The 55,501-nt window shown below is 69.0% G+C and carries 57 protein-coding genes and 1 pseudogene (2 of these 58 only partly in view); 42 read left to right on the top strand and 16 right to left on the bottom strand.

All coding sequences use genetic code 11. From position 1 onward, the window contains the following. The 3 genes in view from EV651_RS30880 to EV651_RS30870 are tightly spaced (each overlapping or abutting the next) and all read left to right on the top strand, a layout consistent with a single transcriptional unit that may run on beyond the window. Positions 1-457: the 3' portion of a 1-acyl-sn-glycerol-3-phosphate acyltransferase gene (locus tag EV651_RS30880; protein ID WP_133788778.1), read on the top strand. Its footprint begins 338 nt before the window's first position; 457 of the gene's 795 nt are visible here — the last part of the coding sequence; the start codon falls outside the window, past its left edge; the stop codon is at positions 455-457. After that, the gene (locus EV651_RS30875; RefSeq protein ID WP_133788777.1) at positions 454-1,458 is read left to right on the top strand and encodes an NAD(P)H-dependent glycerol-3-phosphate dehydrogenase; all 1,005 of its coding nucleotides are present in this window, start codon (positions 454-456) and stop codon (positions 1,456-1,458) included. The genes EV651_RS30880 and EV651_RS30875 overlap by 4 nt, the downstream gene beginning before the upstream one ends. Beyond that, complete coding sequence (locus EV651_RS30870) at positions 1,455-2,369, top strand: aminoglycoside phosphotransferase family protein (RefSeq protein WP_202870584.1); 915 nt, start codon at positions 1,455-1,457, stop codon at positions 2,367-2,369. The genes EV651_RS30875 and EV651_RS30870 overlap by 4 nt, the downstream gene beginning before the upstream one ends. Here EV651_RS30870 and EV651_RS30865 read toward each other — a convergent pair. After that, positions 2,366-3,484 (bottom strand): ROK family transcriptional regulator, encoded by a 1,119-nt coding sequence (locus tag EV651_RS30865; RefSeq protein ID WP_133788776.1) that lies wholly within the window; start codon positions 3,482-3,484, stop codon positions 2,366-2,368. The genes EV651_RS30870 and EV651_RS30865 overlap by 4 nt on opposite strands. Positions 3,485-3,558: 74 nt before the next feature. Here EV651_RS30865 and EV651_RS30860 point away from each other — a divergent pair, with 74 nt between their 5' ends. After that, entirely contained in the window at positions 3,559-4,659 is a 1,101-nt protein-coding gene (locus tag EV651_RS30860; protein WP_238157292.1) for a Gfo/Idh/MocA family protein, read from the top strand. A gap of 11 nt (positions 4,660-4,670) precedes the next feature. Next, positions 4,671-5,678, top strand: a complete 1,008-nt coding sequence (locus EV651_RS30855) for a sugar phosphate isomerase/epimerase (protein ID WP_133788775.1) — start codon at positions 4,671-4,673, stop codon at positions 5,676-5,678. Positions 5,679-5,733: 55 nt separating this feature from the next. Here the strand turns inward: EV651_RS30855 and EV651_RS30850 are convergent, their stop codons facing one another. Next, a complete protein-coding gene (locus EV651_RS30850; RefSeq protein ID WP_133788774.1) occupies positions 5,734-6,900 on the bottom strand; it encodes an MFS transporter in 1,167 nt (388 codons plus the stop codon). Between the two features lie 84 nt (positions 6,901-6,984). Between EV651_RS30850 and EV651_RS30845 the strand changes: the two genes are divergently transcribed. Beyond that, positions 6,985-7,680, top strand: a complete 696-nt coding sequence (locus EV651_RS30845; RefSeq protein WP_133788773.1) for a FadR/GntR family transcriptional regulator — start codon at positions 6,985-6,987, stop codon at positions 7,678-7,680. Here the strand turns inward: EV651_RS30845 and EV651_RS30840 are convergent. After that, positions 7,626-8,174: a GNAT family N-acetyltransferase gene (locus EV651_RS30840; RefSeq protein ID WP_133788772.1), complete on the bottom strand. Its 549-nt coding sequence runs from the start codon at positions 8,172-8,174 to the stop codon at positions 7,626-7,628. The two genes, EV651_RS30845 and EV651_RS30840, sit on opposite strands and share 55 nt — an antisense overlap. Before the next feature lie 13 nt (positions 8,175-8,187). Beyond that, positions 8,188-9,366, bottom strand: a complete 1,179-nt coding sequence (locus tag EV651_RS30835; protein WP_202870583.1) for an MFS transporter — start codon at positions 9,364-9,366, stop codon at positions 8,188-8,190. A 52-nt stretch (positions 9,367-9,418) separates the two neighbouring features. On the opposite strand from EV651_RS30835, the gene EV651_RS30830 reads away from it, so the two are divergent. Next, positions 9,419-10,180 carry a DeoR/GlpR family DNA-binding transcription regulator gene (locus EV651_RS30830; protein WP_133788770.1) on the top strand — a complete coding sequence of 254 codons (762 nt, stop codon included), beginning with the start codon at positions 9,419-9,421 and terminating at the stop codon, positions 10,178-10,180. Continuing rightward, complete coding sequence (locus EV651_RS30825) at positions 10,177-11,346, top strand: MFS transporter (protein ID WP_238157290.1); 1,170 nt, start codon at positions 10,177-10,179, stop codon at positions 11,344-11,346. Before EV651_RS30830 ends, EV651_RS30825 begins: the two co-directional genes overlap by 4 nt. Before the next feature lie 89 nt (positions 11,347-11,435). Here the strand turns inward: EV651_RS30825 and EV651_RS30820 are convergent, their stop codons facing one another. After that, a complete protein-coding gene (locus tag EV651_RS30820) occupies positions 11,436-12,542 on the bottom strand; it encodes a PLP-dependent aspartate aminotransferase family protein (RefSeq protein ID WP_133788769.1) in 1,107 nt (368 codons plus the stop codon). Between the two features lie 43 nt (positions 12,543-12,585). Continuing rightward, entirely contained in the window at positions 12,586-13,194 is a 609-nt protein-coding gene (locus EV651_RS30815; protein WP_133788768.1) for a TetR/AcrR family transcriptional regulator, read from the bottom strand. Between the two features lie 229 nt (positions 13,195-13,423). On the opposite strand from EV651_RS30815, the gene EV651_RS30810 reads away from it, so the two are divergent. The 4 genes and pseudogenes from EV651_RS30810 (at position 13,424) to EV651_RS43055 (ending at position 17,306) form a co-directional block, all read left to right on the top strand. Then, positions 13,424-14,641, top strand: a complete 1,218-nt coding sequence (locus EV651_RS30810) for a cytochrome P450 (protein ID WP_133788767.1) — start codon at positions 13,424-13,426, stop codon at positions 14,639-14,641. Positions 14,642-14,699: 58 nt separating this feature from the next. Beyond that, positions 14,700-15,830 (top strand): D-alanine--D-alanine ligase family protein, encoded by a 1,131-nt coding sequence (locus EV651_RS30805; protein WP_133788766.1) that lies wholly within the window; start codon positions 14,700-14,702, stop codon positions 15,828-15,830. An 8-nt stretch (positions 15,831-15,838) separates the two neighbouring features. Then, positions 15,839-16,096, top strand: a pseudogene (locus EV651_RS43415) (carboxylesterase family protein); the annotation flags it as partial. Positions 16,097-16,127: 31 nt separating this feature from the next. After that, positions 16,128-17,306, top strand: coding sequence for a carboxylesterase family protein (locus EV651_RS43055; protein WP_202870582.1), 1,179 nt, complete (start codon positions 16,128-16,130; stop codon positions 17,304-17,306). Between the two features lie 280 nt (positions 17,307-17,586). Here the strand turns inward: EV651_RS43055 and EV651_RS30795 are convergent, their stop codons facing one another. Both EV651_RS30795 and EV651_RS30790 read right to left on the bottom strand, forming a co-directional pair. Next, positions 17,587-18,795: an RNA polymerase sigma factor gene (locus tag EV651_RS30795; RefSeq protein WP_133788765.1), complete on the bottom strand. Its 1,209-nt coding sequence runs from the start codon at positions 18,793-18,795 to the stop codon at positions 17,587-17,589. A 6-nt stretch (positions 18,796-18,801) separates the two neighbouring features. Next, entirely contained in the window at positions 18,802-19,218 is a 417-nt protein-coding gene (locus EV651_RS30790; protein ID WP_133788764.1) for a YciI family protein, read from the bottom strand. Between the two features lie 458 nt (positions 19,219-19,676). On the opposite strand from EV651_RS30790, the gene EV651_RS30785 reads away from it, so the two are divergent. Then, positions 19,677-20,921, top strand: coding sequence for an ice-binding family protein (locus EV651_RS30785; protein WP_133788763.1), 1,245 nt, complete (start codon positions 19,677-19,679; stop codon positions 20,919-20,921). Then, complete coding sequence (locus tag EV651_RS42645) at positions 20,918-21,658, top strand: class F sortase (protein WP_133788762.1); 741 nt, start codon at positions 20,918-20,920, stop codon at positions 21,656-21,658. The genes EV651_RS30785 and EV651_RS42645 overlap by 4 nt, the downstream gene beginning before the upstream one ends. Positions 21,659-21,736: 78 nt before the next feature. Here EV651_RS42645 and EV651_RS30775 read toward each other — a convergent pair whose 3' ends face one another. Both EV651_RS30775 and EV651_RS30770 read right to left on the bottom strand, forming a co-directional pair. Further along, complete coding sequence (locus tag EV651_RS30775; protein ID WP_133788761.1) at positions 21,737-22,333, bottom strand: DUF3515 domain-containing protein; 597 nt, start codon at positions 22,331-22,333, stop codon at positions 21,737-21,739. A gap of 43 nt (positions 22,334-22,376) precedes the next feature. Beyond that, positions 22,377-22,610: an Lrp/AsnC family transcriptional regulator gene (locus EV651_RS30770; protein WP_198682133.1), complete on the bottom strand. Its 234-nt coding sequence runs from the start codon at positions 22,608-22,610 to the stop codon at positions 22,377-22,379. A 127-nt stretch (positions 22,611-22,737) separates the two neighbouring features. Here EV651_RS30770 and EV651_RS30765 point away from each other — a divergent pair, with 127 nt between their 5' ends. The 3 genes from EV651_RS30765 to EV651_RS30755 are packed head-to-tail and all read left to right on the top strand — an operon-like array spanning position 22,738 to position 25,131. Beyond that, entirely contained in the window at positions 22,738-23,700 is a 963-nt protein-coding gene (locus EV651_RS30765; protein WP_133788760.1) for a thiamine-phosphate kinase, read from the top strand. A 1-nt stretch (position 23,701) separates the two neighbouring features. Beyond that, on the top strand, positions 23,702-24,508 hold the full coding sequence (thiD, locus tag EV651_RS30760) for a bifunctional hydroxymethylpyrimidine kinase/phosphomethylpyrimidine kinase (RefSeq protein WP_133788759.1): 807 nt from the start codon (positions 23,702-23,704) through the stop codon (positions 24,506-24,508). Next, the gene (locus EV651_RS30755; protein WP_133788758.1) at positions 24,505-25,131 is read left to right on the top strand and encodes a DinB family protein; all 627 of its coding nucleotides are present in this window, start codon (positions 24,505-24,507) and stop codon (positions 25,129-25,131) included. Before thiD ends, EV651_RS30755 begins: the two co-directional genes overlap by 4 nt. On the opposite strand, the gene EV651_RS30750 is transcribed toward EV651_RS30755, so the two are convergent. Continuing rightward, positions 25,128-26,285 (bottom strand): ROK family transcriptional regulator, encoded by a 1,158-nt coding sequence (locus EV651_RS30750; RefSeq protein ID WP_133788757.1) that lies wholly within the window; start codon positions 26,283-26,285, stop codon positions 25,128-25,130. The two genes, EV651_RS30755 and EV651_RS30750, sit on opposite strands and share 4 nt — an antisense overlap. A gap of 48 nt (positions 26,286-26,333) precedes the next feature. Here EV651_RS30750 and EV651_RS30745 point away from each other — a divergent pair, with 48 nt between their 5' ends. The 6 genes from EV651_RS30745 (at position 26,334) to EV651_RS30720 (ending at position 30,802) form a co-directional block, all read left to right on the top strand. Continuing rightward, complete coding sequence (locus tag EV651_RS30745; protein ID WP_133788756.1) at positions 26,334-26,954, top strand: HAD-IA family hydrolase; 621 nt, start codon at positions 26,334-26,336, stop codon at positions 26,952-26,954. After that, positions 26,951-28,255 (top strand): sugar MFS transporter, encoded by a 1,305-nt coding sequence (locus EV651_RS30740; protein WP_202870580.1) that lies wholly within the window; start codon positions 26,951-26,953, stop codon positions 28,253-28,255. The genes EV651_RS30745 and EV651_RS30740 overlap by 4 nt, the downstream gene beginning before the upstream one ends. A gap of 38 nt (positions 28,256-28,293) precedes the next feature. Then, positions 28,294-29,127 (top strand): SMP-30/gluconolactonase/LRE family protein, encoded by an 834-nt coding sequence (locus EV651_RS30735; RefSeq protein WP_133788755.1) that lies wholly within the window; start codon positions 28,294-28,296, stop codon positions 29,125-29,127. Positions 29,128-29,260: 133 nt separating this feature from the next. Continuing rightward, positions 29,261-29,743, top strand: coding sequence for a GNAT family N-acetyltransferase (locus EV651_RS30730; RefSeq protein ID WP_133788754.1), 483 nt, complete (start codon positions 29,261-29,263; stop codon positions 29,741-29,743). Between the two features lie 88 nt (positions 29,744-29,831). After that, the gene (locus EV651_RS30725) at positions 29,832-30,062 is read left to right on the top strand and encodes a hypothetical protein (RefSeq protein ID WP_133788753.1); all 231 of its coding nucleotides are present in this window, start codon (positions 29,832-29,834) and stop codon (positions 30,060-30,062) included. Next, positions 30,059-30,802: a peptidoglycan-binding protein gene (locus EV651_RS30720; RefSeq protein WP_202870579.1), complete on the top strand. Its 744-nt coding sequence runs from the start codon at positions 30,059-30,061 to the stop codon at positions 30,800-30,802. The genes EV651_RS30725 and EV651_RS30720 overlap by 4 nt, the downstream gene beginning before the upstream one ends. Positions 30,803-30,913: 111 nt before the next feature. Here the strand turns inward: EV651_RS30720 and EV651_RS30715 are convergent, their stop codons facing one another. Continuing rightward, positions 30,914-32,485 (bottom strand): GxGYxYP domain-containing protein, encoded by a 1,572-nt coding sequence (locus EV651_RS30715; protein ID WP_133788752.1) that lies wholly within the window; start codon positions 32,483-32,485, stop codon positions 30,914-30,916. Between the two features lie 78 nt (positions 32,486-32,563). Continuing rightward, positions 32,564-33,175: an HAD family hydrolase gene (locus EV651_RS30710; protein WP_133788751.1), complete on the bottom strand. Its 612-nt coding sequence runs from the start codon at positions 33,173-33,175 to the stop codon at positions 32,564-32,566. Between the two features lie 121 nt (positions 33,176-33,296). On the opposite strand from EV651_RS30710, the gene EV651_RS30705 reads away from it, so the two are divergent. The 5 genes from EV651_RS30705 (at position 33,297) to rpmB (ending at position 38,759) form a co-directional block, all read left to right on the top strand. Continuing rightward, a complete protein-coding gene (locus EV651_RS30705; protein WP_133788750.1) occupies positions 33,297-34,571 on the top strand; it encodes an ABC transporter substrate-binding protein in 1,275 nt (424 codons plus the stop codon). A 1-nt stretch (position 34,572) separates the two neighbouring features. Continuing rightward, entirely contained in the window at positions 34,573-35,616 is a 1,044-nt protein-coding gene (locus EV651_RS30700) for a carbohydrate ABC transporter permease (protein ID WP_133788749.1), read from the top strand. After that, entirely contained in the window at positions 35,594-36,433 is an 840-nt protein-coding gene (locus tag EV651_RS30695; RefSeq protein ID WP_133788748.1) for a carbohydrate ABC transporter permease, read from the top strand. The genes EV651_RS30700 and EV651_RS30695 overlap by 23 nt, the downstream gene beginning before the upstream one ends. Positions 36,434-36,463: 30 nt before the next feature. Then, the gene (locus EV651_RS30690; protein WP_133788747.1) at positions 36,464-38,452 is read left to right on the top strand and encodes an aldo/keto reductase; all 1,989 of its coding nucleotides are present in this window, start codon (positions 36,464-36,466) and stop codon (positions 38,450-38,452) included. 85 nt (positions 38,453-38,537) lie between these two features. Beyond that, positions 38,538-38,759, top strand: a complete 222-nt coding sequence (gene rpmB, locus EV651_RS30685; RefSeq protein WP_130387610.1) for a 50S ribosomal protein L28 — start codon at positions 38,538-38,540, stop codon at positions 38,757-38,759. Between the two features lie 215 nt (positions 38,760-38,974). On the opposite strand, the gene EV651_RS30680 is transcribed toward rpmB, so the two are convergent. Next, positions 38,975-39,994 (bottom strand): SAM-dependent methyltransferase, encoded by a 1,020-nt coding sequence (locus EV651_RS30680; protein WP_238157289.1) that lies wholly within the window; start codon positions 39,992-39,994, stop codon positions 38,975-38,977. 224 nt (positions 39,995-40,218) lie between these two features. Between EV651_RS30680 and EV651_RS30675 the strand changes: the two genes are divergently transcribed. From EV651_RS30675 to smc, 10 genes are all read left to right on the top strand, one after another. After that, entirely contained in the window at positions 40,219-41,832 is a 1,614-nt protein-coding gene (locus EV651_RS30675; RefSeq protein ID WP_133788746.1) for a DAK2 domain-containing protein, read from the top strand. Positions 41,833-41,855: 23 nt separating this feature from the next. Beyond that, complete coding sequence (gene recG, locus EV651_RS30670) at positions 41,856-44,081, top strand: ATP-dependent DNA helicase RecG (RefSeq protein ID WP_133788835.1); 2,226 nt, start codon at positions 41,856-41,858, stop codon at positions 44,079-44,081. Further along, on the top strand, positions 44,078-44,662 hold the full coding sequence (rsmD, locus tag EV651_RS30665; RefSeq protein WP_133788745.1) for a 16S rRNA (guanine(966)-N(2))-methyltransferase RsmD: 585 nt from the start codon (positions 44,078-44,080) through the stop codon (positions 44,660-44,662). Before recG ends, rsmD begins: the two co-directional genes overlap by 4 nt. Further along, the gene (gene coaD / locus EV651_RS30660) at positions 44,659-45,129 is read left to right on the top strand and encodes a pantetheine-phosphate adenylyltransferase (RefSeq protein ID WP_133788744.1); all 471 of its coding nucleotides are present in this window, start codon (positions 44,659-44,661) and stop codon (positions 45,127-45,129) included. Before rsmD ends, coaD begins: the two co-directional genes overlap by 4 nt. A 128-nt stretch (positions 45,130-45,257) precedes the next feature. Further along, entirely contained in the window at positions 45,258-45,773 is a 516-nt protein-coding gene (locus EV651_RS30655) for a DUF177 domain-containing protein (RefSeq protein ID WP_238157287.1), read from the top strand. A gap of 91 nt (positions 45,774-45,864) precedes the next feature. Continuing rightward, positions 45,865-46,056, top strand: coding sequence for a 50S ribosomal protein L32 (rpmF, locus tag EV651_RS30650; protein ID WP_130387616.1), 192 nt, complete (start codon positions 45,865-45,867; stop codon positions 46,054-46,056). Positions 46,057-46,071: 15 nt separating this feature from the next. Next, positions 46,072-46,800 carry a ribonuclease III gene (gene rnc, locus EV651_RS30645; RefSeq protein ID WP_130387617.1) on the top strand — a complete coding sequence of 243 codons (729 nt, stop codon included), beginning with the start codon at positions 46,072-46,074 and terminating at the stop codon, positions 46,798-46,800. A gap of 1 nt (position 46,801) precedes the next feature. Beyond that, positions 46,802-47,656, top strand: a complete 855-nt coding sequence (gene mutM / locus EV651_RS30640; RefSeq protein WP_133788742.1) for a bifunctional DNA-formamidopyrimidine glycosylase/DNA-(apurinic or apyrimidinic site) lyase — start codon at positions 46,802-46,804, stop codon at positions 47,654-47,656. Positions 47,657-47,844: 188 nt separating this feature from the next. Then, positions 47,845-48,000 carry a hypothetical protein gene (locus EV651_RS30635; protein ID WP_238151152.1) on the top strand — a complete coding sequence of 52 codons (156 nt, stop codon included), beginning with the start codon at positions 47,845-47,847 and terminating at the stop codon, positions 47,998-48,000. 295 nt (positions 48,001-48,295) lie between these two features. Beyond that, positions 48,296-51,856, top strand: a complete 3,561-nt coding sequence (gene smc / locus EV651_RS30630) for a chromosome segregation protein SMC (RefSeq protein ID WP_166658850.1) — start codon at positions 48,296-48,298, stop codon at positions 51,854-51,856. Between the two features lie 4 nt (positions 51,857-51,860). On the opposite strand, the gene EV651_RS30625 is transcribed toward smc, so the two are convergent. Continuing rightward, positions 51,861-52,184, bottom strand: coding sequence for a nuclear transport factor 2 family protein (locus EV651_RS30625; protein WP_133788740.1), 324 nt, complete (start codon positions 52,182-52,184; stop codon positions 51,861-51,863). 179 nt (positions 52,185-52,363) lie between these two features. Between EV651_RS30625 and EV651_RS30620 the strand changes: the two genes are divergently transcribed. The 4 genes from EV651_RS30620 (at position 52,364) to EV651_RS30605 (ending at position 55,423) form a co-directional block, all read left to right on the top strand. After that, positions 52,364-52,897, top strand: a complete 534-nt coding sequence (locus EV651_RS30620) for a sigma-70 family RNA polymerase sigma factor (protein ID WP_238157286.1) — start codon at positions 52,364-52,366, stop codon at positions 52,895-52,897. Then, positions 52,890-53,591 (top strand): anti-sigma factor, encoded by a 702-nt coding sequence (locus EV651_RS30615; protein ID WP_133788739.1) that lies wholly within the window; start codon positions 52,890-52,892, stop codon positions 53,589-53,591. The genes EV651_RS30620 and EV651_RS30615 overlap by 8 nt, the downstream gene beginning before the upstream one ends. A gap of 30 nt (positions 53,592-53,621) precedes the next feature. After that, on the top strand, positions 53,622-54,713 hold the full coding sequence (locus EV651_RS30610) for a low specificity L-threonine aldolase (protein ID WP_133788738.1): 1,092 nt from the start codon (positions 53,622-53,624) through the stop codon (positions 54,711-54,713). A gap of 149 nt (positions 54,714-54,862) precedes the next feature. Then, entirely contained in the window at positions 54,863-55,423 is a 561-nt protein-coding gene (locus EV651_RS30605) for a dihydrofolate reductase family protein (RefSeq protein WP_133788737.1), read from the top strand. Here the strand turns inward: EV651_RS30605 and EV651_RS30600 are convergent. Continuing rightward, positions 55,420-55,501 carry the end of a M56 family metallopeptidase gene (locus tag EV651_RS30600; protein WP_133788736.1) on the bottom strand. Its footprint extends 824 nt past the window's final position, so only the last 82 of its 906 coding nucleotides appear in the window; the start codon falls outside the window, past its right edge — the gene reads right to left on this strand; its stop codon occupies positions 55,420-55,422. The two genes, EV651_RS30605 and EV651_RS30600, sit on opposite strands and share 4 nt — an antisense overlap.

The raw sequence follows: 55,501 nt of genomic DNA, 5'->3' as shown, positions 1-55,501 counted from the left end.
GGACTCCGCGCAGGCCGTGGACGCCTTCCGGGACGCGGTCGCCGCGGTCGAACGCGGTGAGTGTGTGGGCGTTTACCCGGAGGGAACGATCACCCGCGATCCCGAGATGTGGCCGATGACCGGCAAGACCGGCGCTGCGCGGATCGCGCTGATGACAGGGTGCCCGGTGATCCCGATCGCGAACTGGGGCGCGCAGGAGATCCTGCAGTCGTACACCGGCAAGATCCGGATCCGGTTGCTGCCGCGCAAGACCCTGCAGGTGCGGGCCGGTGCACCGGTGGACCTGAGCGCCTTCGAAGGCAAGCCGCTGACCAACCAGCTGTTGCACGAGGCAACCGAGGTGATCATGGCCCGGGTGGCCGAGACCCTCGGCGAACTGCGCGGCGAAACCCCGCCCAAGGAGCTCTACGACCTGCGCAAGGCCCGGAAAGCCGCTGACGGTGAGGAGAACGCATGACGAAGGTTGCGGTGTTCGGCGCGGGGTCCTGGGGTACGGCGTTCGCTGTGGTGCTGGCGAACGCCGGGAACCAGGTGTCCTTGTGGGCCCGGCGGGAGACGTTGTGCACGGACATCAACACCGCGCACGAGAACCCCGACTACCTCCCGGGACTGCGGTTGCCGGACGCGATCACCGCGACGCACGATCCCGCCGCGGCGGCCGACGGAGCGGAGGCTGTCGTCCTCGCGGTGCCGTCGCAGTCGCTGCGCGAGAACCTCGCGGACTGGGCCGGCGTGCTGCCGAACGCCGTACCGCTGGTCAGCCTGATGAAAGGCGTCGAACTCGGTACGACGAAGCGGATGAGCGAGGTGATCGCCGAGCTCACCGGCGCCGGGCCCGAGCGGATCGCGGTGGTGTCGGGGCCGAACCTCGCGCGCGAGATCGCCGAGGGACAGCCGGCCGCGTCGGTCGTCGCCTGTGCTGACGAGGGGACGGCGGCGCGGTTGCAGAAGCTGTGCCATTCCCCGACGTTCCGCCCGTACACGAACAACGACGTCGTGGGCTGTGAGCTGGGCGGCGCCTGCAAGAACGTGATCGCACTCGCGGTCGGGATGGCGGTCGGTCTCGGGTTCGGCGACAACGCCCGGGCGTCGGTGATCACCCGCGGGCTGGCCGAGATCGCTCGTCTGGGTACGGCGTTGGGCGCGGACGAGCACACGTTCTCCGGGCTGGCCGGTCTGGGCGACCTCGTGGCCACGTGTTCGTCGCCGTTGTCGCGGAACCGGACCTTCGGCGAGAAGCTGGGTCAGGGCCTGACGGTCGCCGAGATCGCGAGCGGGACCCGGCAGGTCGCCGAGGGCGTGAAGTCCTGCGCGTCGATCAGCGAACTCGCGCACCATCACGACGTGGAGATGCCGATCGTCGAGCACGTCACCAAGGTGGTCGCCGGCGAGATGACGCCGAAGGACATGCTGTTCAGCCTCGTGTCCCGCTCTGCGAAGTCGGAGCGCTGGGGTTGATCCCGGAAGCGTTCGCGCAGAGCACCCTCGCGCGCGAAGGCGACGCCGGGGCGGCGTGGCTGGCCGAGTTGCCGGCGATCATCGAGGATCTGCTGGAGCGTTGGGACTGCACGGTCGACGGCGAGGTCGCGTACGGCCAGGTCGGCGTCGTCGTGCCGGTGCGCGGTGCTGCTTTGAAGGTGTCGTTCCCGCACCCCGGCAACGATCACGAACCGGATGCGTTCGAGGCGTGGGGCGGTCGCGGGGCGGTCAAGCTGTACGAACGCGACGACGCCCGCTACGCCATGCTTCTGGAGCGAGCCCATCCCTCGACGCTGTTCGAGTACGACCAGGACGTCGTCACGATCGCCGGCGTACTGCATCGTCAGTTGACCATCCCGGCTCCTGACGGCCTGCCGCGATTGTCGGAGCAGGCCGACGGGTGGGCGGAGGCGCTCCGCAAGGACGCCGCCGAGCTGGATCACCCGCTGCCCGCGGCGGTGGTGGACGCGGGCCTCGCGGTCGTCGACGAGCTCGGCCGCGATCAGCCGGAGATCCTGATCCACGGCGACTTCCACCCTCGCAACATCCTCAGCGCGGACCGCGAGCCATGGCTGGCCGTCGACCCGAAAGGCTACGTCGGCGACCCGGCGTACGACGCCGCGATCTTTCTCCGCACCCGGGCCTACCACCTGTTCGCCGGGGGCGGTCTCCTCGCGGACGACCTGCTGCGGCAGTTGCGCGCCGAGCTGGGGCAGTTCGCCGAGGCAGCAGGCATCGATCCCGAACCCATCAGCCGCTGGCTCCAGCTGATCGCCGTACAGTCGTCGTTCTGGGGCCGCCGCCACGGCTTCGGCCGAGCCCGCGGCGGCACCCACCTCGACCAGATCCTCCGCCTGATCGACGAGCTCGCCATCAGCTGGACCGACTAGACCTGCAGGACCTGGTTGAGGACGAGGGTGACGGCGCCCAGGAGGGCGGCGTCGCGGCCGGTCTCGGAGCGGACGACGCGGAGGTGGGTTGTGGCCAGGGGCAACGATCTGGCGTAGATCGCTTCGCGGAGGCCGGCCAGGAGGCTGTCGCCGGCCTGGGAGAGGGAGCCGCCGACGACGATCACGGACGGGTTGAGCAGGCTGACCGCGGCGGCGAGGACCGTGCCGATCTCGCGACCCGCTTGGCGTACGGCGGTGGTCGCGTGCGTGTTGCCGGCTCGGACAAGGTCGACGATGTCCTGACTGGTCTCGACGCCCAGCGCGCCGGCGAGCGCGGCCGCGGAGGCGATCGCTTCCAGGCAGCCGGTGTTGCCGCAGCGGCAGAGTTCGGTGTGTCCGGGCGCCTGGATGTGGCCGATGTCGCCGGCTGCTCCTTGCGCGCCACGGTGCAACCGGCCGCCGCTGATCACGCCCGCTCCGATGCCGGTGGCAACCTTCACGAACAGGAGGTGCTCGACATCCGGGTACGTCGTCGCGTGCTCGCCGAGCGCCATGATGTTCACGTCGTTGTCGACCAGGACGGGTCCGGGGAGCTCCTGGCTCAGTCGGCCCACCACGTCGTACGAGTCCCAGCCGGGCATGATCGGCGGATGGTTCGGCCGCCCGGTGCTGTGCTCGACCGGCCCGGGCAGCCCGACGCCGGTGCCCGCCAGATCGTCCGGTGATCTTCGGGCCTCGCGCAGTAGTGCGTGTCCTGCCTGGGCGACCGCGTCGAGGACGACTTCGGGTCCTTCGGCGATCTCGAGCGGCGTCGTCGACCGATGCAGGATTTCGCCGGCCAGGTCCGTGAGGGCGACGGACAGGTGCGTCGCGCCGATGTCTGCGGCGAGCACGAGCCGCGCGGTCGGGTTGAACCGGAACCGCGCCGGCGGCCGGCCGCCCGTCGACGCCGCCTCACCCGACGGCACCACCAGCCCTTCCGCCAGCAACGCCTCGATCCGCCCGGTCACCGTGGACCGCGCGAGACCACTGCGCTCGATCAGCTCGGCGCGCGTCCGCGGTTGCCCGTCGAGGAGCAGCCGCAGCACCGCGTCCGCCGTACCGAGTTCGCTCATCACCGGACTTTCGTCGTGCAGGGCGTGGACTTTTGCTTGACAGGGTTCAAAAGGGTCCCATAGCGTCCTACGACGTGTCCACCAAACGCCTCAGGGTAGGAATCGTCGGCGGCGGCTTCATGGGCCAGGTCCACAGCAGGTCCGCATTGGTCTCCGGGGCGACGGTGGTCGGTGCGGTCGGCTCATCGCCTGCCAGAGCTGAGGCCGCGGCCGAAGCGACCGGTGCCGAGCGCGGCTTCGCGACCCTCGACGAGCTCCTGGCCGCCGACATCGACGTCGTCCACATCTGTACGCCGAACAACACGCATCGCGACGTCGCGCTGAAGGCTCTCGAAGCGGGCAAGCACGTGGTCTGCGAGAAGCCGCTCGCCACCTCGGTGCAGGACGCGACCGGTCTGCACGCCGCCGCGGTCGAGGCGGGGCTGGTGGGCGCGGTGCCGTTCGTGTACCGCTATCACCCGATGGTTCGCGAGTTGCGCACCCGGATCGCCGCGGGCGACGCCGGCGTGATCACCAGCCTGCACGGCTCGTACCTGCAGGACTGGCTCGCCGGCGCGGACGACCAGAACTGGCGCGTGGACGACACCACCGGTGGACCGTCGCGCACGTTCGCCGACATCGGGTCGCACTGGTGCGACCTGACCGAGTTCGTCACCGGCGACCGGATCGCCGCGATCAGTGCCCAGTTGCGGACGGTACGGGCGCAGCGTGGCGGCGTCGACGTACGGACCGAGGACCTGGCCACGGCGCAGTTCCGGACCGAGGCGGGCGTGGTCGGGACGATCGTGGTCAGTCAGGTCGCGGCCGGCCGGAAGAACCGGCTGTACCTGGAGGTGTCGGGCACCGAGTCGAGCTTCGGCTTCGACCAGGAGGACCCGGATCGCCTGTGGGTCGGTCGTCGTACCGCGTCGCAACTGCTGACCCGCGACCCCGAGACCTTGAGCCCGCCCGCGGCCCGGGTCAACCGGCTGCCGGCCGGGCACGCGCAGGGGTACCAGGACGCGTTCGACTCGTTCGTCGCCGACAGCTATGCCGCCGTACTGGGTGACCGCCCGGACGGACTGCCCGATTTCGCCGCCGGAGCGCGGTCCGCTCGCGTGGTAGACGCCGTACTGCGGTCCGCCGCGGACGACAGCGCCTGGACCACCGTCGAGAATCCTGCCGAGAACTCTTAGGAGCCTGTGAGATGCCACGCCCGATCACACTGTTCACCGGTCAGTGGGCCGATCTGCCGTTCGAGGAGGTCTGTCAGTTCGCGTCCGAGGCCGGGTACGACGGCGTCGAGATCGCCTGCTCGGGGGACCACTTCGACGTCCAGCAGGCCGTTGACGACGACTCGTACGTCCAGGGCCGTAAGGACATCCTGGAGAAGTACAACCTGCAGGTCTTCGCGATCTCCAACCACCTGGTGGGGCAGGCGGTCTGCGACAACCCGATCGACTTCCGGCACCAGGCGATCGTGCCGTCCCGGATCTGGGGCGACGGCGACGCCGAAGGTGTCCGGCAGCGGGCCGCGGAGGACCTGAAGAACACGGCGCGCGCGGCCAACAAGCTCGGCGTGAACACCGTCATCGGCTTCACCGGCTCGTCGATCTGGCAGTACGTCGCGATGTTCCCACCGGTGCCTGCGGAGCGGATCGAGGCCGGATACAAGGACTTCGCCGACCGCTGGAACCCGATCCTCGACGTGTTCGACGAGGAGGGTGTGCGGTTCGCGCACGAGGTGCACCCGTCGGAGATCGCGTACGACTACTGGACCACCACGCTCACCCTCGAGGCGATCGGCCACCGGGAGGCGTTCGGCCTGAACTGGGATCCGTCGCACATGGTGTGGCAGGACATCGACCCGGTCGCGTTCCTCTGGGACTTCAAGGACCGGATCTACCACGTGGACTGCAAGGACACCCGGATGCGGGTCGGCGGCGGCCGTAACGGCCGGCTCGGCTCGCACCTGCCGTGGGGCGACCCGCGCCGCGGCTGGGACTTCTACTCCACCGGCCACGGCGACGTGCAGTGGGAGGACTGCTTCCGGGTGCTGAACTCGATCGGTTACGACGGCCCGATCTCGGTCGAGTGGGAGGACGCCGGCATGGAGCGCAAGGTCGGCGCGGCGGAGGCGGTCAACGTCATCCGCGCACTCGCCTTCGACAAGCCCGAAGCCGCCTTCGACGCCGCCTTCGCCACCGACAAGTAGCCGAACTTGGGGAGGGTTTTCTACCCGAAACGGGCCAAAACCCTCCCCAAGTCACTCAAACAGCGCGAGTGTCGCGGCCAACCACGAAGCCGAGCGTGACTTGTACGGCGGCCAGGGTCGCGAACACGGTCAGCGTCGTACGCCAACCGCCGGTCACCTGGGTCAAGTAGCCCGCGACGACCGGACCGGCAGCGGCCAGCGTGTAGCCGACTGCCTGCGCCATGCCGGACAGCTGTGTGGTCTCGTGGTGGCTGCGGCCGCGGAGGCTGATCAGCGAGAGTGCGGCGACCAGTCCGGCGCCCTGGCCCAGCCCACCGACGACCGCCCAGACGATCGCCAGGTGCGGCGCCAGCAGCAGACCTAGCAGTGCTAGCAGAATCGGCACGCTCGCTGTCATCAACCCGGCCCGCTGGTTGGTCGGATGCTTCAGCAGCAACGGGATACTCAGCCCGCCGATCAGGCCGAACACCTGGAAGACGAACAGATGCACCCCGGTGGACCGCTCCGAGACGCCGCCGGTCGCGATCTCGATGGTCGGCAGCCAGTTCACGAACAGGTAGAAACTCGTGGACTGCAGGCCCATGAACCCGGTCACCAGCCAGGCCATCGGCTGCCGCCAGACGCTCACCGGGGGAGCGCCGTCGTCCGTCGATGCCGGCGGCATCGGCTCCGGCGACAGCGTCCGCGGCAGCCAGATCGCTGCGACCAGTACGGCGAGTCCGCCCCAGACGGCGAGTGACAGCCGCCAGTCGACCGCGTCGGCGATCGGCACGGCGAGGATCGAGGCGATCGCGGCGCCGCCGGTGATGAACGCCGTGTAGATGCCGGTCGCGCGGGACACGTGCGCGGCGTAGTCGCGTTTGATGATGACCGGCACCAGCACGTTGCCGACCGCGATCGCGCCGCCGACCACCGCCGTACCGATCCACAGACCGGCCTGGCCGGTGTACGGGCGGAGCGCGCTGCTCGCCGCGAGCACCAGGAGTGAGACGAACACCGCCCGCTCCATCCCGAACCGCCGCGACGCGAGGTGGACCAGGGGAGACGCGACCGCGAACGCGAGCAGCGGCAGGGTGCCCAACAAGCCCTGCGCCGCCTCACCGAGGTGCAGATCGACACCGATCCGCGGCAGCACCGGACCGACCGCGGTCAAAGCCGGGCGCAGGCTCAGCGCGACCACGAAGGCGGTCGCGGTGATCAGCGCCGACCGCTCTCGAGCCATTGGTTCGGACACTACCGCCACAACACACCTCTCTCCTTGTGCAGATGTCCTACATTTACACAGTACGCTACGCGTGGAGAGGTGATGTCGTTGAAGGGATCACTCGAAGGGCCGGTGCGGCAGGTGCCGCTCGTGCTGCAGGTGTCGGAGCGGTTCCGGGCGCAGATCGAGTCCGGGGCGTGGCCGCGCGGGTCGCGGATCCCCGGGGAGAATCAGCTCGCCGCCGAGCTCGGGGTGAGTCGTGGCACGGTGCGGGAGGCGTTGCGTTCGCTGAGCCTGACCGGTCTGCTGGAGCCGCGCGTGGGCGACGGCACGTACGTGCGGGCGACCAACGAGATCAGCGGCGTACTGGCCCGGGACGAGCTCTCAGCGTCGCTCACGCATGTCCTCGACGCCCGCGCCGGCATCGAGGCGGCCGCGGCTCGGTTGGCCGCTCAACGCGCGGATCCGGCCGGCCTGACCCCGCTGTCCGACGCGCTCGAGGCTCGCGGAGCCGCGCTGTCGGCGGGGGACCTGGACGCGTTCGTGGCCGTCGACACGGACTTCCACCGCGGCGTCGTGGTTGCGAGCGGGAACCCGTTGTTGCTGCGGTTGTACGACGCCCTCGCCGAGGTTCTCGCCGAGTCGATCCGGGAAACCGCGACGATCCCCGAGGATCACCGCATCCTCGACGCGCACGTCGACGTACTGGACGCGATCCGGGCCGGTGATCCCGAGGCGGCGAGTCAGGCGTCGTACGCGCTGATCGAGTCCGTCAAGGTGGCGGGATCCGGCCAGTAGTACCGGAAGCAGGCGGGCCGGCCGTTGAGGCGACGCGGCTCGCCACCCGGCGGTGGGACCTCCTTGCGTTCGCCTCGGATGCCGCCGCGCGCTTCGTAGAAGCCTTGTGCGGCGGTGTTCTGCTCGAGTACCCACAGATAGATCCCGGTGTCCCGCACCGTCTCGGCCGTGAGTGCGAGCAGTCGCGTGCCGATCCCTTGCCGCTTGCGCGGTGCCCGGACGTGCAGATTGTCGACGAGTGCGCCGAACTTCGGATCCGCGTCGTACACCACGTGCGAGAGCCCGATCAGTTGCCCGTCGTACTCCGCCACCGTCGTCCACGTACCGTCGCGCTCCGCGAGCCGCTTGGCCCACATCGTTCCGAGATACTCGGGCGACTCGTCGTCGAGGAACTCGTCCGCGTAAGCACCCCGGTAATGCCGTCGCCAACTGTCACCGTGCAACTCCGCAACAGCCGCCGCATCACCTGGTCCAGCTACTCGAAAAGTCGTCACCTGATGATTCGTATCACCGTGGGAGGACGTCGCCGGGTGCTGTCCGCTGGGTGGTTGCGAGGACCCGCGCGAACACGGCCAGGCAGGCGGCGAGCGCGGTGACGACGATGAAGGACATGGTCAGGTTGCTGGCCTGGGCGATGCCGCCGATGATCGACGGGGCCACCAGGCCGGAGGCGTAGGTGATGGTGGCGACGCCGGCGATGGCCTGGCTCGCGTTGGGGCCGGTGCGGCCGGCGGCGGCGAAGGCCAGCGGTACGACGACCGCGATGCCGACGCCGATCAGGCCGAAGCCGGCCATCGCGAGGATCGCGTTCGGTGCGAGGACGACCAGGAGGCCGCCGAGGGTCGCGATCACGCCGCTCCAGCGCACCGTCCGTACGGCGCCGAAGCGGTCGACGACCGCATCGCCGGTGATCCGGGCGATCGCCATGGTCAGCGCGAACCCGGTCGTCGCGCCGGCCGCGACACCCGCCGAGCTGTCCAGGATGTCGCGCAGGTACACGGCCGACCAGTCCAGGCTCGCGCCCTCCGCGAACACCGCACAGAACCCGACCGCCCCGATCAGCAACGCCGACTTCGGTGGCAGCGCGAACCGCGCCGGCGGCTCCTCGTCGTCCTCGGGATGGATGTTCAGCACGAACTGACACACCACCGCGCCGACGACGGTCAGTACGACGGCAGCGACCGTGTGATGGATCTGCGCACTGAGATCCGCATGCGCCGCGACCGTCCCGACCGCGGACCCGAGCAGCGCACCCACACTCCACAGGCCGTGGAGCCCGGACATGATCGACTTCCTCAGCCGGTGCTCGACCTCGACGCCGAGCGCGTTCATCGCGACGTCGGCCATCCCCGCCGTACCGCCGTAGATCAGCAGCGCGGCGCACAACGTCAGCAGGCCGGGAGCGAACGACGGCAGGATCAGGGAGAGCGTCCAGAGCGCGAGCAGCCCGCGCAACGCGGTGCGGGTGCCGAACCGGTGACTGACCCGGGCGGCGAGCGGCATCATCAGCGCCGCCCCGAGCGCCGGAAACGCGAGCGCCAGGCCGAGCTGGCCCGCGGACACCCCCGCGTGGTCCTGGATCCAGGGCACCCGGGTCGCGAACGACCCGGTCACCGATCCGTGCACGCAGAAGACGGCAGCCACGGCGTACCGCGATCGCTTGACGAGCGTGGTGTCTTCAGTCACAAGCAAACACACTATCTGTTTGAACGATCAGGCGGATGGTAGTTTTTTGCGCATGAGAAGTGCGGAACGGCACCAAGTGATCGTAGAACGACTACGAGTCGTTGACCGAGTGTCGGTCCAGGAACTGGTCGAGGCGACCGAGGCCTCGGACATGACGGTCCGCCGCGACCTCGACTTCCTGGCGGCGCAGGGTGTGCTGAAGCGGGTCCACGGCGGCGCGGTGTCTTCGATGCCGTCCGGCCTGGAGCCGCCGCACTCCTTGCGCGCCCAGGCCGCCGTCGCGGCCAAGCAGGCGATCGCTCGGGCCGCCGTCGAGCACCTTCGCGACGGCGAGACGATCGTGCTCGACAGCGGTACGACGGCGCTCGAGACCGCGAAGCTCTTGCGCGACCGCACGATGACGGTGATGCCGCTCTCGCTGCATGTCGCGCACGAACTCGCCGACGCGCCGCGGATCCGGCTGCTGATGCCGGGCGGTGAGGCGCGCAAGGGGGAGCTGTCGCTGGTCGGTCCGCTGACGGTTGCCTCGCTGCGTGCACTTCGCTTCGACGCCGCCGTACTGAGCCCCTGCGCGTTCAGTCTCGACGCGGGGCTGACGGCCTTCGACCTGGGCGATGCCGAGGTCAAGCAGGAGGCGATGAACGTTGCCACCCGCACCATCGTGCTCGCCGACGGCGCCAAATGGGACCGCGCCGCCCTCGCCTATGTCTGCCCGGCAGATCGCCCCGACCTGATCATCACCGACGACTCAGCCCCCGAGGACCAACGAATCATGCTGACCCAACGCGGCGTACTGGTAGAGGTGGCTCCTTGACCGCCACCGCCGAGCTGCAGACTGCACCGCCCCGAGCCGCTCGGGTCGCCACCTGGTTGTACTTCGGACTGAACGGGTTCGCGGTCGGGATGTGGGTCGTGCACATCCCGAGCATTGAGCAGAAGACCGGGATCACCCACAGCACCCTCGGACTGCTCCTGCTGGTCCTCGGCGGCGCCGCGTTCATCGGCATGCAGGTCGCCGGACCGCTCGTCGACAGACTCGGCCAGCGCCGGCTCGTCCCCGCGGCGGGCATCCTGCTCGGTATCGCGCTCGCCGGCCCCGGCCTGGCCACGAACTGGTGGACGCTGGGGCTCACGCTGATCCTCGTCGGCTTCGGCAACGGTTCGATCGACGTCGGGATGAACGCGCAGGCCGTCGTGGTCGAGCGCGGCTATCCGCGACCGATCATGGCCGCGTTCCACGCGATGTGGTCGATCGGCGGGGCGATCGCCGCCGTCATCGGCGCGGCCACGCTGAGGGCCGGCGTACCGACCGAGGTCACGCTCGGCCTGTCCGGCCTGATCTGTATCGCGATCGCGCTGGCCGCCAGCCGGTTCTTGCTGGAGGCAACCATCGAGGAGGAGCACGCGGACGACGCAACGCCGCGGGAGAAGCCGTCGGCCAAGCTGGTCTGGGCGCTCGGCGGGCTCGCGTTCGGCCTGATGCTGTCCGAGGGGGTGGCCAACGACTGGGCGGCGCTGCACTTCCGCGACATCCTCGGCACCTCGGTCAGTACGGCGGCCTTCGCGTACGGCGCGTTCGCGGTCGCGATGACCGTCGGCCGGTTCCTCACCGACCGGGTCGCGGCCGTCGTCGGTCCAGCGGCGATCGTGCGCTGGGGCGCCGCGATGGCCGCGGTCGGTCTGACATTGGTGATCGTCGTACCGTGGGTGCCCGTCGCGCTCGTCGGCTGGGCGATCTTCGGCCTCGGCCTCGCGGGCGGCGTACCGCAGTTGTTCACTGCTGCCGGCAACCTCGACCCGCGCTCGTCCGGCGCGCTGATGGCCCGCGTCGTCGGCCTCGGGTACGTCGGCCTGCTGGCGGGTCCCGCACTGATCGGCGGCCTCGCGCACTGGATGCCGCTGAACATCGCGTTCATCCTGCCGGTCGTCCTGTGCGTACTGACGTTCTTCGGCGGCCCGGTCCTCAAGAACAACCGCTGATGGGTAAGCGTCCGAGATGCCGGGTTCGCCCATCAGATCCCGGACGCCAACCCTGCATCTCGGACGTCAACCCATCAGATGCGGGGAGGTCAGCGGGCGAGCGCCTGCTCCAGGTCGGCCCAGAGGTCGTGGGGGTGTTCGATGCCTACTGACAGGCGGATCAGGTCCTCGGGGATGGTCGGGACCTCGATCGGCCAGCGGCGGCGGCGCTCCAGCATCGACTCGACGCCGCCGAGGCTGGTCGCGTGCACCCAGAGTTCGGTGCTCTCGCAGACCTTCTGCGCGCCGGCCGCGTCGCCGCCGAGCTCGAACGCGAGGATCGCGCCGAAGCCGGACATCTGCGTCGCGGCGCGGTCGTGTCCCGGATCGTCCGGTAGTCCGGGGTAGCGCACCCGGCTGACTCGTGGGTGCTCGCGCAGTCGCTCGGCGAGGAAGGCGGCGTTCGACTGTGCCCGCTCGAGGCGGAGTGCGAGCGTGCGCAGGCCGCGGAGCGCGAGCCAGGCCTCCATCGGGCCCGGGATCGCGCCGAGACTGCGGCGACGCAGGTCGATCGCCGACCACAGCTCGTCGTCCGCGGTGACGACCGCGCCGAGAAGAACGTCCGAGTGGCCGGCGATGAACTTGGTTGCCGAGTGCATCACGATATCCGCGCCGAGCCGCAGCGGCTGCTGGAGCAGGGGAGTGGCGAACGTGTTGTCGACGACGACGGTCGCACCTGCGGCGCGACCGGCCGCGGCGAGGGCCGGGATGTCGGCGACCTCCAGCGCGGGATTCGTCGGTGACTCGATCCACAGCATGTCGGCGCCGTCGACCGCTTGGGCAGCTGCGTCCGTGTCGGCGATGTCGACGCGGTTAACCTTCAGCCGGCCGGTCGCTGCTTGCTGGTCGAGGAGTGCGAGTACGCCGGAATACGCGTGCTGCGGTGCGACCACGCGACCACCGACCGGGATCAGATCGATGAGCGCCGCCGCGGCCGCCATCCCGGAGGCGAAGGTCAGCGCGCGACCGCCCTCCAACTCGCCGAGGGTCTTCTCGAGCGCGGTCCAGGCGTCGTTCCCGAAGCGTCCGTAGCCACGATCCCCGCCGGCGACGTACGTAGAACTGAACACCGGGGACTCGCCGACGGGAGCATTCGGCACCCGCTCCGGCCGGCCTGCGTGGACGACAACGGTGGACGGATCGAGTTCAGGACTCATACCCCGAATTGTCCCTGCCTACCGACCGTTCGCATCGGGCGGGTCAAGCGTCGGGCGCTCCGGGGAGTGGGACGCCGCCGGTGCGGAGTAGTCGCATCGCGCGCCGGGCCAGGGCCTTTGCTTCGACGGTGTCGGGGGTGTCCACCCAGACGCGGACCACGGTCTCGATGATGTTCATCGCGATTCCCGCGGACAGGGCGGCGACGAACTCCGAGCGGCGCGGGTCGTCCGCGGGCAGGCGGCGTACCAGCTCGTCGGCGAGGTCGGTGCGGAAGCGCCAGATCAGCTCGTTCAGGTGGGCGCTCACCGACCCGGTCTGCTCGGCCAGCTCGAACACCGCGCGGATCCGGTCCGGGTTGCGCTCGAGCTGTTCGAGGACCCGCTCGATCACCGCCCGCAGACCGTCCGGCAGGTCCATCGCGGGCTGCTGGTGGAACCAGTCGACCGCATCGGCCAGGCAGTCGTCGACGAACTCGAGGACCAGCCCCTCCTTGGTCGGGAAGTACCGGTACAGCGTGCTCGGCCCGACCTCGGCCGCCGCCGCGATCTGCTCGACCGTCGTCCGGCCGAACCCGTGGTCGCTGAACAACTCGAACGCCTTGTCCGCGATCAGCCGGCGGGTCCGCTCCCGCTTCACCTCGCGCAGTCCCATCAGCACCCTCCGCGGGCAGGGTACCGCCTCCGACGCGCCGCAGCCTGTTCCCTGATCGGAAGCGTCAGCCATATGGTAGTCACTACCAAATTCCCAGGAGAGGGCGCGCGATGACCGTGCATATGCCGCGACTCCGTCGCGGCGGGTCATGGGGCTGTGACTCCCGGCCTTCCCTCGTCGCTCCAGTCGCTTCGCTCCCTCCGCTCCTCAGTCCAGGCCGGGAGGCCCCATGACCCAGAGTTTTCCCGTCCGCAGGCCGTCCGGTTGCCCGTTCGATCCGGCGCCGGAGTACGCCGCGTTCCGCCGTACGGACGCGCCCGCGAAGGTGTCGACGCCGGCCGGTGTCGACGCGTACGTGATCAGCCGGTACGACGACGTCCGGACGCTGCTCCGGGACAGCCGGCTGAGTTCGCGGCTGGCGCCGTCCGATCACGTGGTACCGGATGCGGATCTGGACCGGGAGGTGGAGTCGGGGTCGATCCTGCAGGTGGACGGGGCGGCGCACAAACGCCTGCGCAGGATGCTGGCGACCGAGTTCGCGGTCAAGCGGATGGAGGCGATGCGGCCGCGGATCGCGTCGATGATCGAGGAACGACTCGACGCAATGCTGGCGAGTGGCGGTCCGGTCGACCTCGTGCAGGAGTTCGCGTTGCCGATCCCGTCGCTGGTGATCTGCGAGCTGCTGGGCGTTCCGTACGCGGACCGCGCCGAGTTCCAGGAGCGGAGCGCCCTGCTCGTCCGGGTCGACGGGTGGACCGAGGAGATCGGGCGAGCCAGCGACGAGCTGAACCAGTACATCGTCGGCCTGGTGCTCGCGAAACAGGCGCATCGCGAGGATGACCTACTGTCCCGGCTGATCACCCGCGGGGAGGAGCTCGGTACGCCGCTGAGCCTGGAGGAGCTGGTGACGGTCGGGGTCACGCTGCTCATCGCCGGCCACGAGACCACCGCGAACATGATCGCACTCAGCACGCTAGCGCTGCTAGCGAATCCGACGCAGCTCGATGCACTACGGGCCGATCCCTCGCTCGCACCGGCCGCGGTCGAAGAGCTGCTGCGGTACCTGTCCGTGGTGCACTTCGGACTGTTCCGCTATGTCACCGACGATCTGCCCGTCGGCCCGTTGACGATCGACGCCGGCGGTTACCTGATCGCGGCGCTGTCCTCGGCCAACCGCGACGAGAGCGTGTTCCCGGACCCGGACCGGCTGGACCTGGAGCGGAACGCGGCGGCGCACGTGGCCTTCGGGTTCGGGCCGCACCAGTGCATCGGCCAGCAGCTCGCGCGGATCGAACTGCAGGAGGTGTTCACGCGGCTGTTCGCCCGCATTCCGACGCTGCGACTCGCCGTACCGTTCGAGGAAATCGACTACCGGGACAACACGCTCGTGTACGGAGTGACAGCGTTGCCAGTTACCTGGGACCCGCCGCTACCTACTGCGATCTGAAGGGTTCTTAACCGAACCCCGGTCGGAACCTGATCTCCGGGCCGCTACAGTCGAGCCGGTGAGTGAGTACTCGGAAAGTCAGCGAAAGCCCCGTGTCGCCGTCGTCTTCGGCGGCCGGTCGAGCGAGCACGCCATCTCGTGCGTGACCGCCGCGAACGTCCTGCAGGTCATCGATCGGGACAAGTACGACGTGGTCCCGGTCGGCATCAGCACCAGCGGGCACTGGGTGCTCGAGAGCGGTGACCCCGAGCGGCTGTCGATCACCGACGGCAAGCTCCCGGAGGTCGACGTGACCGCGATGCCGGTGCTGTTCGGCGCGAACCGCGAACTCGTGGTCAGCGAACCCGACCAGGTGCCGAGCACGCTCGGCGAGGTCGACGTGGTCTTCCCGCTGCTGCACGGACCGTGGGGCGAGGACGGCACCATCCAGGGCCTGCTCGAGATGTCCGACATCCGGTACGTCGGTTCCGGCGTCCTCGCGAGCGCCGTCGGCATGGACAAGCACTACATGAAGGTCGTCTTCCAGGCCGCCGGACTCGAGGTCACGCCGTACGTCGTGATCCGCGACCGGGACTGGACCCGGGACCCGGCCGCCTGCCGGGAGGCCGTGGACGCGCTCGGCTACCCGGTGTTCGTGAAGCCGTGCCGCGGCGGGTCCAGCCTCGGGATCAGCAAGGTGAACAGCCTCGACGAGCTCGACGAGGCCATCGCGGTGGCGCGGGCGCACGACCCGAAGGTGATCGTCGAGGCGTCGGCGAAGAGCCCGCGCGAGATCGAGGTCGGGGTCCTCGGCGGCCTGAACGGCGCCAACCCGGACGTCAGTGTCTGCGGCGAGATCGCGATCTCCGGCGGCGGGCACGACTTCTACGACTTCGAGACCAAGTACCTGCCGGAGGGTGAGGAGTACACCGCGCTCTCGGTGCCGGCCGACCTGCCTTCGGAGATCGCGGACGAGGTCCGCTCGAAGGCGCTGATCGCCTTCGACGCGATCGAGGCCGAGGGGCTGGCGCGGGTCGACTTCTTCCTGGACGCCGACAACCGCGTGATCATCAACGAGATCAACACGATGCCCGGGTTCACGCCGACCAGCATGTTCCCGCGACTGTGGGCCGCCTCCGGCAAGGATTACGCAGCCCTCGTCGAGCATCTCCTGCAACTGGCCATGACCCGCCCCACCGGCCTCCGCTGACCCACCGGATGCCGCTCGTCAGCACGCAGTACGGCCCCGTCCTGGGAACCGACGCGAGCGTGCTGTCCTTCAAGGGCATCCCGTACGCCGCGCCGCCGGTCGGCCCGAACCGCTTCCAGCCGCCCCGACCGCCGGAGCCGTGGACGTCGCCCCGTGACGCGCGTGGTTACGGGGCGACGGCTCCGCAGACCCGCACCGAGGGCGTGATGGGTCAACTGATTCCGCGGACGATCATCCCGGGAGACGACTACCTGAACCTGAACGTCTGGACGCCCGGGGTTGAGCGGGCGGGCGCCGGTGATGGTATTCATCCACGGCGGCTCGTTCACGAGCGGCTCCGGCGCCTTGTCCGTGTACGACGGCACGCGGTTCGCCCGCGACGGCGTCGTACTGGTGACGATCAACTACCGGCTCGGTGCCGACGGGTTCCTGTGGTTCGGTGAGGGTACGCCGAATCTGGGGCTGCTCGATCAGATCGCGGCCCTGACCTGGATTCGCGACAACATCGACGGCTTCGGCGGCGACCCGGGCAACGTGACGATCTTCGGCGAGTCGGCCGGTGCGATGAGCGTCTGCACATTGCTCGCGATGCCCGCTGCCGAAGGTCTGTTCCATCGGGCGATCGCCGAGTCGGGCGCCGCTCACAACACGATCGGGCCGTCGTCCGCGCGCCAGGTCGGCGCTCGTTTGGCCGCGGCCCTCGGTACGGCGCCGACGCGTGAGGCAATCGCTCGGGTGCCTGTCGCGCAGTTGCTTGCCGCGCAGGACAACCTCAGCCAGCAGGTGGCGGCGAAACCGCGCGCCAAGCTGTGGGGTGAGGTTGCCCGCACGCTGCTGCCGTTCAGTCCCGTGGTCGACGGTGATCTCTTGCCCGGCAAGCCTCTCGACCGCATTCGGGCCGGCGCCGGCGCTGACGTCGACCTCCTCATCGGCACGAACAGCGAGGAGGCGCGGCTCTTCCTCGTTCCGACGGGCGTCGGCGCCAGGATGAACACACCCTTCCTGTACGCCGCGGCCTCGCTCCGCTTCGGGTTGCCTGTGGCCGGCGTACGTCGTTATCGCGCCGGCCGTCCCGGTGCCACGCCAGGTGATGTGCTGGCGGCGGTCATGACGGACTCGTACTACCGCATCCCCGCGATCCGGCTCGCCGAGGCCCACCAGGGCACGTACGTCTACGAGTTCGGCTGGCGATCGCCCGCCTGCGGCGGCACCCTCGGCGCCTGCCATGGCCTTGAGTTGGCGTTCGTCTTCGACAACCTGGACGACCCGTCGACGGCACCGATGCTGGGTCCCGCGCCACCGCAGCACCTGGCGGATCTCGTGCACAAGTCCTGGGTGGACTTCGCGGCAACGGGCGATCCAGGCTGGCCGCCGTACACCCCGCAACAACGCATCAGCCGCCACTTCAACACAGCCTCCGGCACCACCACCAACGACCGCCCCACCGACCGCCAAACCTGGCACCACTTGCGCTGACCCACCGCAGCCTGCCGGGTCCACACCAGCGCACAGGAACCGGTGCGAGCACCCACGAAATAACCTGTTCAACACCCCCACCACGCCGGCCCCGCCCCCACAACACGATGTGACCCGAAACGGGACGTGACGCGCGCAGGACGTGACACGGGGCGGGATGTCTGCGCGCGGGATGTGGTGTGCGCGGGGTGTGGTGTGGGCGGGATGTGTGCGGGCGGGATGTGCGCGCGAGATGCGGGCGGGCGGGATGTGGTGTGGGGCGGGATGGGTGTGCTGCGGGTCAGGTGTTGGGGAGGGTGCTCGCGCGGGCGTGTAGGTAGCGTTGTTGGGGGAGGCTGGTTGTGCGGCTGGCTGCTTCCTCGTACGCCGCTCGTGCGCCGGGGACGTCGCCGGACATCTCCAGGAGATGCGCCCGGACCGCCGACAGCCTGTGGTCCTTGGCGATCCGGTCGTCGTGCTCGATCGACCGCAGCAACCCGAGCCCCTCGTCCGGACCGCGCGCCATCGCGACCGCAACTACGTGGTTGAGGGCAACCATCGGGTTGTCGGTGAGTTGCAGCAGCACCTCGTACAGCGCGACGATCTGCGGCCAGTCCGTCTCCTCGGCCGTCGGCGACTCGTCATGCACCGCCGCGATTGCCGCCTGCAACTGGTACGGCCCGACCGGCCCACGCGGTAGCGTCTTCGTGATCAGCTCGACCCCCTCCCGGATCAGCTCCGGAATCCACAGCGACCGGTCCTGCTCGGCCATCGGCACCAGTTCGCCGAGCGGCCCGGTCCGAGCCGGCCGCCGCGCATCCGTCAGCAACAGCAACGCCAGCAACCCGGCGACCTCGGCGTCATCCGGGAGGAGCCTGTGCAGCATCCGCGCCAACCGGATCCCCTCGGCAGCCAACTCGACCCGTTGAAGACTCGGCCCCGTCGTACTCGCATAACCCTCGTTGAAGATCAGGTACACGACCTTCAGCACCGCGCCGAGCCGCTCCTCGCGATCGGCCGGCATAGTGAACCGCGCGCCGCTGTCCTGCACGCTCGTCTTCGCCCGGGTGATCCGCCGCGTCATGGTTGCCTCCGGCACCAGGAAGGCCCGCGCGATCTCCGCCGTCGTCAGACCTCCGACCGCTCGCAACGTCAACGCGATCTGTGACGCCGGCGACAACGACGGATGGCAACACAGGAACAACAACACCAACGTGTCGTCCGCGTCCCCGACCGGCTCACCCTGCAGCGCCCAGGACGCGACCCGGTCCTCCCGCCGCTGACGGGCCTGCTCCCGCCGGAGCAGATCCGTCAGCCGACGAGAAGCGACCGTGATCAGCCACGCGCGCGGACTGTCCGGCACCCCGTTCACTGGCCACTGCTGTGCCGCCGCGAGCAGCGCCTCCTGCACCGCGTCCTCAGCCGTGTAGAAGTGCCCGTACCGCCGGACCAGCGCCCCGAGAACCTGCGGCGCCAGGTCCCGCATCAGCTCCTCGACAGCACCAGTCATGACACGTTACTCCACCAGGTCGTCGCGATCCTCGACAAGCGGCCGGATGTCCGCGTACGCCGTCGCGCGGACGAACTCCGGCGCCGGCGTGTCGGCGAGTCGCGACGCGATCTCCGTGGCCCGGTCGAACGACTCGCACTCGACGATCCAGTACCCGGCGAGCACCTCTTGTGTCTCGGCGTACGGTCCGTCGGTCACCACCGACTGCCCGTCCTTCGACCCCAGCCGCCGGGTCAGCACCGGCGCCGCCAGCGCGCGCGTCTCGACCAGCTCACCCGACTCGACCAGGTCGTTGTTGAACTTGTCCATGAACTGCGCCATCGCTGCGAAGTCCTCCGGCTTCCAGGCAGGCTTCCCCGTGTCCTTCCCCGTCATCCCGTCGTAGTCCTGCTGTGACGCGTACGTCAGGATCATGTACTTCATCGATCACTCCTGTCCTCCGGGCGCCCCCGCGGGGCGCCTCCACCCGAGACGTCGCACCCGAGATCCCCAACCGGACACCACCAGCGAGTATGCCGGTGAGACCCGTGGGACTAGTTGAATCAAGCAACAACTACGTTTGATTGCCGAGCGCCCGCATCAAACTGTTGACAGAAAGTCAGCATGGACCTAGCGTCTGCTACCAGTAACAAATTGTGATCGGCGTGAGACGGCTCGTGAGGCCGCCGCTGATCGAACGGGACGCCAGCACGACGGCGGGGCAGCGAAGGTTCTGCTTCCCGTGGCGATCTCCCGATGTCCTGTTGCCGGGCCTGGACCTGTCCCGGATCGCTCGATGTCATTTCTTGCGACCGCGCATCTCCAACGACGAACTGCCCGATCAACAAGTTGTCCTGTTACGGAGCAGGCGGCTTATCGATGGACTGAGGGTGAAACCGATCATGAAGTTGCCCACCTCTGCGCCCACACTCGGCCGGTTCCGGCTGAGCGTACTGGCGGTCGCCGCGGCGCTCGTCGTATCCGCGGGCGGTCTGCTCGTCAACGGGGGAGATGCGCAGGCCGCAGCCGTGGCGGTGCCACTCGGCACCGCCGAGAGTTTTGTGGTCCTGGCCGGCTCGGGAATCACCAACACCGGTCCGACGGTGCTGACGGGGGACATCGGCAGCTTCCCGAACCCGGCGATCACCGGCACCGGAACGATGACGATCACCGGAACGAACCACGCCGGCGACAACGTGACCCAGGAGGCGAAGAAGGATCTGGTCACGGCCTACAACGTCGCCGCCGGGGAGTCGCCGCCGACGCCGGTCACGGACGACCTGGGCGGCAAGACGCTGACCCGGGGCGTCTACAACTCGGCCTCCTCGATGGGGCTGACCGGGGCGTTGACTCTGAACGCCGAAGGCGACGCGGGGGCGGTGTTCGTGTTCCAGGCGGGCTCCACGCTCACCACTGCGTCCAGCAGCAGCGTGGTGCTGACCAACGGCGCTCAGGCGTGCAATGTGTTCTGGCAGGTGGGTAGCTCGGCGACGATCGGTACGGCGACCCAGTTCCGCGGGACCATCATGGCGCTGACATCGATCACGATGGACACCGGTGCCACCGCGGTCGGCCGAATGCTGGCTCGCAACGGCTCGGTGACCCTGGACACCAACACCCTCACCAAACCAACCTGCACCACCACCCCACCGACGACACCGCCGACCACGCCGCCGACGACACCGCCGACGACACCGCCGACGACACCGCCGACGACACCGCCGACCACGCCGCCGACCACGCCGCCGACCACGCCGCCGACCACGCCGCCGACCACGCCGCCGACCACGCCGCCGACGACACCGCCGACGACACCGCCGACGACACCGCCGACGACACCGCCGACCACGCCGCCGACGACACCGCCGACCACGCCGCCGACCACGCCGCCGACCACGCCGCCGACGACACCGCCGACCACGCCGCCGACCACGCCGCCGACCACGCCGCCGACCACGCCGCCGACCACGCCGCCGACCACACCGCCGACGACACCGCCGGTGCCGACGGTTTCGCCTAGGCCGCCGCAGGTGACCAGGACGCCGGGAGGTTCTGTGGGAACGGGTGATGCGTCCGGCCCGTCGATCCTCCTCGTGGAGCCGCCGACCTTCCCCTGGTTCTGGTGGGCCCTGGCCGGCACGCCATGAGGACCGGCGCGGCGGTTCTGTTCCTCGCGACCACCCTCACTCTGGCCGGATGTACCACTGAGTCGGGCACGGGGCAGACTCAAGGCGCACAGTCGGCCGAGGTCGCGAGCGGAGCCGCCGCGCCAACCACCACCGTCATCACACCCACGCCGAGCACACCGAACACCGGCCCCCCGACCAAGAGACGCACCGTTGCGGTAGGCAAGGACACCCCAGCACCCCGCACGGAGCCCTCCGCCGAACCGTCCCAACGATCACCCCACGGTCACGGGCGCGGAAAGCCGGCCTCGCTGCGCACGTCCACCCCGATCCGGGTGCGGATCCCAGCGATCGGTGTGGATTCAGGTCTGATGCGTCTCGGCCTCACCCGCAACGGCAGTTTGCAGGTGCCGCCGAACGGCTTCCCGGCCGGCTGGTTCACCGGTGCCCCCACACCCGGGGAGACAGGCCCAGCCGTTATCGCCGGCCACGTCCACTGGTCCGGCCGGCCCGGTGTCTTCGCCAGGCTCGCCTTGCTGAAGCCCGGCGACAAGATCATGGTGGCCCGGCAGGACCGCTCAACCGCAACCTTCCGGGTGAGCCGGGTCCAGGAGTACCCGAAGGCCACCTTCCCGAGCGCCGCGGTCTACGGCGATATCGACCACGCCGGGCTGCGACTGATCACGTGCGGTGGGCTCGATGCCGTGAAGAAGAAGTACGAGGCGAATCTGGTGGTCTTCGCCGATCTGATCGCCTGAAGGGCAGCTGTCCACCGCCCCCGCCCAGTACGCCGACGCGAGAGAAGTCTCGAACTCCGTCGAGAGGTATGCGGGTCGTCAGGTGCAGGGGGTGACGAGCTTGTTGTGCTTCTGGACAGCGTCGGAGACGTCGGTGAGGGCGTTGGCTTCGGGGGTGTACTTGGCGGGGACGGCGACCTCGAAGTAGAGGCTGCGGCCGATGGTGGTGAAGATGAAGCCGTTCTCGACCTGTTTGGCGAACCAGCCGACGCCGTTGACCTCGAAGCACTGGGACTGGGCCTCGGCCATGCCGGCCGGGGGCGTGACGCCGCAGGTCATCTCGATCGGCGGGTCGCCGTACGCCGCGGTCAGCGGGCTCTTCGGGGAGGCCTCACGACGTTCGGCGTCCAGGACCTTGGCGGGGAGCGCCTTGACGAGCTCGGCGCAGGCGGCCGCGACCTCAGGCGCGGGAGACGGCACAGGCACCGGCGTCGGCCCCGGGCTGCACCCGGCAACCAGCAACAGCCCAACCAGACCCACCAGCCCGCGCACACCGAGCCGACCGCGCAGACCGAGCCGACCGACCCGGCGCAGAGCGAGCCGGCCGTGCAGAGCGAGCCGGTTGCGTACGGCGAGCCGGCCGGGGTGGGGCGGGGGCGTGGACCGGCGTGGTCCGGTGGGCAGGAGCTTGGGCATGCCGAAGGAGTGGCGGGACCCCATGTCTACGGTCGGGTCTGGTTCAGATGTGGACGACGGGGCAGGTCAGGGTGCGGGTGATGCCGGGGACGTTCTGGACCCGGGCAACCACCAGTTTGCCCAGTTCGTCGACGTTGCGGGCTTCCGCGCGGACGATCACGTCGTACGGACCGGTGACGTCCTCGGCCAGGGTGACGCCCTGGACCTCGGCGATCTGCGCCGCGACGTCGGCAGCACGGCCGACCTCGGTCTGGATCAGGATGTAGGCCTGGACCACCACGTCGTTCTCCACTCAGTCGTCCTCAGCTGGCTCCAGCCACAGTACTGCCAGGTGGCCGGGCGTACTCGTTGCCCGGTCACGGTACCGCCTAGACTCCCGGTGGGTATATGGGAGGTCTGCTGACGTGACAGAGACGTTGGGGAGCACGGGTGAGTTCGGCCTGATCGCGGCCGTCACCAAGGGGCTGTCCACAGGTGAGGACGTCCTGGTCGGTCCCGGGGACGACGCGGCGGTGATGGCGGTGCCGGACGGCCGCATGGTGATCACGACGGACCTACTGGTCGAGGGCCGGCATTTCCGCCAGGACTGGTCGTCGGCGTACGACGTGGGCCGCAAGGCCGCCGCACAGAATCTGGCCGACGTAGCGGCGATGGGTGCGCGCCCGACCGCGCTCGTGGTCGGATTCGGCGGCCCTGCCGACCTGCCGACCGCGTGGGCGCTGGAGCTGAACCAAGGCCTCGTCGACGAGTGCGAACTGGTCGAGGCGAGCATCATCGGCGGCGACACGGTCCAGTCCGACAGGATCGTCGTCTCGGTGACCGCCTTCGGTTCGCTCGACGGTCGTCCGCCGGTGCTGCGCTCGGGCGCCCGCCCGGGGGACGAGGTCGCGTACATCGGCCGGCTCGGTTGGGCCGAGGCGGGCTGGGCGGTGCTCGCTCGCGGGTTCCGCTCGCCGCGGGCCGTCGTCGAGGCACACCGTCGCCCGCAACCGCCGTACGCCGAAGGTCCGCGGGCCGCGCTCGCCGGCGCCTCCTCGTTGTGTGACGTGAGCGACGGCCTGCTGTCCGATCTCGGCCACATCGCGGCGGCGAGCCAGGTGATCATCGACGTGCACACGAAGGCGCTGACCATACCCGAGCCGCTGCAGGCGGTGGCTGCGGCGACCGGTGTGGACGCGCTGAAGTTCGTGCTGGCCGGCGGCGAGGACCACGCCCTGGTCGGTACGTTCGAGCCGGCCGACGTCCCCGAGGGCTGGACAGTGATCGGCTCGGTTGCTGAGGGCAACGAGGAACGACCGGCCGGGACGGTGACCGTGGACGGCGCGCCGTATGCTGCGGACACCGGACACGCCCATTTCAGGAGTTGAGATGCCGCCCCCCAGAGTGTTGACGATCGCCGGTTCCGACTCCGGCGGCGGGGCCGGGATCCAGGCGGACCTGAAGGCGATGCTCGCGAACGGCGTGCACGGCATGAGCGTCCTGACCGCGATCACCGCGCAGAACAGCGTCGGCGTCCAGGGTGCCTGGGAGCTGCCGGAGGAGCAGGTTCGCGCCCAGTTCCGCAGCGTCGTGGACGACATCGGGGTCGACGCGGTGAAGACGGGCATGCTGGCGTCCGAGTCGATGGTCCGCGTCGTCGCGTCGCTGCTGCGGACCCTGCCGCCGGACGTGCCGGTCGTGGTTGACCCGGTGTCGGTGTCCAAGCACGGTGACGCACTCCTCGCCGCCGACGCGATGGACGCTGTGCGCTCGGAGATCGTCCCGCTTGCCACAGTCCTCACTCCGAACCTCACTGAGCTCGGACCGGTTTCCGGCATCGACCTGGAGACAGTGGAGGACCGGGAGTTCGCCGCGAAGGCTCTGCTCGAGGCAGGTGCGTCGTGGGTGCTGGTGAAGGGCGGCCACGACGTCGGTACGGCGTCAGTCGACGTACTGCACGGTCCAGGAGTACGGCGTTCGTACAGCGCGCTCCGGGCCGACAACAGACACACGCACGGCACGGGATGCACGCTGGCCAGCACCATCGCGTCGTACCTTGCTCGCGGGTACGACGTACCGGGTGCTGTCGGTGCTGCGAAGGAGTATGTGACCGGGGCGATCGCGGCCGGCTTCGCTCTCGGCGACGGCATCGGTCCGGTCGATCATGCGTGGAGATTCAGAGGGAGTAGCAGTTGAGCAAGCAGCAGCCCCCGGTCGACGGGTACTGCGAGCAGTGCGGTTTCAACTACGACACCGGGACCTTGCAGGGCACGGTGACGCTGCTCGTCCGGCAGGCGGCGGACTGCAGTATGGCGCTGACGAAGGCCGCGGCCGGTCCGGACCCGAACGTGGTGCGCCTGCGACCGGAGCCGGACGTGTGGTCGGCGATCGAGTACGCGTGCCACGTGCGCGACGTACTGGAGGTGCAGCGGCACCGGATCGCGCAGTGCCTGGCTGAGGACCGGCCGGTGTATGCGCCGATGGACCGGACCGGGCGGGTGAAGCAGGAGAAGTACGAGAACCAGGACCCGATGGAGGTCGCGGCCGCGCTGGTGCGGTTCGCGCGCGAGTTCGGGGCGGCGGCGCGGGTGCTGCAGCCGCAGGAGCTGGGGAAGCTGGGGTTGTACAACTACCCGGTCCGGGCGCCGCGCACGCTGGGCTGGATCATCCGGCACACCGCCCACGAGATCCAGCACCACCGGCACGACATCCTCGAGATCCTGGCCAAGGTGGAACCCCCGATCGTCCCCAAGCCCCGCGTCGAAGAGACCGCTGAAGGGGCTGCTGAAGAGGCCGCAGAAGTGGAGGCGACCGACTAGCGCTGAGCGACCCAGGCTGCGATGGCCTGCTCGCTGGTGAGCTGGTCGAGTGCCAGCGCTGCCGCGCCACGGAGCGGCCCGTCAGGCTGGTGGGTCGCCGGCAGCACTGGTGGAGGAGCGGCGCGATGGAACGTCATCAGCCCGCTCTCGTACGCCTCTGCGAACGTCTCCTCCGCAGCGGCCCGCAGTGGGATCGCCAGACCGCCGATCGTCACCACATCCGGGTCATGCGCGTTCACGAGACCTGCGATGCCGTAGCCCAGTGAAGCGACCACCCTGGTCACCGCAGCGCGGGCAGCCCGGTCACTGCGCCGCAGTACTTCTTCTGTGTAGGCAACGGGATCATCCGGCGTCGGCTGCTTCAGATAACGCGCCAGCGCCCGTCCGTCGATCTCCAGGTCCCAGCAGCCACGTGCACCACACGGACACTCACGAGACCGATCACCAAAGGGCATGTGGCCGTACTCGCCACCTGCTCCCGACGCGCCCTGCGCCGGCACCCCGTCGATCAGCAGCGTCCCGCCGATCCCCACCTCGATGATGAGGTGCACCGCCGTTCCAGCTCCTGCAGCAGCGCCAGTACGCGCCTCTGCCACCCCACTCAGCGTCGCGTCGTTGCCGGCAAGCAGCGGTACGCCGGTGTCGCCAGTGACCTGTGCAAGATCCAGCTCGACCCACTCCAGCGTCGGTGCCTGCATCAGGTGGTTGTCACGAACAGTGCCCGGTACGGCGAGGCTCACCATCTGGAGCCGAGCGCCGTACCGCTGCTGCGCCTGCTCCACCTCCCGCCGCAGGTTGTTCAGAACGACCTGTGCGCGCCGACTCCGGTGCCGCCTGTACTGCGGCTCTTGCAGCGACCCGTCGAGCGCTACAACCGCGCTCCGCCAACTGCTCTGCCTCAGGTCGAGTACGAGCACCACAGGTCCCTGCGGATGCGGCTGCAGCACCGTGGTCGGCCGACCACGGCCCTGACTGGGAGCAGGCACCTCGGTCAGCAGGTGTACGTCGCGTAGCCGAGCGGTCACCTCGGTCGCCGAACTCGTGCTCAATCGCAGCGCCCGTGCGACCGCCGCCCGTGTGATCCCGGGCTGCCGGGTGAGCTGGGTCAGTACGTCGGCAGCCGTCTGCCACTGTCCACGGCGTACTGGAGTCATCGCTGCCCTTCCCGTTATGCTCGGAGGACGAGTTTAATAGGAGGGCTCATGGAGATCCGGGACATCCGCGCGGTCCTGTTCGACATGGACGGCACTCTGGTCGATTCCGACGCGATCGTCGACCGGAGCTGGTCCCGCTGGGCGACGGAGTACGGCATCTCGCCGGCCGAGGTGCTCGCCGTCGCGCACGGGAACCCCGCGGTGGCGACCGTCGCGCAGATGCTGCCCGACGCGACACCGGCCGAGCGTGCCGCGGCGGGGGCGCGGGTGCTCGATCTCGAGGTCAACGACGCCGATGGTGTGGTGGCGAAGCCGGGTGCGGTGGAACTGCTCGCCACGCTCGACCGGATCGGGCTGCCGTGGGCGGTCTACACCAGTGCGCCGGCCCAGCTCGCGAAGGTGCGGCTCACCGCGGCCGGGATCGCGCCGTCGGTCCTAGTCACCGTCGACGACGTCAGCCGCGGCAAGCCGGACCCGGAGGGGTACCTCAGAGCGGCGGAGCTTCTCGGCGTACCCGTGACCTCATGCCTGGTGGTCGAGGACACTGTGGTCGGATTGTCGGCCGGTCGGGCGTCTGGTGCGCTCACGGCTGGTTTGAAGGGCATTTCGGCGGACATCGAGCTGGCTGATCTGCATCGGCTCGACGCGCTGTTCAAAGGTCTGGAGTGACAGCGGGCGGGAAGGCCACGGCGCGGAGCGGTGCCCGCGGCGACGAGATACGCATCGGCATCGCGCTGTCGGCGATGGGGTTCGTGCTGGCCGGGCTCGGCGCGTGTGTGGCGATCCTTGCGCGGGATCTCGAAGAGCCGACCGGTCGGCTGGCGCTGATGTCCTCGGGGTTCGCGGTCGGGCTGTTGCTGGTCGCGGTGATCGGTCCGCGGATGCTCAGGCTCTGGCCGATGCCGACGGTGCTTGGACTCGGATCGGTCGTCTGCGCGGTGGGGGCGGTGCTCATCGCGGTTGCACCGGCGTACTCGGTGGCTATTGCCGGCGGTTTGCTGGTCGGCCTCGGCGGCGCGCTGCTTGTGCTGGTCGCCCCGCTGATGCTCAACGGCCCGATGGCCGCCGCCCGGCTGAGTCGGGTCAACGCGGTCGCCAGCGGAACCGGAATCCTAGCGCCGCTAGCAATCGGCACCCTGGACGGTCTGGGCCCCAGCGGCCGCTACGCCATGCTCGCCGCAGCCCCTCCACTCCTTCTCCTAGCAGTGCTAACCCGGCGCTCCCGACCGCTCCAGGCAACAAACGCGCGCGACGCGGCGCCGCCTCAGTGGAACGCGGAAGATGAGCGACCGGGGGAGAGGGCTGGCGAGCCAGCCGGGGCCCCTGCGTGGGGCGCGGAAGGGGGGCGGTCAGGGCCGGAGGTGCCGGTGTTGATTGATTCGGCGCCGGCTGTTGGGCTTGGGGGAAAGTGGCGGCGCGTGGGGCGGCGGGTTGTTATGGACGTCGGCGCGGGGTGGCTCCGGGTGGTTCTCGCCGTGTCGGTCGAGTTCTGTTTTGTGGTGTGGGCTGTGGCGCGGTTGGTGGCCAGCGGGTTGCCCACGGCAGCGGCCGCGCTGCTCGGCAGCGCGTTCCCGATCGGTATGGCGGTCGGCCGTGCGATCGGACCGATCCGGTACCGCGGCTGGTCGCCGGTCTTTCCGTCCGGCGCGCTCGCCGCCTGCGGCACCATCCTGGTGAGCCTGTTCGACGCGCCGGCCGTGGTCGCGCTCGGCCTGGTCGTGGCCGGTCTCGGAGTCGCCCCGCTGTACCCGGTGACGCTCGCAGCCCTCGTCGCGACCCCCGGCCTCAGCTCGGCCCGCCTCGCCGCGGTTGGTGCAATGGCCTCGGGTACGGCGATCCTCGTCGCGCCGGCGCTCCTCGCCGTACTCGCACGGGTCGTCGACCTGCGGACGGCGTACCTCGTGACCTTGCCGCTGATCGCGGTACTTTTTCTGCTGAGCCGTCGATCTGACCGGGCCGCGTTCGTGTAGGGGGTGAACGAGCCCGAAACGACGAACGAGGTGACGTGATGAAGCTCCTGCTGGACAACCTGGCCTTTCCCGAAGGCGCGCGCTGGCACGACGACCGGTTGTGGTTCTGCCACTGGATCGCGCAGCAGATCGTCGCTGTCGACGCCGACGGTACGACAGAGACCTTCGAGGCACCGGTCGAACGCCTGATGGGCTGGTCCGTCGACTGGTTGCCGGACGGCCGGATGCTGACCACCGGCGACAAGCTGCGCCGGTACGAGCCCGACGGCTCGATCACCGTGCTCGCCGAGCAGGGCGCGAACGAGATCGTGGTGGATGCCCGGGGCAACATCTATCTGGACGGCGCGGACTTCGACTTCTCCGGTGGCGAGGAGCCGGTACCCGGCTGGATCAAGCTGGTCACGCCGGACGGCCGGGTGCGGCAGGTCGCCGACGACATCGAGTTCCCGAACGGGATGGTGCTGACGCCGGACGGCCGGACGCTGGTGATCGCGGAGTCGTTCGCCGGGCGGCTGACCGCGTTCGACGTCGAGCCGGACGGCGGGTTGTCGAACCGCCGCGTGTACGCCGAGAACCTCGGCCCGGACGGTATCTGCCTCGATGCCGAGGGCGCGATCTGGTGCCAGACCGGCGGCGAGGGCGTGGTCCGCGTCGCGGCGGGCGGCGAGATCCTCGAGCGCATCGACGTACCCGAGAACCGGGCGCCGTTCGCACTCGGCCTGGTCGACTTCGACGGCCCGACGCTGTGCATCCTGACCGCGGAATGGCGGATGGCCGACAGCATCGCCGACAACCTCGGCCGCCTCGTCAAGGGCCCCCGAACCGGCCAGATCCATACAATCCCGGTCGCCGTACCACCGCCGGCTCGCTAGCATCGTGGACATGGAGTGCTTCGCCGCCGGGCGTACCCGGCGCTGATCCCGGCCCACCGCCGCCGCCTGCGCGCGTGCGGTGAGCCGGTCGCGCCTGCCCGGATTTCTCCTTCACTCGCGAGAGGCACGCTCCATGCACATTCGTTCCTACGTCGACGCTGACCTGGCCCGGCTCATCGACCTCACCATCGACACGTTCGGGCCGTTCTACGAGGAATCGTTCCGGCCGCTGGTCGGCGACCTGATCTTCACCCGCCAGCACGGCGACTGGCGTGGCGACTATCGCCGGCTGGTCCCTGGGCTGCACGATCCGGCCGCACACAAGTACGTCGCCGTTGCCGTCGCTGACGAAGTACCTGCCGGGTACGTCGCCTGGCATCTCGACACCGCCCGGCATCGGGGTACTGTCGCTCTCCTGGCGGTCGCGCGCGAGCACCGCCGCTCCAACATCGCCACCGCGCTCTGTGAGCACGCGTTCGCCGCGATGCGAGCCGAGGATGCGGAGTACGTCGAGATCGGCACCGGAGGCGACGACTTCCACGCGCCGGCGCGCGCGTTCTACGAGTCGCTCGGATGTGTGCAGCTGCCGGTGGCCGTGTACTTCCGGCGGCTCTGAATCCCGCCGTGGACGAAGGCGACGGGCCGGAGCATGATGAATGGATCAGGGCTGGGGGCTTTCATCGTGGTGAGGGGGAGGCATTGTCATGACCGATAACGCACGGCCGTCGCTGGACGAGTTGGACCAGATGCCGGACGACATGTCGCAGGAAGACCAGGCCGCGTTGCTCGTCGAACCGAGCTTCGACCATGACATCGACAACGAGGCGGAGGAACTCGAGGCCGAGTTCGGGCCCGCCGAGGACGGTGAGTTCGGCCGCAAGCCGCCGGCCGGTGACCAGGAACCGTCGTTGGCCGGTGGCGGTGCAGAATCATGAGCGGCGTCGAGGACATGATCAGCATCGCCGAGGACGACATCGGCCTCGGCGAGCCGAACCACATCCAGAAGTGGTACCGCGAGCGCAACGGCTCGGCGTTCAACGGCAACTTCGCCTGGTGCGACGCCTCGATCACCTTCTGGGCGTTCCACTCGGGCAACGAGGACGCGGTCACGTTCGGGAAGGACTTCGCGCTGACGACCGCGCACGCCCACGCGTTCAAGACGCATGACCAGTGGCACGTGGACGTCGCGGGGATCCAGCGGGGCGACATCGTCTTCTTCGACTGGGACGGCACCGATCTCAAGTCGAGGATCGATCACGTTGGCCTCGTGACCGGGGTCAGCGGCTCGAAGGTCTACACGATCGAGGGCAACTACAGCGACAAGTGCGGCCGGCACACGCGGATGTCCAGCACGATCGCCGGCTACGGACGGCCGAAGTACGTGCACTCGGCCGGGGCGCGCACCGGGTTCGTCACGTTCCCGGGCAAGTCGTTCTTCGTGATGGGCCGCAAGAGCCCGATCGTCGCGGCGATGCACGAGCGGCTCGTGGCCGTCGAGTGCGACAGGTACGAGAGCCAGACCAACAAGGACACCTGGGGCACCGGCGATCTCAAGTCCTACTCGGCCTGGCAGCAGAAGCTCGGCTTCCACGGCTCGGTAGCCCAGCCCGGCTCCGACGCTGACGGCATCCCCGGCAAGGAAACCTGGGACAAACTCAAGGTCCCCCGCACCTGACCTGGATCTCCAGGCCATCACAATCACGGGCCGACGGGACACGGCAGGCTGGAGCGGGGCGGCCGGGGACAGTTGTGATGGCCTGGCGGTCCGCCTCCAGCGGGACAGCCGCTAGGGCCTGGCGTGCTTTCCGAGCATGCGGACCAAGGTGTCGGGTGGGATGACCTTGACGTGGGGGGCGAGGCCGTTGACGACGGTGAGGACGTCGTCGACGGACTTGCTCCACGCGTGCCAGACGACGACCGAGTAGCCGGCCGTGGAGAAGGGGTTGCGGGTCGCGGCGTTCAATTCCGCGGTGACAGAGGCCTCGTCGGCGCCGTCGAGGCCCTCCCAGAGCATGGTCCGGGCCGAGATCACCGGCTTCCCCTCGGACCAGACCACCTTGCCCTTGAGACCGTCGTACCTGGAGTACTCGAGGTAGATGAGGCCGTCGATCTCGGGGCGTTTGAGGTACGACGACCACAGCCGAGTGTTCTCGAACGCGTCGAAGTCGATGATCTGCGCGACGGACAGATCGGTCCGTCCCATAGCCCGGGCGAGGGACGCGGTGTGCTTGTCCAGAGCGGCGGTGGGGTAGCGGCTCGGGTACATGTACCCGCCGCCCGACGGGCCGACGACCCAGCGATCCTTCCGCGACTGGTCGTAGAACCAGCGCATCACGGACGGCGCGAGATCGATCAGCGACGGGGAGATGCCCCAACCGAGGTCGACCTCGCCGCGGCGCGGACTCCCGAACCACCGCGGGTCGGTGGGAAAGTCGCCCAGAGCCCACTGAATGTTGTCGCCGTCGGTGATCAGGAAGGTGACGTAATGCGCGTCGGGATCCGGCGCCGGAGGTTGAGCCGGGACGTGTTGCGTCAGGCGGTCTTCGGAGATGCCTGACAGCACCGACAGGTTGCGGGCGTGGTCGGCGGGCAGGGCTTTGACGCCGGTCGCCGAGTTCACGCCGATGAAGGCGTCCTCGCCCGCCGAGGCATCGCCCCAGCCGATGACCGTGCCGTCGTCGTCCAGCGCGTCGACCACATCGGCGCGGAACTCCGAGTTCCCGTCGAAGAAGGCGAGCGTCCCCGCCATCGTGACGTAGTCCCGGAGCCGTTCCGGGATGTCGGCGCGCTGCTCGACCACGACGTCGTGCCGCAGCCGGGGCCAGTACGTCTCGAACACCCAGCGGTCGTCCTTGTCCCGCACGTCCAGGACCTTGCGCAGTCCGTTCCGGATCGCGAGTGCCTCCAGGCTTTCCTCGATCGCCACGGCACCCGTCACGCCGGCGAGCGTGGTCGCGACGTTGACCGACGGAGTGCCCGTACGAAAGAGAACATATCCGCGGACGCCGGACCGCTTGACGGTTTTCCACAGGTCTCCGGGACGCGCCTGGACGCCGTACCGCGAAACCAGGTCGTCGAGCCAGTGCTGGTAGCCGAGCGTCGGCAGGTTCAGGTACAGCGACTCGCCGCCGCGCCGCGCCATCAATCCCTGCAGTGTGGTGGCCAGCGTCCGCTCCGGGAGGCTGAGCGAATCCTCGGCGAACACGTTCAGCAGCCGCGGCCGCTGTCCTTTCGGGTACGCCGACGGAGCAGGTGTGGCACCGAACGCGAGCGACGGCGAGACTGTCGCGGCGAGACCCAGGCCCGCGGTGAGACCCAGCGCACTGCGGCGGGAGAGCGTGCGGCGGCGGTCGGACATGTGATGCCTCCAGGGAGCGGCTGGTCGACTGTCCTACGTTGTCATCTGCCCGGCGACGATGTCACAGCCTTCGCGCCATCACAAGACCCCAGGCAGGTCATGACGCCGAAGCAGCTCGACCAGCGCCGGTACGCCGGACGACAGGTCGTACACCTCGGCCCGCAGCCCGACGCTCGCAGCACCCGCCACGTTGTCCACGTTGTCGTCGATGAACAGCACCGAGGAGGCGGGCAACTCGAGCGAGCCGAGGATCGCCCGGAAGTACGCCGGATCCGGCTTGGCCAGCCCGACGTCGCACGAGTAGAACGTCTGGTCGAACCATCCGCCGTACCCGCGCTCGTCCTGCATGATCGCCCGCCGGTACGCGTGCTGGTTGGTCGCCAGATGGCACCCGACGCCGGCCGATCGCAGCGACTGGATGAGCGCGATCACCTCGGGCTCCGCGACGAACCAGCTCCACGGCTCGAGCGCCTCCTCGACGGACGCGGGCGAGTTCCAGCGCCGCAGTACGTCGGCCAGCGCGTCCCGGAAATCGACTTTCCCGATCAGGGCCGGCTTCTCGGCCGCCATCAGGTCCGCGACGAACGCCTCGCCGTCCGAGCCGACGAGTGAGGTCAGCTGCGACCACCAGTCGCGGTCAGGGCGCTGCACAACGCCATCGGCATCGAAGAGGACTGCGCTGGGAGTCATGGAACCCAATCTTGTCATCGGAGGCTTGACCGGTTCAGTCGGTATGCGCTTACCTTGATGGCTACGTAAACATATGTGGACACCTTCCGGCGAAATCCAACAGAAAGCGCCAGGTGAGGCTATGACCCTGAGCAGAAGGCACTTCCTCGCGGCCGGCTCCGCCATAGCCGCCGCGGGGCTCACCGGCTGCGGTTCGCGCAGCTCGCTGGGCGGCTCGCACGAGCTCAGCATGTGGACCTGGGTCGGGTCCGTCAACGACGATCTGATCGGCCAGGCGGAGAAGGCGATCCCGGGGTACGACGGCATGAAGCTGGCGATGACCCGGATCGGCTCCAACTACAAGACCAAGGTGCTGACCGCCCTTGCCGGAAAGTCCCTCGTCCCGGACATCGTCGCGATCAACGACGACGTCGCCACCTACTTCCCGAACGCCGACCAGTTCCACGACCTGAACGAACTCGGCGCGAAGGAGCTGGAGAAGGACTTCCTGCCCTGGAAGTGGAAGTGGGGAATCACCCCGCAGGGCAAGATGATGGCCTACCCGATGGACACCGGGCCGACGGCGCTGTTCTACCGGACCGACATCTTCCAGAAGGCCGGTGTCGACATCGATCCCGCCGCCGTTGCGGGGCTCGCCCCGGACTGGGACACCTATATCGCCCTCGGCAAGAAGCTCAAGCAGGCCGTGCCCGGCTCCGCGATCACCGACAACATCACCGGTATCTACTCCTACCGGATGGCGCAGCAGTCCAAGCGCTACATGACGCCGGACGGGCAGTACCTCGGCGATCAGGACCACGTCCGGCAGGCGTTCGATCTCGCGGTCCGGGTGGTCAAGGAAGGTCTCTCGGCCAACGCGCAGAACTCGACCGACAAGAACGCGGTCGTCACCAACGGCAAGCTCGTCGCGTACATCGGGGCCGTCTGGTGGGCCCAGCTCGGGCCGAAGAACGCGGCGCCGAAGACGAAGGGACTCTGGCGGGTCACGCCGGCTCCTGGTGGAGCCGGCAACAGAGGCGGGTCCTTCCTGGCGATCACGAAGTACTGCAAGAACCCCAAGGCGGCGTTCGCGTTCATCAGCTGGCTGGAGTCGGCGAAGAACCAGGCCCAGGCGTTCCTCGACCCGGTCCTGTTCCCGTCCACGCCGGCCAGCTACACCGACTCGCGGCTGAGTGCGCCCGACCCGTTCTTCGGCGGTCAGAAGATCGTCGACGTGTTCGCGGAGTCCGCCAAGAAGTACCCGGGCGCGTTCTTCTCGCCGTACGACAGCATCATCGACACGCCGATCAGTTCCGAACTCGTGAACGTCGAGGCCGCCGGCAAGGACCCGGATCAGGCCTGGGCCGACGCCCAGCGCCAGATCGAGCGCGAACTCACCCGAGCGGGGGCGATCTGACATGGCTGTCACCAGCAAGACTGCCCCGGCCGCGATCACCAGGCCGTCCACCACCGCGGAGAAGCCGCCGAACAAGTACAAGCAGGCGTTCCCGCAGTACGCCGCCGTGTCGCCGTTCTTCATCCTGTTCGCGATCTTCGGCGCGTTCCCGGTGCTGTTCTCGATCTGGATCTCGTTCCACGCCTGGGACGGCATCGGCCAGATGAAGTGGGTCGGCCTGGAGCAGTACCACTACCTGCTCACCGACGCCACGTTCTGGAAGACCATCGGCAACACGATGATCATCTGGGTGCTCTCGACCGTCCCGATGCTGCTGCTGGCGCTCGTGATCGCGAACGCCCTGCACAACGCGACCCGGCTGCGCACCTTCTACCGGATCGCGTACTTCATCCCGAACGTCACCTCGGTGGTCGCGATCACCTTGGTGTTCGGCTCGATCTTCAGCAACAACTTCGGCCTGCTGAACGCGTTCCTGCGCTCGATCGGCGTCGGCGAGGTCCAATGGCTGACCTCGCCGTGGGGCATCAAGATCGCGATCGCCACCATCGTCACCTGGCGCTGGGTCGGCTACAACGCGATCATCTACCTGGCCGGCCTGCAGGCGATCTCGGCCGACGTGTACGAGGCCGCCAAGGTCGACGGCGCGAGCCCGCGGCAGACGTTCTGGCGGATCACCGTGCCGATGATGCGGCCGGTCATCCTGTTCACCGCGGTCACCTCGACCATCGGCGGACTGCAGATCTTCACCGAGTCCCGAGTGCTGTTCGGTGACACCAACAACATCGGCGGTCCGGGCGACGCCGGCCTGACGATCGTCTCGTACCTGTACCAGAGCGCGTTCATCAAGAACCAGTTCGGGTACGGCGCCGCGGTCGGCTGGGCCCTGTTCGTCCTGATCGTGCTGTTCAGCATCATCAACTGGCGGCTGATCGGCGGAAACGACGACGAACGGCTGACCCGACGCGCCGCACGACGGGTGGAACGCCGGATCGCAGCCCAGAATGCCAAGAGGGAGGCCGCAGATGTCCATGCAAACGTCGACTGAGCGCATTCGCACCGCCGTCGGTCACATCGTGCTGATGTTCGGCGTGCTGGTCTCGCTGTTCCCGTTCTACTGGATGGTGGTGATGGCCTCCAACACCACCCCGGACATCTTCAGCTACCCGCCGAAGCTGCTGATCGGCTCGCACCTGTTCGAGAACATGGGCAAGGTGCTCGACAACATCGACTTCTTCGGCTCGATGCTGCTCACGCTGATCGCGTCCCTGGGCGTCACGGTCCTGGTGCTGTTCTTCGACTCGCTGGCCGCGTTCGCGTTCGCGAAGTACGAGTTCCCCGGCCGGAACGCGCTGTTCGGCCTGTTGCTCGCGACGTTCATGATCCCGGCCCAGCTGTCGCTGGTGCCGCAGTTCGTGACGCTGGCCGAGTTCGGCTGGATCGGGTCGCTGAAGGCCCTCATCATCCCGGGCGCGGCGAACGCGTTCGGCATCTTCTGGATGCGCCAGTACGCCAAGGGCGCGATCCCCGACGAACTGATCTCGGCCGCCAAGGTCGACGGCGCCGGATTCTTCCGGCAGTACCTCACCGTCGGCCTGCCGGTGCTCCGGCCCGGTCTGGCCTTCCTCGGCATCTTCACCTTCATCAACGTCTGGAACGACTACCTCTGGCCGTTGATCGTGATGACCGACCCGAACCGCCTCACCCTCCAGGTCGCTCTCGACCAGCTGAACGGCATCTACGGCACCGACTACTCGATGGTGATGGCCGGTGCGCTGATGAGCGTCATCCCGCTGATCGGCGTCTTCCTGATCGGCGCCCGCTCCTTCATCGCCGACCTGGCCGCGGGGGCCATGAAATTCTGACCTGCAACCACAATCACAACGGGATTTCTTTTGACTGACCACACGCTCCGCTGGGGCATCATCGGCACCGGCAACATCGCTTCCCGGTTCGCCAGTCAGGTGCCGACGTCGAAGACCAACGAGGTCGTCGCCGTCGGCAGCCGGTCGCTGGAGTCGGCGAACACGTTCGCCGACAAGTGGGACATCGCCAACCGGCACGGTTCGTACGACGACCTGCTCGCCGACGAAGGCGTCGACGCCGTCTACATCGCCACGCCGCATCCGATGCACGTCGAGTGGGCGATCAAGGCAGCCGAGGCCGGCAAGCACGTGCTGTGCGAGAAGCCGCTCGCGATCAACCGCGCGTGGGCCGAGGCGATGATCGAGGCCGCCGTCCGCAACGACGTCTTCCTGATGGAGGCGTACATGTACCGGTGCCTGCCGCAGACCAAGCTGATCGCCCAGCTGGTCCGCGACGGCGAGATCGGCACCGTCCACCAGATCCAGGCCACGTTCGCCTTCGCCGCCGGGTACCGGCCGGAGAGCCGGATCTTCGCCGACGACCTGGCCGGCGGCGGCATCCTCGACGTCGGCGGCTACCCGGTGTCGATGGCCCGCCTGATCGCCGGCGCGGCCACCGGGCAGCCGTTCGCCGACCCGGCCGCCGTCAGCGCGGTCGGGCACGTCGGTGAGACCGGCGCCGACGAATGGACGGTGGCGACGCTGTTCTTCGACGGCGGCGTCACCGCCCAGGTGAGCACCGGCGTACGGCTCGCCGACCAGAACCAGGTCCGGATCTTCGGCAGCGAGGGATACCTCGTCGTCGAGGACCCGTGGTTCGGCGGCGACGGCAAGCCGACCCACGTCACCCTGCACCGGGTGGGGGAGGAGGCGCGGGACATCTCCGCGGAGCCGGCGCTGATCTACACCGCGGAGGCCGAGGCCGTGCAGGCCGCGATCCGGTCCGGAGCCAAGCAGGCGCCGGAAATGACCTGGGCCGACACGCTCGGGAACCTCACGGTCCAGGACCAGTGGCGGGCCGCGATCGGGCAGCAGTACGCGAGCGAGCGGGACGACGCGATCATCCCGACCGCCACCGGACGGCCGCTGACCCGGCGCGACGACGCCCCGATGACGTACGGCAAGGTGCCGGGCGTCGACAAGCAGATCTCCCGGCTCGTCATGGGCGTCGACAACCAGCAGACGCTGCCGCACGCTGCGGTGATCTTCGACGACTTCGTCGAGCGTGGCGGTACGACGTTCGACACGGCGTACATCTACGGCGGCGGGCGCGGCGAGAAGCTGCTCGGGCAGTGGATGAAGTCGCGGGGCAATCGGGACGACCTGGTCGTGATCGGCAAGGGCGCGCACACGCCGTACTGCGACCCCGAGTCGATCACCCGGCAGCTGAACGAGAGCCTCGAGCGGCTGCAGACCGACCACGTCGACCTGTACTTCATGCACCGAGACAACGAGGAGATCCCGGTCTCCGAGTTCGTCGACGTCCTCGACGAGCACTTCAGGGCCGGCCGGATCAAGGCGTTCGGCGGCTCCAACTGGTCGACCGCGCGTTTCGACGAGGCCAACGCGTACGCCGAGGCGAACAGCAAGCAGCCGTTCACACTGCTGAGCAACCACCTCAGCCTCGCGCGGGCCTACGACGTACCGTGGGCCGGCTGCCGGCACGTGGCCGACGACGAGTCGCAGAAGTGGCTGCGCGAGCGGCAGGTCGCCCTGTTCCCGTGGTCGAGCCAGGCGCGCGGGTTCTTCACCGGACGGGCCAAGCCGGAGGACACCTCGGACCAGGAGCTGGTGCGCTGTTTCTACTCCGACGAGAACTTCCGTAGGCTCGACCGGGCACGGGAGCTGGCGGCCGCCAAGGGAGTCGAGCCGACAGCGATCGCGCTGGCCTGGTTGCTGCACCAGCCGTACCCGGTGTTCCCGCTGATCGGGCCGCGGCACGTCAGTGAGACCAGGACCTCGACACCCGGTCTTTCGGTCACGCTGACGGACGACGAAGTGGCCTACCTCACTGCCTGACTGTGTGCCTTACAGCCGAATTGGTGGGGCGCTGACACACATGTAACATGGTCTGTCGGTGTCACGACCCTGAACACGGAGAATCATGTCTAAGAAGTGCGATGTCTGCGGCAAGCAGCCGACGTTCGGCAACAGCGTTGCCCGTCTGGGTAAGGGCGCGATGATCCGGCGGGTCAAGGCTCGTACGCCCCGCCGGTTCAACCCCAACATCCAGCCGGTCCGCGCCATCATCAAGGGCACGCCCACCAAGATGAAGGTGTGCACCTCCTGCATCAAGGCCGGCAAGGTCCAGCGCGTCGTCGGCTGATCTCTCAGCTTTCACTCCGTGTAGGGCCTTCCGATAGGCGCCCGGGTCTCACCCGGGCGCCTATTCGTGTTGAGAGGTCCCGCGAGTAGGTGGCGCCTGCTGCGCGCCGCCCCGCGGGCACTGGGCGGCGTTGTCGTCGGTCGACAGGACTCCGTCCTGCCTCCCTCCTCCGCCTTGCCCAGCACTCCGCGGGACGACGCTCGCGACGGCGCCACCTACTCGCGGGACCTCCGCCTCGCGACGACCGTGATCTCGTTGCGGTTGTGGTGGAGTTGCCGGGCGTGGAGTACGTCGTACTGCTCGCGGAGGATGTCGATGCCGCGGCGGGCGCCGTCCAGCGGGTTCTTGCCGCCGCCCTTCAGCGTGACGATCGCGAGACCGCCGCGCCGTAGGTGCGCCGCCGCGTCCAGCATCATCCGGGCGCTCGTCACCTGGTCCATCCGCATGTCGTTCACCGCCACGTCGAAGCGGACCCGGTTCGCGGCGAAGAACCGGCCCGCGGTCGTCGGCTCGTGATGGATCCGGCGATCACCGCGCAGCCGCGGATCCAGCGAACCGGGGTCGACCGACCACACCTCCTGCCCGTGCTGCCGCAGGATCCGGGTCCATCCGCCGGGTGAGGCGCCGAGATCGACTGCTTTCCCGGCCCGTGGCAGCTCCAGCCCGAAGGTCGCGATCGCCTCTTCCAGCTTGAACTCCGACCGCGATACGCGCTCGTCACCCCGGGCCAGCCGCATCCGCCCACCGGGCCAGTCCGACAGGCTGTCCGCGAGCCGGTTCAGCCCCAGGAGCACCGCCTTCCGCCCCGCGAAGCACGAGACGACGTACTCCTGCCCGGAACGCGTGACGGCGACCCCGCGGCCGGTCAGCGCCTCCTCCAGGCGGTGGTAGTACGACCCGCCGGTGCCGGCCGCATCGGTCCAGGCCTGTACGGCGAGTGCCTTCGGGTACTCGGGCAGCTCGCCCAGCACCACCTCGGCCAGCTCGTACTCCGGCGGCAGCTCCTCGAAGCTGGCGATCTCCACCGTCAGATGCCGGACGAACATGATCCGCCCCGCATCACACGCCGCCGCGAACGCCTCCACAGTGAGCCCTGGGGGCCCGTCCGCCCGTCCCAGCTCGGCGCCGACCCGCTGGACCCGCACGTCCCGCCCGAACTCGCCCCGGATCTCCCGCACAGCCAACTCGTAACTGTCGGCCGCGGCCGAGAACAACACAGCCCTGCCACCGCCCACAACACTCCCACCTCTCGCCGCCACCCCGACCCTATCCACCCCACCCCGCCCCCTCCCAAACCGGTTTGGGGAGTCCTACTGGCCGATTCAGGGGGGTGGGGCTCCCCGGTCCGGGGCGAGGGACTTCCCGAACCGGTTTGGGGAGGATTCGGGCGTGGGAGGAGGGGCGGGAAGGGGTGAGGGGATGGCGGTCGGTCGGGGTGTGGCCGAGTAGCCTTCCGGGCGTGGAGGAACTGACAGTCGAGGTGCTGCGGGCCTGGGCCCGGACCGCGCTGGCCGATCTGGCCCGGGCCCGGACCGAGATCGACGAGCTGAACGTGTACCCGGTGCCGGACGGCGACACCGGCACCAACCTCTACCTGACCTGGGAAGCCGCCTGCGAGGCGCTGCCCAAGGGCGAACTGACCTTCACCGAGGCGATCCAGGCCTTCGGCCGCGGCGCCCTGCTCGGCGCCCGGGGCAACTCCGGCGTGATCACCTCCCAGCTGATCCGCGCCTGCGGTCTCCGCCTCGACGAGAACCTCCCGCACCACCAGACCGACGGCGTCCTCGCCGATCCACGGATGAGCGAGGCCGCCGCCTTCGCCGACGCGCTCAAGTTCGCCGCCGACGCCGCGTACGGGGCCGTCGCACAACCGGTCGAAGGCACGATGCTCACCGTCGCCCGCGCCGCCGCCACCGGCGCGATGACCGCGGCGAACGACGGGAAGACCCTCGCCGACGTCTGCCTCGCCGCAGTCGCCTCCGCTCGCCAGGCCCTGACCAGGACGATCGAGCAGCTCGACGTACTGCGGCATGCGGGCGTCGTCGACGCCGGAGGAGCAGGCCTCGTCGTGATCCTGGGCGCGATGGAATCGGTACTCACCGGGCAGCACGTGCGCGTCGACGTCCCGGCCAGGGTCGAGCCGCAGGGCGAGAGCGCCGAGAGTCAGGACGGGCCCGCGTACGAGGTGATGTACCTGCTCGACGCGCTCGACGACAAGATCGGCGACTTCCGGCAGACCCTGGCCGCGCTCGGCGACTCCGTGGTCGTGGTCGGCGGCGACGGGCTCTGGAACGTCCACGTCCACACCGACGACGTCGGCGCCGCGATCGAGCAGGGCATCGACATCGGCCGCCCGCACCGGATCCGGGTCACCCACTTCGACGACCAGGCGCACCACCACGAGCCGGCCCCCGGCCGCGCCGTGATCGCGGTCGTCGCCGGCGAAGGCCTGGCCGGCCTGTTCGCCGAGGCGGGCGCCCGGATCATCCGCGGCGCCCCCGGCCGCCGCTGCTCCACCGGCGAGCTGCTGCAGGCGATCGAGCAGTCAAAGGCGCCGGAGATCGTGATCCTGCCCAACGACCAGGACTCGATCGCGGTCGCCGAGGCCGCCGCCACCGCCGCCCGCCAGGACGGGATCCGGGTCGCCGTGATCCCGACCCGCGCCCAGGTCCAGGGCCTCGCGGCGATCGCCGTCCACGACCCGGACCGCAGCTTCGACGACGACGTCGTACACCTCTCGGCCGCCGCCGGGCAGACCCGGCACGGCGCCGTCACGATCGCGGTCAAGGATGCCTGGACGATGGCCGGCCGGTGCCGGATCGGCGACGCGCTCGGCGTCGTCGACGGCGACTTCGCGCTGATCACCGCCGACCTCGAGGAGGCGGCGCTGGCGGTCGTCGACCGGTTGCTCGGCGGCGGCGGCGAGCTGCTCACGATCGTCACCGGCCGCGACGCCGACCCCGCCCTGGCCGAGGCTGTGGAGCGGCACGTACGCCGGCAACGCAAAGATGTCGATGTCGTGGTGTACGACGGAGGACAGGACAGGTACCCGCTGCTGATCGGGGTGGAATAGCGGTGTTGAACAGTACGGGCGACATGGACCGCAAGCTCCGGGACTTCCTCGGAGCCAAGACGGCCAAGACGTTTGCGGACGTGCTCGAGATCGAGACCGTCGGCGAGCTGCTGCGGCACTATCCGCGGCGGTACCTGAAGAAGGGTGAGCTGACCCCGTTCGACGAACTGGAGGTCGGCGACCAGGCGACTGTCAACGGGCGGGTCAAGAAGGTCACGGCTCGCGCGCTGGACAGCAAGATCGAGATCAAGCCCGATCAGGTCCAGAGGTTCCGCAAGCAGCGGACGATCACCAAGGTCGTGGTCACCGACGGCCGCAACGACATCGAGCTGGCCTTCTTCAACCAGCCTTGGCTGCTGACGAAGCTGGCGCCCGGCACCGCCGCCCTGTTCTGGGGCGAGGTGACGATGTTCCGCACCACCATGCAGCTGAAGAATCCCGGTACCGAGGTGCTGGACGAGGAAGATCTCACCGAGGCCGAGATCGAACGCCGGGCCCGGCCGTTCCGCCCGATCTACCCGGCCACGTCGAAGTTGCCGACCGCAACGATCGAGCGGTCGGTCAAGATCGTCCTGGACAGCCTCGACGACCGCGTCGACGACCCCGTCCCGGACCTGGTCCTGCGCAACGAGAAGTTGCTGGGCCTGCGGGAAGCCCTGCAGAAGGTGCATCTTCCGGACACCGAGAAGGACATCCACGACGCACAGCAGCGGTTCCGGTTCGAGGAAGCGCTGGTGATGCAGACGATCCTCGCCCAGCGCCGCGCGGTGATGGACGCGCAGAGCGCCGTACCGCGGCCCCGGCAGCCCGGTGGACTGCTCGACGACTTCGACCGGCGGCTGCCGTTCGAGCTGACCGAGGGCCAGGCCGAGGTGGGGGAGGAGATCTTCGCCGATCTCGCCCGGCCGCACCCGATGCACCGGCTGCTGCAAGGCGAGGTCGGCTCCGGCAAGACCGTGGTCGCGCTGCGGGCGATGTTGTCCGTGGTCGACAACGGCGGTCAGGCCGCGCTGCTCGCGCCGACCGAGGTGCTGGCCGTCCAGCACCACAAGACGCTCACCAAGATGCTCGGCGACCTGGCCGAGCAGGGCATGCTCGGCGGCGCGGAACATGCCACCAAGATCGGTCTGCTGACCGGTTCGCTGAACGCCGCATCCCGCCGTACGGCGATGCTCGACGCGGCCAGTGGCGCCGCCGGGATCGTGGTCGGGACGCATGCGCTGCTCGAGGACAAGGTCCAGTTCGCGGATCTCGGGCTCGTGGTGGTCGACGAGCAGCACAGGTTCGGGGTCGAGCAGCGGGCCGCGCTGAGCGCGAAGTCCGGCGAGAACACGCCGCACGTGCTGGTGATGACCGCGACGCCGATCCCGCGGACCGTGGCGATGACGGTGTTCGGCGACCTCGCGGTGTCGACGCTCACCCAACTGCCGGCCGGGCGATCGCCGATCCAGTCGTCCGTGGTGCCCGCCAAGGAGCGGCCGGACTGGCTGCAGCGGGCCTGGGCGCGCGTCCGCGAGGAGGTCGGCAAGGGCCACCAGGCGTACGTCGTCTGCCCGCGGATCGGGGACGACGTCAAGAACGCGAAGGACGAGGAAGGCGAGCTTCTCGACACCGACGAAGGCGGGAAGAAGCAGGCCCGCCCGCCGATCTCGGTGATGCAGGTGTCCGAGGCGCTCGCGGAGATCCTGCACGACCTGCGCGTCGAGATCCTGCACGGGCGGCTGCCGGCCGACGAGAAGGACGCGGTGATGTCCCGGTTCGCGGCCGGGGACATCGACGTACTGATCGCGACCACGGTCATCGAGGTCGGGGTCGACGTACCGAACGCCTCGACGATGGTGATCATGGACGCCGACCGGTTCGGCATCTCGCAGCTCCACCAGCTACGCGGGCGGGTCGGGCGGGGCAAGGTCCCGGGGCTGTGCCTGCTCGTCACAGACCTGTGGGCGGGATCGAAGTCGTACGGGCGACTGGACGCGGTCGCGTCGACGACCGACGGGTTCGAGCTGTCGCGGATCGACCTGGAGACGCGCCGCGAGGGAGATGTGCTCGGTGTCGCGCAGTCCGGGCGACGCAGCAGCCTCAAACTGCTCAGCGTGCTGCGGGACGAGGACATCATCCTCGCGGCCCGGCACGAGGCCACCAGGATCGTCGGCGTGGACCCCGCTCTGTCCGAGTTCCCGGAACTCCTCGCAATCGTCCGAAACGCCCTACAGTCCGAAACCACCGAGTACCTGGAGAAAACGTGACGCGTGTTATCGGCGGCGCGGCTGGTGGGCGGCGGATCGTCGTGCCGCCGGGGAGTGGGACGCGGCCGACGGCGGATCGGGTGCGCGAGGCGCTGTTCTCGTCGCTGGAGTCCGAGTTCGGGAGCTTCCACGGGCTCGTGGTGCTCGACCTGTACGCCGGATCCGGTGCGATCGGCTTGGAGGCGCTGTCCCGGGGTGCCGCGAAGGTCGTGCTGGTCGAGTCGGACCGGAAGGCGGCCGAGGTGATCGCGGCCAACATCAAGGTCGTGGGGCTGCCGGGAGCAACGCTGCTGACGCGGCCTGTGGAGAAGGTGACGGCAGGGGACGCTCCTGCGGTGTTCGACCTCGTTTTCGCGGATCCGCCGTACAAGCTGGAGACGGCCGAGCTGCAGGACGTGCTGACCGACCTGGTGACGCACGGCTGGCTGGCCGACGACGCGGTCGTGGTCGTGGAACGCGGGAAGCGGGAGCCGTGGGACTGGCCGGAGGGGTTCGCCGCGCTGCGAGACCGCAAGTACGGCGAGGCGCGCCTTTGGTACGGTCACCGCCATGGCCAAGGCGACGGGGAGGTCCCGGGATGAGTAGGGCCGTTTTTCCAGGGACCTTCGACCCGCCCACGGTTGGGCACCTCGACATCGTCACCCGGGCGGCCGCCGCCTTCGACGAGCTGATCGTCGCGACCGGGGTGAACCAGTCGAAGAACCGGCTGTTCGGCCCGCAGGAGCGGATCGAGATGCTCACCGAGCTGGTCGAGCCGTTCCCGAACGTCCGGATCGGCTCCTTCGAGGGGCTGCTGGTCGACTACTGCCGGGCCGAGGGCGCCGGCGTGATCGTGAAAGGCCTGCGTTCGGCGGCCGATTACGACTACGAGCTGCAGATGGCGCAGCTGAACCGGCGGATGACCGGCGTCGACACGGTCTTCCTGCCGACCGCGCCGGAACACGCCTTCATCTCGTCCAGCTGGGTCAAGGAGATCGCCCGGCTCGGCGGCGACGTCAGCACGTTCGTGACGCCGGCCGTTCACGCACGGTTACTGAACACGCTGTGAGTGTCCCCGGATTGGGCGCAACGCCGGGGACTTGGTAGTGTTGATCACCGGTCTCGACGAGACCGAGTTCTTGCCTGCCCACGCCTGAAAGGGATGTTCTGAGCGTCTTGGACCCGCGGTCCCCACTCGTGATCGACACGCACGAGCTGACCCGCCGCGCAGGGTCCCAACGCGAAGTCACCTTCACGGCGCCGGCGCCGGCGGATCTCGGAATCGACGTGATCGGCGTCCCCGAGGGCGATCCGATCCAGTTCGATCTACGGCTGGAATCGGTGGTCGAAGGGGTGCTCGTCACCGGAACGGCTCACGGCCGCCTGGTCGGGGAGTGCGCGCGGTGCCTGGTCGATATCGAGGACGAGTTTCTCGCTGACATCCAGGAGCTGTACGTCTACCCGGAGAGCGAAGCCGAGCCGGACGAGGCCAGCCGGATGGAGGGCGATCTGATCGACCTCGAGCCGGTGCTGAGGGACCAGGTGGTGCTCGCACTGCCGTTCCAGCCGCTGTGTACGGACGACTGTCCGGGTCTGTGCCCCGACTGCGGGGTACGCCTGGCGGACGAGCCCGGCCACAAGCACGAGGACGGGACCGATCCACGCTGGGCCGCCCTCGGCAACCTGCTCCAGCAGGACCAGCAGGACAACTGAAACAGCAACACCGCAGTACCGCTCCACCCGAAAACGTCAGACTGAGCCGGCCGGGTCCACCAGCCCCCGGCCGAACCGAGGAGTCATAACCGTGGCCGTTCCGAAGCGGAAGATGTCGCGCAGCAACACCCGGAGCCGCCGGGCGCAGTGGAAGACGACTGCCCCGTCGCTGGTCACCTGCGTGAACCCCGCCTGCCGCGCGAAGCACCTGCAGCACACCGTCTGCCCGAACTGCGGCCAGTACGGCGCGAAGGGCGAGCGTCGCCAGGTCGTCGAGAGCTAAACGGCCACCTTCACAGTGAACTCTGCCAACGAAACGGGGCTCTACGCCGAGCTGAACCAGCGGCTCGGCGTATCGCTGGCTGACGAACTGCTGGAGCACGCCTTCACCCACCGCTCGTACGCGTACGAGAACGGCGGGCTGCCGACGAACGAGCGGCTGGAGTTCCTCGGGGACTCCGTGCTCGGCGTCATCGTCACGGAGTCGTTGTTCCGCAACCATCCCGACCTGTCCGAGGGCCGACTGGCCAAGCTACGGGCCGCGGTGGTCAACATGCGTGCGCTCGCGGGTGTCGCCCGCGAACTCAAGCTGGGCAAGTACCTGCGGCTCGGCCGCGGCGAAGAAGCCACCGGCGGCCGGGACAAGTCGTCGATCCTTGCCGACTGCGTCGAGGCGCTGATCGGCGCCGTGTACCTGGATCGCGGCTTCGAGGTCGCGGGCGGGGTCGTGCACCGGCTGTTCGACGACCTGATGGAGTCGTCGGCCCGGCTCGGCGCCGGCCTGGACTGGAAGACGTCGCTGCAGGAGCTGGTCGCCCAGCTCGGCGTCGGCGTTCCCGAGTACGTGATCGCGGAGTCCGGACCGGACCACGCGAAGACGTTCGAGGCGCGGGTCCGGATCGGCTCCGACACGTACGGCCACGGCATCGGCCGGAGCAAGAAGGAAGCCGAGCAGCAGGCCGCCGAGACCGCCTGGAAGGCCCTGCGCGCCGCGCATCCCGACAGCGTGGACCCCTCGCAGTCCTGAAGTGCCGGAGCTTCCTGAGGTAGAAGTCGTACGGCGGGGTCTGGTGGAGTTTCTCGCCGGACGGACCGTCGAGACCGTCGAGGTGCTGCACCCCCGCCCGGTACGGCGTCATGCCGCCGGGCCGGAGGACTTCGTGTCGCGGCTCAAGAGGCAGGTTTTCGCCGAGCCGGCCCGGCGCGGCAAGTACCTGTGGCTGCCGTTGACGTCCGGTGACGCGGTATTGACCCATCTCGGAATGAGCGGTCAGTTCCGGGTCCAGCCGGTCGGCGCGCCCGACGAGCCGCATCTGCGGGTCCGGTTCCGGTTCGCCGACGGCGGCGGAGAGGTCCGTTTTGTGGACCAGCGGATGTTCGGTGGTCTGTCGTACTCCGAGGGCGGCGCCGAACTGCCCGCCGAGATCGCCCACATCGCCCGCGACCCGTTCGATCCTCTGTTCGATCCGGAACTGGCGACGGCGAAGATCCGCCGCCGCCGGACCGGCCTCAAGCGGGCGCTGCTGGACCAGACCGCGATCAGCGGAATCGGCAACATCTACGCCGATGAGGCGTTGTGGCGGGCCAAGCTGCACTACGCCCGGGCGACAGAAACGCTGAAACCCTCACAAATAAAGGGCATTCTCGAGCAGGCGCATGCCGTGATGGCCGAGGCGCTGACCGTTGGTGGCACCAGCTTCGACGCCCTGTACGTCAACGTGAACGGGGAATCCGGGTACTTCGAGCGCGGCCTGAACGTCTACGGGCAGGAAGGATCGCCGTGCCCGCGGGACGGCCGGCCGATCCGTCGCGAGCCGTTCATGAACCGTTCGTCGTACCGGTGCCCGAAATGTCAGCCGGTCCCGCGCCACGTCCGCTGGTGAACGAGGTATCGTTAATAAACGTGGCCCAGGTTGACCCGTCGCCCTCGCCGGTGTCACCCTGAAAGACGGCACACATTTTCGGCGCTCCTTCATGACCTCGACACGGAGCGCGACCGGCCAGAACCCTTCCGGAGGACAGCACAATGGCCAAGGCTCTTCTAGGGCATCTTGGAGGAACTGACCCGCGCATGCTCGAGCAGGTTCGTCTGCTCAACCGGCGCGTCGCAGATCTGGAGGCGCACGTGATGCGGCTCCAGGCAGAGAACGACCACCTGGTGGCACAGATCCACGAGGGTCGGCTGCTCACCGTCGACGAGGCTCTGCGTACCCCCGCTTCGGTCTGACGCCAGCAGAGATTCGATCTCGACCGTCCGCACTACGCTGCTACGTTCGCGGGACGGCGGTGGCCCCCGTCCGGGCCTCCGCCACCGTGGTGTGTAACAGCGCCGTAGGTTCAACGATTGGTTGTGCACCCATTCTCGCCGGCCATCTCTCAACGGCCTGGCCTCCGCTGGATTCCGCGGATCTCTTTGTAGACTGCGAAGCGGAACACCTTCCCCCGGGTAGCGGCAGCGCGACGTACAGCTACGGCGGTTCCTCCGGTACCGTCTGTCCTTTCACGGGTTGGAGAGCTTCGCCTTGTACCTGAAGAGCATGACGCTCCGAGGCTTCAAGTCGTTCGCGTCCGCGACGACGATGAACTTCGAACCAGGCATCACCTGCATCGTCGGGCCGAACGGCTCCGGCAAGTCCAACGTCGTCGACGCGCTGGCCTGGGTGATGGGTGAGCAGGGCGCCAAGTCGCTGCGCGGCGGCAAGATGGAGGACGTCATCTTCGCCGGCACCTCCGGCCGCGCCCCGCTGGGCCGCGCCGAGGTGGTGCTCACCATCGACAACACCGACGGCGCCCTGCCGATCGAGTACGCCGAGGTGACGATCAGCCGGACGATGTTCCGCAACGGCGGGTCCGACTACCAGATCAACGGCCAGAACTGCCGCCTGCTCGACGTCCAGGAACTGCTCAGCGACTCCGGGATCGGCCGCGAGATGCACGTCATCGTCGGTCAGGGCCAGCTGGACTCGATCCTGCGCGCCACGCCGGAAGGCCGCCGCGGGTTCGTCGAGGAGGCCGCCGGCGTCCTGAAGCACCGCAAGCGCAAGGAAAAGGCGATCCGGAAGCTGGAGGCCACCGAGGGCAACCTGCACCGGCTCGGCGACCTGATCCAGGAGATCCGCCGTCAGTTGAAGCCGCTCGGGCGCCAGGCGGAGGTGGCGCGCCGGGCGGTGACCATCCAGGCGGAGGTGCGCGACGGCCGCGCCCGGCTGCTCGCCGACGACATCGTCCAGGCGCAGTCCGCGCTCGAGGCGGAGCTGCGGGACGAGGCCGCGCTCACGCAGCGGCGTACCGAGACCGAGGCGAAGCTGCGCGAGGCCCGCGAGCTCGAGGCGGAGCTGGAGGACGCGCTCCGCGAGGACGCGCCGGCCCTGCAGGCCGCCCAGGACACCTGGTACCTGCTGTCCGGCTTCGGCGAGAAGATCAAAGGTACGGCGCGGATCGCGGCGGACCGGATCCGGTCGCTGAACGACGAGGCCGAGGAGCCGCGGGCCGGCCGCGACCCCGAGGAACTCGAACTGGAAGCGGCCCGGGTCCGCGAGACCGAGGCGCAGATCGAGGCCGAGGTCGAGGCGCATTCCGAGCTGCTCGCCGAGTGCGTCGAGCGCCGCCAGCAGCTGGAGGCCCAGGAGGCCGAGGAGGAGCGCCGGATCTCGGCGCTGATCCGGGCTGCCGCTGATCGCCGCGAAGGACTGGCCCGGCTGACCGGCCAGGTGAACGCTCTGAAGAGCCGCGCGGCCGCCGCCGAGTCCGAGATCGGCCGACTTGCCGCCAACCGGCGCGAGGCCGAGGAGCGTGCCGCGAAGGCACAGCACGACTTCACCGCGCTGGAGACCCAGGTCGCCGGGCTGGACGCCGGCGAGAAGGGCCTCGACGACCAGTACGAGGCTGCCCAGGCGGTTCTCGACGAGCTGGACGAGCGGCTGGCGAAGCTGCGGGCCGAGGAGCGCGACGCCGAGCGTGAGCGCACCGGTCTGGCTGCCCGCAAGGAAGCGCTGGAGCTCGGTCTGAACCGCAAGGACGGGGCCGGCGCGCTGCTGGCCGCGTCGGAGCAGGTGAACGGGCTAATGGGTTCGGTCGCTGCCCTGCTGAGCGTGCGGTCCGGGTACGAGACCGCGATCGCAGCGGCGCTCGGCGAGGCCGCGGACGCGGTCGCCGTCACCCATGCCGACGCGGCGCTGCAGGCCGTCGGTCACCTCAAGGAGCACGACCTCGGCCGCGCCGGGATGCTCCTGGGCGACGCTCCGGCCGACGACTACGCGACGTGGCCGGCGCTGCCGTACGGAGCGTCGTACGCCGTGGATGTCGTGGAATGCCCGGAGACCCTGCGGCCCGCCCTACGGCGGCTGCTGCGCAAGGTCGCGGTCGTCGACGACGTGGACGCGGCACGGTCCCTGCTGCGGAACCTGCCGGACGTCACCTGTACGACGCGTGTGGGCGACGTACTGGGCGCTCATTTCGCGTACGGCGGGTCGGACGCGGCACCCAGCCTCATCGAGGTGCAGTCCGCGGTCGACGAGGCAACGGAGAAGCTGACCGAGGCGACGGCCCGCAGCGAGCGGCTGCGGTTCGAGCTGCAGGGCCTCGAGGAGGAGCGGAGCCGCCAGAAGGAGTCCGTCGAGATCACGCTGGCTCGGCTGCACGAGTCGGACGCGTCGATGGCGGCGGTGGCCGAGCAGCTCGGGCACTTCGGATCGCTGGCGAAGGCGTCCCGCGGCGAGGCGGAGCGGATGGCTGAGGCGATCGCTGCCGCCGAGGAGGAGCGCGACCGGAACCTGTCCGGTCTGGCCGAGCTCGAAGAGCGGTTGATGGACGCCGAGGCGTTCGACGAGGAGGGCGACGAGCCCGACACGTCGCAGCGCGACCGGCTGGCCGAGGAGGCCAAGGCGGGGCGTGCGGCCGAGATGGAGGCGCGGCTGGCGCTGCGGACCACCGAGGAGCGGGCCCGGGCGCTGTCCGGTCGCGCGGACTCGCTGGAGCGCGCGGCCCGGCAGGAGCGCGAGGCGCGGGCCAGGTCGATCGCGCGGGCGGCACGCCGGGCGCGACAGGCCGAGGCGGCGAACGCCGTACACCTCGCCGCCGGTCACGTGCTGGCGCGGCTGGAGTCGTCGTTGCAGCTGGCCGCGGCCGAGCGGGCGGCGATCCAGGCGCAGCGGGCCGACCGGGAGCAGGCGCTCGCCCAGGCTCGGTCCGCGACACGGAACCTCAGTTCCGAGCTGGAGCAGCTCACGAACACCGTGCACCGGGACGCGCTGGCCCGGGCCGAGCAGAAGATGCGCCTGGAGCAGCTGTACGAGAAGGCGCTCGGCGAGCTCGGTATCGAGGTCGACGCTCTGGTCGCGGAGTACGGACCGGACAAGCTGGTGCCGCCGCTGCCCAAGGCCGGTGACGACGACACCCTCGAGCTCGAGGCCGAGCCGTTCAACCGGACCAAGGTCGAGAAGCGGCTCAAGCAGGCCGAGCGTGCGCTCAACCAGCTCGGCAAGATCAACCCGCTCGCGCTCGAGGAGTTCGAGGCGATGGAGGAGCGGCACCGGTTCCTCTCCGAGCAGCTCGAGGACCTGAAGAAGTCGCGGCGCGACCTGATGGACATCGTCAAGGAGGTCGACGACAGGGTCGAGCAGGTCTTCACCGAGGCGTACCGGGACGTCGAGATCGCGTTCGAGCACGTCTTCAGCCGGCTGTTCCCGGGTGGTGAAGGCCGGCTCGTGCTGACCGATCCCGACGACATGCTCTCCACCGGTATCGACGTCGAGGCGCGCCCGCCGGGCAAGAAGGTCAAGCGGCTGTCGCTGCTGTCCGGCGGTGAGCGGTCGCTGGTCGCGGTGGCGTTCCTGGTTGCCCTGTTCAAGGCCCGCCCGTCGCCGTTCTACATCCTCGACGAGGTCGAGGCTGCCCTGGACGACACCAACCTCGGCCGCCTCCTGGAAATCTACGAGGAACTCCGCGAGAACAGCCAGCTCCTGGTCATCACCCACCAGAAGCGCACCATGGAGGTCGCCGACGCCCTCTACGGCGTCACCATGCGCGGCGACGGCGTCTCCGCCGTCATCTCCCAACGAATCCGGGAACCCGAGCCCGTCTAGAACTTCAGGCGGTGATGGTCATGGAGGCCAGTTCGTCGCCTTGGGTTTCGAAGGTGAAGTGGGACGGGCCGTTGAAGCCGTCGCCGCCTACCTGGGTGCGGATCGTCAGGGGGTTGCCGGGGCTGGTGACCTGGGTGTCGGTGAAGGTGACGTTCTTGCCGATCAGTTCGTTGTCGCTCCAGGAGCGGATCCGGTCGTGGCCGCGGAACTCGCGGCCCCAGTCGTTCACATAGCCGTCCGCGGCGAACGCCGCCACGAACGCGTCGTTGTCCAGGGCGTCGATCGCGTCGAGCGCGCGCTGAACCGCTGCGGGAATCTCTTGGCTCATGCCGACGACGATATCGCTCCGGCGTGAACCGATCGGCGGATCGGCACGTATGACAGGTGACGTTCGGAACCGATCGGGGAGCCTGTGATGAAGCGTGTGATGAGTGGATAGGCCGTCGGTGGTGTCTGTCTGGTGCTGTCGTGGTGTGGGCGCCCGCTGATCCCGGTATCGTGCGGTCGGTGGCTGACAACCCAGGGCCGCGCGACGCCGAGACCCTGATCCGGGCGCTGTACGCCGAACACGGCCGCAGCTTGCTGGCCTACGCCACCCGCCTCACCGGCGATCGAGCCGCGGCCGAGGACGTCGTACAGGAGACGCTGCTGCGGGCCTGGAAACACGCGGACGACCTGACCAGCGGCAAAGGGTCGGTGCGGGGCTGGCTGCTGACCGTGGCGCGCAATCTGGTCACTGACCGGGCACGTGCTCGGGCAGCGCGGCCGACCGAGGTGGCGGACGTGGTGGACACGCCGCCGGTCACAGGGGATCACTCCGAGTCCGTGGTGAACACCATGGTGGTGATGGACGCGCTGGACAAGGTGTCGCCCGAGCACCGCGAAGTACTCGTGCAGCTTTACTACCGCGGCCGGTCCGTCGCAGAGGCTGCCAAAGAGCTGGGTGTTCCACCCGGTACCGTGAAATCGCGTTCGTACTACGCCCTCCGAGCTCTGCGCGCGGTGATGGCAGAGAAAGCAACGGAGGTGTCCCATGAGTGAGCATGACCGTACGCAACTGGGCGCCTACGCACTCGGTGCACTGGAGCCGGCCGAGGTAGCGGCCGTTGACGAGCATCTCGCCACCTGCGCGGAGTGCCGTGCGGAGCTGGCTGAGCTCACCGAGATGAAGGACTTCCTGGGCGAGGTACCACCGGAGGCGTTCCTCGAGGGACCACCTGAGGGTGGCGACCTGTTGCTGCAGCGCACGCTGCGCGAGGTCCGGGAGCCCCAGGCGCAGGAGCCCCAGTTACAGGAGCCCGAGGCTAAGCCCAAGCGGCGCTCGCGTTGGTTGCTGGTCGCGGCCGCGGTGGTCGTGGTGGCTGGTGCGCTCGGCGGGGGAGTCCTACTCGGCCGGTCTACCGCACCGGACTCCAATGAGCCTGTCGCCGGCTCCAAGCAGGTCACAACGTCCGACACGACGACCGGTGCCACCATGGCCGCCACCGTGGAGCCACGGGCAGGCTGGAGCTGGGTGAGGGTGCAGGTGAGCGGTCTCAAAGCCGGTGACCAGTGCGAGATGGTTGTCACCGACAAGTCCGGCAGGAGCTGGGTAGCGGGCAGTTGGCTGGTGTCCGAGAAGGCTGCCCAGTACGGGAGCGCGTTCGGCGGCGGTGTGCTGACTCCGATCGATCAGGTGCGTTCGGTGGAGATCAGAACCGTGCAGGGAAAGCACGTGGTGACGGCCACGATCTAACCCCGTTGTCCGGCGCGAGAGGATGGAGTTGTGGCTACTACCTCCGAGGACTTGCGAGAGCGCCGGAAGAACGCGGCGAACAACTGTGAGCGTTGGCTCGGCCAGCGGCGGGTGCCCGTAGCGGACCAGCTGCGGCAGCTTGCAGATGTCGCAACCGACGATCTGGTCGATGTCTACGGCAACGGTGGTGAAGTAGCCGCGCTGGAGCAGGAGGTGGCCGAGCTGCTGGGCAAACCGGCCGCCGTGTTCCTGCCGACCGGCATCCTCGCTCAGCAGGCCGTACTGCGGGTGTACGCCGACCGCGCGGGCACCAGCCGAGTAGCGGTCCACGGACTCGCCCACCTGCTGGTGCACGAGCTCAACGCACTGGAAGAGGTGCATCACCTGCGGATCGAGCGGCTGACGTCAGAACCGCGTCAGCCGCGACCAGACGAGTTGACCGCCATCCCGGGCAAGCTGGCCGCGGTGACGCTCGAGTTGCCGTTACGCGATGCAGGGTTCGTGCTGCCGACCTGGGACGAGCTGGTCGTGTTCTCCGAGTCCTGTGCGGAGCGCGGCGTACCGCTCCACCTCGACGGCGCACGGCTGTGGGAGAGCGCGCCGTACCTGGAGCACAGCCTGGCTGAGATCGCAGCGCTGGCGTCGACGGTGTACGTGTCGTTCTACAAGGTGCTGGGCGGCATCAGTGGTGCAGCGCTCGCTGGGCCCGAGGACGTGATCGCAGAGGTACGGCGGTGGCAGCGGCGCCTCGGCGGCAATCTTTACTCGCTCTTCCCGTACGCCGTGTCCGCGCGCAACGGACTTCGCACGGTGCTCCCACTGATGAACGACCTGCACCAGCGGGCCGTCGAGATCGCAATGGCCTTGCAGAGCGAAGGGTTCCGCGTCTTCCCGGAGCCTCCGCACACGAACTCGTTCCGGGTCTACGCGCCGCGTTCCGCGGAGTCGATCGAGCATGCTGCCGTCGAGCGGATGGAGCGGACTCACGAGTCGCTGTGCGGGCCGTGGCAGTCGGCCGACGTACCAGGGTGGTCGTGGGTCGAGCTGGTGATGACGCCGGCGTCGCTGGAGTGGCAGATCGACGAGATCGGCAAGGCGTTCGGGGAACTTCTGGCACGCTGAGAACGTCAAGCACTGTGTTGGGTGTGGGGATTCTGGGGAGACAAGTGCTGACATTCGTTGTCACGATGGTGGTTCTGCTGGTTCTGTCAGGGCTGGTGCTCCTGGCTGTAGCACGGGGTGAGGGAAAACATTTCGGGTAGCCTCGCTGGATGAGACGGCTGATCTTCCAGGAGTACGTGACGCTCGACGGGTACGCCGCGGGGCCGGACGGCGGACTGGAGTTCTTCGACGCGATCGGCTCGCATCCGGACGACGACAACCTCGAGCTGCTCGAGAGTGTCGACACGATGCTGCTGGGCGCTGAGACGTACCGGTTGTTCGTAGAGTTCTGGCCGACCGAGGCGTCGGCCGACGAGCCGATCGCCGAGAAGCTCAACGCGCTCCGCCTGGTCGTGGTGTCGACGACGCTGCGCAGCGCGCCGTGGGGTCCGTACGAGCCTGGTCTGGTGGTCCGGGACCTGGACGCGGTGCGGGCGCTGAAGGCGGAGCAGACCGGCAAGGACATCATCCTGTGGGGCAGCATCACGCTGTTCCAGTCGTTGCTGCGGGCCGGGCTCGTCGACGAGGTGCAGCTGCGGATCTGCCCGGTGCTGCTGGGGGCGGGCAAGAGCGCCTTCCCGTCCGGCGGCGGTTCGCCGGAGCGCCTGGAGCTGATCGAGGCGCGCCCCTGGGCTGCGGGCGGCGTACTGGTGCGGTACCGGCCGGTTTAACTGACTGCGTCGAGCATCGCCCGCACGATCGGTGCGGCGATGGTGATCGTCGGCAGGATCAGGAGTGCTGCTGCTGCG

It is taken from the genome of Kribbella sp. VKM Ac-2571 (genome assembly GCF_004362255.1).
Classification (GTDB): Bacteria; Actinomycetota; Actinomycetes; order Propionibacteriales; family Kribbellaceae; genus Kribbella; species Kribbella pratensis.
The sequence above is the reverse complement of the archived record's forward strand: the minus strand, read 5'-3'. Positions and strand labels throughout refer to the sequence as shown.

Bases quoted from the DNA above. Each gene is read 5' to 3' on its own strand.
- thiD (WP_133788759.1), top strand. From the start codon at position 23,702: ATGCCGCCCCCCAGAGTGTTGACGATCGCCGGTTCCGACTCCGGCGGC.
- EV651_RS30720 (WP_202870579.1), top strand. From the start codon at position 30,059: ATGAGCGGCGTCGAGGACATGATCAGCATCGCCGAGGACGACATCGGC.
- EV651_RS30745 (WP_133788756.1), top strand. From the start codon at position 26,334: ATGGAGATCCGGGACATCCGCGCGGTCCTGTTCGACATGGACGGCACT.
- EV651_RS30875 (WP_133788777.1), top strand. From the start codon at position 454: ATGACGAAGGTTGCGGTGTTCGGCGCGGGGTCCTGGGGTACGGCGTTC.
- EV651_RS30850 (WP_133788774.1), bottom strand. From the start codon at position 6,900: ATGGCTCGAGAGCGGTCGGCGCTGATCACCGCGACCGCCTTCGTGGTC.
- EV651_RS30700 (WP_133788749.1), top strand. From the start codon at position 34,573: ATGGCTGTCACCAGCAAGACTGCCCCGGCCGCGATCACCAGGCCGTCC.
- rpmB (WP_130387610.1), top strand. From the start codon at position 38,538: ATGTCTAAGAAGTGCGATGTCTGCGGCAAGCAGCCGACGTTCGGCAAC.
- EV651_RS30790 (WP_133788764.1), bottom strand. From the start codon at position 19,218: ATGAAGTACATGATCCTGACGTACGCGTCACAGCAGGACTACGACGGG.
- EV651_RS30725 (WP_133788753.1), top strand. From the start codon at position 29,832: ATGACCGATAACGCACGGCCGTCGCTGGACGAGTTGGACCAGATGCCG.
- EV651_RS30845 (WP_133788773.1), top strand. From the start codon at position 6,985: ATGTCGTTGAAGGGATCACTCGAAGGGCCGGTGCGGCAGGTGCCGCTC.
- EV651_RS30715 (WP_133788752.1), bottom strand. From the start codon at position 32,485: ATGTCCGACCGCCGCCGCACGCTCTCCCGCCGCAGTGCGCTGGGTCTC.
- EV651_RS30730 (WP_133788754.1), top strand. From the start codon at position 29,261: ATGCACATTCGTTCCTACGTCGACGCTGACCTGGCCCGGCTCATCGAC.
- EV651_RS30830 (WP_133788770.1), top strand. From the start codon at position 9,419: ATGAGAAGTGCGGAACGGCACCAAGTGATCGTAGAACGACTACGAGTC.
- EV651_RS30750 (WP_133788757.1), bottom strand. From the start codon at position 26,285: ATGACTCCAGTACGCCGTGGACAGTGGCAGACGGCTGCCGACGTACTG.
- EV651_RS30695 (WP_133788748.1), top strand. From the start codon at position 35,594: ATGTCCATGCAAACGTCGACTGAGCGCATTCGCACCGCCGTCGGTCAC.
- EV651_RS30735 (WP_133788755.1), top strand. From the start codon at position 28,294: ATGAAGCTCCTGCTGGACAACCTGGCCTTTCCCGAAGGCGCGCGCTGG.
- EV651_RS30705 (WP_133788750.1), top strand. From the start codon at position 33,297: ATGACCCTGAGCAGAAGGCACTTCCTCGCGGCCGGCTCCGCCATAGCC.
- EV651_RS30785 (WP_133788763.1), top strand. From the start codon at position 19,677: ATGAAGTTGCCCACCTCTGCGCCCACACTCGGCCGGTTCCGGCTGAGC.
- EV651_RS30775 (WP_133788761.1), bottom strand. From the start codon at position 22,333: ATGCCCAAGCTCCTGCCCACCGGACCACGCCGGTCCACGCCCCCGCCC.
- EV651_RS30815 (WP_133788768.1), bottom strand. From the start codon at position 13,194: ATGGGACTGCGCGAGGTGAAGCGGGAGCGGACCCGCCGGCTGATCGCG.
- EV651_RS30635 (WP_238151152.1), top strand. From the start codon at position 47,845: ATGCTCGAGCAGGTTCGTCTGCTCAACCGGCGCGTCGCAGATCTGGAG.
- EV651_RS30710 (WP_133788751.1), bottom strand. From the start codon at position 33,175: ATGACTCCCAGCGCAGTCCTCTTCGATGCCGATGGCGTTGTGCAGCGC.
- EV651_RS30865 (WP_133788776.1), bottom strand. From the start codon at position 3,484: ATGAGCGAACTCGGTACGGCGGACGCGGTGCTGCGGCTGCTCCTCGAC.
- EV651_RS30625 (WP_133788740.1), bottom strand. From the start codon at position 52,184: ATGAGCCAAGAGATTCCCGCAGCGGTTCAGCGCGCGCTCGACGCGATC.
- EV651_RS30855 (WP_133788775.1), top strand. From the start codon at position 4,671: ATGCCACGCCCGATCACACTGTTCACCGGTCAGTGGGCCGATCTGCCG.
- EV651_RS42645 (WP_133788762.1), top strand. From the start codon at position 20,918: ATGAGGACCGGCGCGGCGGTTCTGTTCCTCGCGACCACCCTCACTCTG.
- EV651_RS30605 (WP_133788737.1), top strand. From the start codon at position 54,863: ATGAGACGGCTGATCTTCCAGGAGTACGTGACGCTCGACGGGTACGCC.
- coaD (WP_133788744.1), top strand. From the start codon at position 44,659: ATGAGTAGGGCCGTTTTTCCAGGGACCTTCGACCCGCCCACGGTTGGG.
- EV651_RS30795 (WP_133788765.1), bottom strand. From the start codon at position 18,795: ATGACTGGTGCTGTCGAGGAGCTGATGCGGGACCTGGCGCCGCAGGTT.
- EV651_RS30615 (WP_133788739.1), top strand. From the start codon at position 52,890: ATGAGTGAGCATGACCGTACGCAACTGGGCGCCTACGCACTCGGTGCA.
- EV651_RS30810 (WP_133788767.1), top strand. From the start codon at position 13,424: ATGACCCAGAGTTTTCCCGTCCGCAGGCCGTCCGGTTGCCCGTTCGAT.
- recG (WP_133788835.1), top strand. From the start codon at position 41,856: ATGGACCGCAAGCTCCGGGACTTCCTCGGAGCCAAGACGGCCAAGACG.
- EV651_RS30820 (WP_133788769.1), bottom strand. From the start codon at position 12,542: ATGAGTCCTGAACTCGATCCGTCCACCGTTGTCGTCCACGCAGGCCGG.